This window comes from Janthinobacterium sp. LPB2021202312-11-4 (assembly GCF_037049705.1).
Taxonomy (GTDB): domain Bacteria; phylum Pseudomonadota; class Gammaproteobacteria; order Pseudomonadales; family Pseudomonadaceae; genus Aquipseudomonas.
The window spans coordinates 1-57,671 of the sequence record NZ_JBAGKV010000024.1 but is presented as its reverse complement, the minus strand read 5'-3'; the positions used below and the strand labels follow the sequence as shown (position 1 = coordinate 57,671).

The 57,671-nt window shown below is 61.3% G+C and carries 46 protein-coding genes (1 of these 46 running past the window's edge); 27 read left to right on the top strand and 19 right to left on the bottom strand.

The features are described 5' to 3' along the window. On the top strand, positions 1–1,477 hold the 3' portion of the coding sequence (locus V5E99_RS22930; protein ID WP_499804527.1) for a ShlB/FhaC/HecB family hemolysin secretion/activation protein. 191 nt of this gene lie to the left of the window's left edge; only the last 1,477 of its 1,668 coding nucleotides appear in the window; its start codon lies off the left edge, out of view; it ends in the stop codon at positions 1,475–1,477. A gap of 129 nt (positions 1,478–1,606) precedes the next feature. Here the strand turns inward: V5E99_RS22930 and V5E99_RS22925 are convergent, their stop codons facing one another. The 3 genes from V5E99_RS22925 to V5E99_RS22915 form a co-directional block, all read right to left on the bottom strand. After that, positions 1,607–2,014, bottom strand: coding sequence for a response regulator (locus tag V5E99_RS22925; RefSeq protein ID WP_499804526.1), 408 nt, complete (start codon positions 2,012–2,014; stop codon positions 1,607–1,609). 71 nt (positions 2,015–2,085) lie between these two features. After that, positions 2,086–2,298 carry a Flp family type IVb pilin gene (locus V5E99_RS22920; RefSeq protein ID WP_499804525.1) on the bottom strand — a complete coding sequence of 71 codons (213 nt, stop codon included), beginning with the start codon at positions 2,296–2,298 and terminating at the stop codon, positions 2,086–2,088. Between the two features lie 21 nt (positions 2,299–2,319). Continuing rightward, positions 2,320–2,526 carry a Flp family type IVb pilin gene (locus V5E99_RS22915; RefSeq protein ID WP_499804524.1) on the bottom strand — a complete coding sequence of 69 codons (207 nt, stop codon included), beginning with the start codon at positions 2,524–2,526 and terminating at the stop codon, positions 2,320–2,322. Positions 2,527–2,858: 332 nt separating this feature from the next. On the opposite strand from V5E99_RS22915, the gene cpaB reads away from it, so the two are divergent. The 8 genes from cpaB (at position 2,859) to V5E99_RS22875 (ending at position 10,310) form a co-directional block, all read left to right on the top strand. Next, positions 2,859–3,797 carry a Flp pilus assembly protein CpaB gene (gene cpaB, locus V5E99_RS22910; protein ID WP_499804523.1) on the top strand — a complete coding sequence of 313 codons (939 nt, stop codon included), beginning with the start codon at positions 2,859–2,861 and terminating at the stop codon, positions 3,795–3,797. 20 nt (positions 3,798–3,817) lie between these two features. Next, a complete protein-coding gene (locus V5E99_RS22905) occupies positions 3,818–5,041 on the top strand; it encodes a type II and III secretion system protein family protein (protein WP_499804522.1) in 1,224 nt (407 codons plus the stop codon). Continuing rightward, complete coding sequence (locus V5E99_RS22900; RefSeq protein WP_499804521.1) at positions 5,038–6,234, top strand: CpaE/TadZ family protein; 1,197 nt, start codon at positions 5,038–5,040, stop codon at positions 6,232–6,234. The genes V5E99_RS22905 and V5E99_RS22900 overlap by 4 nt, the downstream gene beginning before the upstream one ends. A 120-nt stretch (positions 6,235–6,354) precedes the next feature. Next, on the top strand, positions 6,355–7,500 hold the full coding sequence (locus V5E99_RS22895; RefSeq protein WP_499804520.1) for a TadA family conjugal transfer-associated ATPase: 1,146 nt from the start codon (positions 6,355–6,357) through the stop codon (positions 7,498–7,500). A gap of 18 nt (positions 7,501–7,518) precedes the next feature. Beyond that, positions 7,519–8,403 carry a type II secretion system F family protein gene (locus tag V5E99_RS22890; RefSeq protein ID WP_499804519.1) on the top strand — a complete coding sequence of 295 codons (885 nt, stop codon included), beginning with the start codon at positions 7,519–7,521 and terminating at the stop codon, positions 8,401–8,403. 22 nt (positions 8,404–8,425) lie between these two features. Beyond that, positions 8,426–9,289 carry a type II secretion system F family protein gene (locus V5E99_RS22885; protein ID WP_499804518.1) on the top strand — a complete coding sequence of 288 codons (864 nt, stop codon included), beginning with the start codon at positions 8,426–8,428 and terminating at the stop codon, positions 9,287–9,289. A 25-nt stretch (positions 9,290–9,314) separates the two neighbouring features. Beyond that, positions 9,315–10,037 (top strand): tetratricopeptide repeat protein, encoded by a 723-nt coding sequence (locus V5E99_RS22880; protein ID WP_499804517.1) that lies wholly within the window; start codon positions 9,315–9,317, stop codon positions 10,035–10,037. Between the two features lie 9 nt (positions 10,038–10,046). Then, a complete protein-coding gene (locus tag V5E99_RS22875; protein ID WP_499804516.1) occupies positions 10,047–10,310 on the top strand; it encodes a DUF3613 domain-containing protein in 264 nt (87 codons plus the stop codon). A 144-nt stretch (positions 10,311–10,454) separates the two neighbouring features. On the opposite strand, the gene V5E99_RS22870 is transcribed toward V5E99_RS22875, so the two are convergent. Continuing rightward, positions 10,455–11,246 (bottom strand): response regulator, encoded by a 792-nt coding sequence (locus V5E99_RS22870; RefSeq protein ID WP_499804515.1) that lies wholly within the window; start codon positions 11,244–11,246, stop codon positions 10,455–10,457. A gap of 124 nt (positions 11,247–11,370) precedes the next feature. Then, the gene (locus tag V5E99_RS22865) at positions 11,371–11,826 is read right to left on the bottom strand and encodes a prepilin peptidase (protein WP_499804514.1); all 456 of its coding nucleotides are present in this window, start codon (positions 11,824–11,826) and stop codon (positions 11,371–11,373) included. Between the two features lie 90 nt (positions 11,827–11,916). On the opposite strand from V5E99_RS22865, the gene V5E99_RS22860 reads away from it, so the two are divergent. Both V5E99_RS22860 and V5E99_RS22855 read left to right on the top strand, forming a co-directional pair. Continuing rightward, positions 11,917–12,363, top strand: coding sequence for a TadE/TadG family type IV pilus assembly protein (locus tag V5E99_RS22860; protein WP_499804513.1), 447 nt, complete (start codon positions 11,917–11,919; stop codon positions 12,361–12,363). Continuing rightward, positions 12,360–15,128 (top strand): PAS domain-containing sensor histidine kinase, encoded by a 2,769-nt coding sequence (locus tag V5E99_RS22855; protein ID WP_499804512.1) that lies wholly within the window; start codon positions 12,360–12,362, stop codon positions 15,126–15,128. Before V5E99_RS22860 ends, V5E99_RS22855 begins: the two co-directional genes overlap by 4 nt. Here V5E99_RS22855 and V5E99_RS22850 read toward each other — a convergent pair. From V5E99_RS22850 to V5E99_RS22830, 5 genes are all read right to left on the bottom strand, one after another. After that, entirely contained in the window at positions 15,113–16,945 is a 1,833-nt protein-coding gene (locus V5E99_RS22850) for a pilus assembly protein TadG-related protein (RefSeq protein WP_499804511.1), read from the bottom strand. The two genes, V5E99_RS22855 and V5E99_RS22850, sit on opposite strands and share 16 nt — an antisense overlap. Before the next feature lie 219 nt (positions 16,946–17,164). Next, positions 17,165–17,722 (bottom strand): DUF4136 domain-containing protein, encoded by a 558-nt coding sequence (locus V5E99_RS22845; RefSeq protein ID WP_499804510.1) that lies wholly within the window; start codon positions 17,720–17,722, stop codon positions 17,165–17,167. A 56-nt stretch (positions 17,723–17,778) separates the two neighbouring features. Further along, a complete protein-coding gene (locus V5E99_RS22840; RefSeq protein ID WP_499804509.1) occupies positions 17,779–18,393 on the bottom strand; it encodes a DUF4136 domain-containing protein in 615 nt (204 codons plus the stop codon). 12 nt (positions 18,394–18,405) lie between these two features. Continuing rightward, positions 18,406–19,155 (bottom strand): methyltransferase, encoded by a 750-nt coding sequence (locus V5E99_RS22835; protein WP_499804508.1) that lies wholly within the window; start codon positions 19,153–19,155, stop codon positions 18,406–18,408. Continuing rightward, positions 19,155–19,457: a MazG-like family protein gene (locus V5E99_RS22830; RefSeq protein ID WP_007951009.1), complete on the bottom strand. Its 303-nt coding sequence runs from the start codon at positions 19,455–19,457 to the stop codon at positions 19,155–19,157. The genes V5E99_RS22835 and V5E99_RS22830 overlap by 1 nt, the downstream gene beginning before the upstream one ends. 285 nt (positions 19,458–19,742) lie before the next feature. Between V5E99_RS22830 and V5E99_RS22825 the strand changes: the two genes are divergently transcribed. Continuing rightward, a complete protein-coding gene (locus tag V5E99_RS22825; protein ID WP_499804507.1) occupies positions 19,743–20,036 on the top strand; it encodes a hypothetical protein in 294 nt (97 codons plus the stop codon). Positions 20,037–20,197: 161 nt separating this feature from the next. Then, entirely contained in the window at positions 20,198–21,547 is a 1,350-nt protein-coding gene (locus tag V5E99_RS22820) for an MATE family efflux transporter (protein ID WP_499804506.1), read from the top strand. Here V5E99_RS22820 and V5E99_RS22815 read toward each other — a convergent pair. The 7 genes from V5E99_RS22815 to V5E99_RS22785 form a co-directional block, all read right to left on the bottom strand. Further along, positions 21,541–22,416, bottom strand: coding sequence for an alpha/beta hydrolase (locus V5E99_RS22815; RefSeq protein WP_499804505.1), 876 nt, complete (start codon positions 22,414–22,416; stop codon positions 21,541–21,543). The genes V5E99_RS22820 and V5E99_RS22815 overlap by 7 nt on opposite strands. 18 nt (positions 22,417–22,434) lie before the next feature. Next, complete coding sequence (locus V5E99_RS22810; RefSeq protein WP_499804504.1) at positions 22,435–23,232, bottom strand: DUF4123 domain-containing protein; 798 nt, start codon at positions 23,230–23,232, stop codon at positions 22,435–22,437. Continuing rightward, entirely contained in the window at positions 23,229–24,536 is a 1,308-nt protein-coding gene (locus V5E99_RS22805) for a contractile injection system protein, VgrG/Pvc8 family (protein WP_499804503.1), read from the bottom strand. The genes V5E99_RS22810 and V5E99_RS22805 overlap by 4 nt, the downstream gene beginning before the upstream one ends. A 233-nt stretch (positions 24,537–24,769) precedes the next feature. Continuing rightward, the gene (speA, locus tag V5E99_RS22800; RefSeq protein ID WP_499804502.1) at positions 24,770–26,683 is read right to left on the bottom strand and encodes an arginine decarboxylase; all 1,914 of its coding nucleotides are present in this window, start codon (positions 26,681–26,683) and stop codon (positions 24,770–24,772) included. 214 nt (positions 26,684–26,897) lie between these two features. Further along, positions 26,898–27,269: a translation initiation factor Sui1 gene (locus V5E99_RS22795; protein WP_008031278.1), complete on the bottom strand. Its 372-nt coding sequence runs from the start codon at positions 27,267–27,269 to the stop codon at positions 26,898–26,900. A gap of 282 nt (positions 27,270–27,551) precedes the next feature. Then, complete coding sequence (locus V5E99_RS22790; RefSeq protein ID WP_499804501.1) at positions 27,552–28,109, bottom strand: NUDIX hydrolase; 558 nt, start codon at positions 28,107–28,109, stop codon at positions 27,552–27,554. A 3-nt stretch (positions 28,110–28,112) separates the two neighbouring features. Then, a complete protein-coding gene (locus V5E99_RS22785; protein WP_499804500.1) occupies positions 28,113–29,180 on the bottom strand; it encodes a DUF2333 family protein in 1,068 nt (355 codons plus the stop codon). 289 nt (positions 29,181–29,469) lie between these two features. Between V5E99_RS22785 and gcbA the strand changes: the two genes are divergently transcribed. The 6 genes from gcbA to accC all read left to right on the top strand — a co-directional run bounded on the left by gcbA (position 29,470) and on the right by accC (position 37,553). Next, complete coding sequence (gcbA, locus tag V5E99_RS22780) at positions 29,470–31,140, top strand: diguanylate cyclase GcbA (RefSeq protein ID WP_499804499.1); 1,671 nt, start codon at positions 29,470–29,472, stop codon at positions 31,138–31,140. Positions 31,141–31,192: 52 nt separating this feature from the next. Beyond that, positions 31,193–33,139, top strand: a complete 1,947-nt coding sequence (locus tag V5E99_RS22775) for a methyl-accepting chemotaxis protein (RefSeq protein ID WP_499804498.1) — start codon at positions 31,193–31,195, stop codon at positions 33,137–33,139. Positions 33,140–33,325: 186 nt separating this feature from the next. Then, positions 33,326–35,089, top strand: coding sequence for a protein-disulfide reductase DsbD (locus V5E99_RS22770; RefSeq protein ID WP_499804497.1), 1,764 nt, complete (start codon positions 33,326–33,328; stop codon positions 35,087–35,089). 131 nt (positions 35,090–35,220) lie between these two features. Then, positions 35,221–35,673, top strand: coding sequence for a type II 3-dehydroquinate dehydratase (aroQ, locus tag V5E99_RS22765; RefSeq protein WP_499804496.1), 453 nt, complete (start codon positions 35,221–35,223; stop codon positions 35,671–35,673). Between the two features lie 48 nt (positions 35,674–35,721). Next, entirely contained in the window at positions 35,722–36,180 is a 459-nt protein-coding gene (gene accB / locus V5E99_RS22760) for an acetyl-CoA carboxylase biotin carboxyl carrier protein (RefSeq protein ID WP_499804495.1), read from the top strand. 17 nt (positions 36,181–36,197) lie between these two features. After that, positions 36,198–37,553: an acetyl-CoA carboxylase biotin carboxylase subunit gene (gene accC, locus V5E99_RS22755; protein WP_499804494.1), complete on the top strand. Its 1,356-nt coding sequence runs from the start codon at positions 36,198–36,200 to the stop codon at positions 37,551–37,553. A 75-nt stretch (positions 37,554–37,628) separates the two neighbouring features. Here the strand turns inward: accC and V5E99_RS22750 are convergent, their stop codons facing one another. Next, on the bottom strand, positions 37,629–41,255 hold the full coding sequence (locus V5E99_RS22750) for a hypothetical protein (RefSeq protein ID WP_499804493.1): 3,627 nt from the start codon (positions 41,253–41,255) through the stop codon (positions 37,629–37,631). 260 nt (positions 41,256–41,515) lie between these two features. Between V5E99_RS22750 and prmA the strand changes: the two genes are divergently transcribed. From prmA to V5E99_RS22710, 8 genes are all read left to right on the top strand, one after another. Continuing rightward, positions 41,516–42,394: a 50S ribosomal protein L11 methyltransferase gene (gene prmA, locus V5E99_RS22745; protein ID WP_499804492.1), complete on the top strand. Its 879-nt coding sequence runs from the start codon at positions 41,516–41,518 to the stop codon at positions 42,392–42,394. Between the two features lie 30 nt (positions 42,395–42,424). Then, positions 42,425–43,645 (top strand): DUF3426 domain-containing protein, encoded by a 1,221-nt coding sequence (locus V5E99_RS22740; RefSeq protein WP_499804491.1) that lies wholly within the window; start codon positions 42,425–42,427, stop codon positions 43,643–43,645. A 185-nt stretch (positions 43,646–43,830) separates the two neighbouring features. Next, positions 43,831–44,841 (top strand): tRNA dihydrouridine synthase DusB, encoded by a 1,011-nt coding sequence (gene dusB / locus V5E99_RS22735; RefSeq protein WP_149660668.1) that lies wholly within the window; start codon positions 43,831–43,833, stop codon positions 44,839–44,841. Then, positions 44,838–45,158, top strand: coding sequence for a DNA-binding transcriptional regulator Fis (gene fis, locus V5E99_RS22730; RefSeq protein ID WP_007907419.1), 321 nt, complete (start codon positions 44,838–44,840; stop codon positions 45,156–45,158). The genes dusB and fis overlap by 4 nt, the downstream gene beginning before the upstream one ends. Positions 45,159–45,239: 81 nt before the next feature. Continuing rightward, entirely contained in the window at positions 45,240–46,847 is a 1,608-nt protein-coding gene (gene purH / locus V5E99_RS22725) for a bifunctional phosphoribosylaminoimidazolecarboxamide formyltransferase/IMP cyclohydrolase (RefSeq protein ID WP_499804490.1), read from the top strand. A gap of 148 nt (positions 46,848–46,995) precedes the next feature. Beyond that, positions 46,996–48,291: a phosphoribosylamine--glycine ligase gene (gene purD / locus V5E99_RS22720; protein ID WP_499804489.1), complete on the top strand. Its 1,296-nt coding sequence runs from the start codon at positions 46,996–46,998 to the stop codon at positions 48,289–48,291. A 99-nt stretch (positions 48,292–48,390) separates the two neighbouring features. Then, positions 48,391–51,168 carry a hybrid sensor histidine kinase/response regulator gene (locus V5E99_RS22715; RefSeq protein ID WP_499804488.1) on the top strand — a complete coding sequence of 926 codons (2,778 nt, stop codon included), beginning with the start codon at positions 48,391–48,393 and terminating at the stop codon, positions 51,166–51,168. Between the two features lie 61 nt (positions 51,169–51,229). Next, on the top strand, positions 51,230–51,826 hold the full coding sequence (locus tag V5E99_RS22710; protein ID WP_054044032.1) for a MarC family protein: 597 nt from the start codon (positions 51,230–51,232) through the stop codon (positions 51,824–51,826). A gap of 158 nt (positions 51,827–51,984) precedes the next feature. Here V5E99_RS22710 and V5E99_RS22705 read toward each other — a convergent pair whose 3' ends face one another. Continuing rightward, on the bottom strand, positions 51,985–57,615 hold the full coding sequence (locus V5E99_RS22705) for a TcdA/TcdB pore-forming domain-containing protein (RefSeq protein WP_499804487.1): 5,631 nt from the start codon (positions 57,613–57,615) through the stop codon (positions 51,985–51,987). Positions 57,616–57,671: the final 56 nt, after the last annotated feature.

Below are 57,671 nucleotides of genomic sequence, written 5' to 3'. Positions count from 1 at the left end.
GACCATGGGCACCCAGGTGACCATCAAAACCGTGCAGATCCAGGGCGGGACGATCTATCCGCTCAACGAACTGGCCGCGCTCTATCAACCGCTGCTGGGCCATGAAACCAGCCTCGCCGATTTGATCGAAGCCACTCGCGGCATCACCCGCCGTTATCAACAGGACGGCTACTTGCTGTCCTACGCCTTCCTGCCGCAACAGGATTTCAGCCAGGGCGTGGCCCGGGTCGTTTTAGTGGAGGGCTACATCAAGGATTACCAGTTGCAGGGCGACCTCGGACGGGTCAAGGGTCTGCTGGATAAACTGGTGGCCAAACTCCAGGCCGAACGACCGCTGACCCGCAAGACGTTTGAGCGCTACACCACGCTGATGAGCCGCATTCCCGGCGTGACCTTGCAAGCGCAAGTGCCACCGCCGGGCACCACCGATGGCGCGGCGTACCTGGCGGTGCAGGCCAGCCGCAAACCGTTCACCAGCAGCCTCAGTACCACCGAGGACAATCGCAACGGCACCCAGGCGTTGCTCGGGGTCAGCAGCAATTCGCAAACGGCCATGGGCGAACAATTGAGCCTCAGCGGGTTGTTCCCGCCGGGGGACGACAAAGAACATTACTACCGTTTGGACTACAGCCAGTTCCTCAACGCCGAAGGCACACAACTGAGCCTGTCTGCCTCGCGCTACCGCGCCGATCCCGGCACTAATGTGCTGTTGGACAACGGTCTGCAACTCAAGCCACACAGGGAAAACGATCGCTACTCCATCGGCTTCAGCCACCCGCTGATTGCCTCGCCGAACGAACAACTGAGTGCCGGGGCGCGGCTGTATGCGGTCAACGACAAAACCCGCTACGACGTGATCGACGACCCGCGCAGCGTCGAGGTTCGCACCGACATCCGTGCCCTCGCCTTCGAGAGCGACTGGCGCAAGGCCGACGCCCGGCAACTGCGGATTATCAGCGGCGGGTTGTACCAGGGCATCGATGGCATGGGGGCAAAAACCAACGCCGACCTGGATCTGAATTTCCTGCGCTTGCGGCTATCGGGGGTGCAGAGCGACAAGTTCTTCGACAACTGGCAAGGCGTGCTCTCGGGCGCGTTGTACTGGAGCGACGACACCCTGCCCGACAGTGAGCGCGCTGTATTCGGCGGGCAAAATTTCGGCCGTGGCTACCCCGACGATCAGGCGTCCGGCGACAAGGGTTGGGGTGTGGCGTATGAGGTCAACTACAGCTTCAACCGCGACGGCAACTGGGTGCGAATCCTGCAACCGTATGCCGTGCTGGACCACTCGAAAACCTGGTTCAACCAATTGCCGGTGCAAGGCAGTAACTTATCCTCGGCAGCGCTGGGGTTGAGGTTTGGCGATGCGAAGTACTACAACGTCGCGCTGGAAGCGGCCAAACCGATGTCGGATGAAGCACTGGACACGTTCAACCGCCGGCCGCGATACAGCATCAGCTTCAGTTATCAGTTGTAGGTTCAGTACAGTCCTTGTGGGAGCGGGCTTGCTCGCGAAAGCGGTGGATCAATCAACAAAAATGTTGAGGGTGCCGACCTCTTCGCGAGCAAGCCCGCTCCAACAGGTTCAGTGGGGGCTTCGGGGAATTTACTCCCCAAGCACCGCCGGCTGCGGAAACAGATTGTTCAGCGTCTCCAGCAACCGCACGTGGTAGATGGGCTTGCGAAACAGGTCCAGCACCTGCAAGCGCAGCATGTCGCTGACGTCTTCCATGTCCGCGTGCCCGGACGTGACGATCACCGGCAAATGCTGACGCGAGGTGTGTTCGCGCAGGCGCTTTATCAGCGACATGCCGCTCTCCTCGGGCATGCGCAGGTCGGTGATCACCAGGGCGATATCGGGATGGCGCGTCAGATGATGCAGGGCAAGTTTGACCGACGTCGCGGTAAAGCAACTGAAGCCCTCACCCTCCAGCAATTCCGCGAGCTCCAGCAACGCGTCCTCTTCGTCGTCAACCAGAAGCAACTGTTGGCGTGGCGGCGAAGAGGCATTCATGGGCGGTACCTGAAGACGGGAAGTAGAACCGAGTGTAGCGGGTCATGGGCCGAGCGCGATGTTCGCGGGGCTTAAGGTGTTTGTGTCGGCAAGGTCTGTGAGCTCCCGCCCAAAGCCACGATCAAACTGTTGAAAATGGCGAAAACCTTGCCACCGATGGGCGTTATAAACACCACCACAACCACCGCCACCATGGCGACAACGATTGCGTATTCGATGGCCGAAGCCGCCTCGGTGTCATCCAGAAACAGACGCGCCCGCAACATCAGGTATTCAAAGAGCATCGAAGTTCTCCTTCACCTGAATCAAGGCGTTGGCTTGGTAGGGGCGGTGCCGCCGAGCGCTGTGATCACCGAGCTGAAAATGCTGTAGACCTTGGCGCTGATCGGCGTCACAAACACCACGACCACCACCGCCACCATCGCCACCACAATCGCGTACTCGATGGCCGAAGCGCCTTCGGTGCTTTTGAAGAACAACCGGGCTCTGAGTAACAGATATTCGAGAATCATACGTCTCTACTCCTTCGCGCCTCTGGCGCCGACGAAACGGTACTGCGACAGGCTTTCACTGTGCCATCAGAGCATTGTCAACAAACCCCCGGCCAACAACTGTAAGAACGGATTAATCACAAAGGACTAGTTGAATCCTGGCGTCAAAAAACAGCTGTCAATTGGCCAATTTCGCGGCTTAAACCAGTTATTTTCGGGCCCCTAATGGCGTTTTGATTTAGATCGACTAGCGTGGAAATAGCGAAATAGTTGAATGTTCATAGCTGCCTGATTGCGAAATTGTCTCGTTAGGAAATGCGGGCTGTGAGTGCAGCAGGAAAGGGAGAGCCGTCATGAACAGTCGCGTCACCATGGGCCTTGCCGGCTTGCTTTTACTCGGGGCGATTTTTGTCGGTTATTGGGGGTTGGTGCTCAGTCGCCAGCCTGCACCGGCCGCCGCCCCCGTCGCCCCGCCGACCGCCGTGGTAAGCGTGGAAAAAACCGTCGCCATCGCCGAAGACCAGACCCGCCAACCCGTGGTCGTACTGACCCACGACGTCCCACCGTTCACCCCGCTGACCGCCGCCGACCTGACCCTGGAAAAACTGCGCAGTGCCCCCGCCGGCAGCCTCGACCAGGCCATCGGCCGCACACCGTGGCGCCACTTGAGCGCCGGCACCTGGCTCAGCGATGAAAGCTTTGAAGCGGGCGGCACGCTGTCGCGGATGATTCGCAGCAACGAACGCGCACTCGCCGTGGCGGTGGACGAAGTGATCGGCGCCGCCGGCCAACTCACGCCAGGCGATTACGTGGACGTGCTGTTGTTTCTGCGTCAGGACGCCAGCAACTTGCAGCAATCGGCGCAGATCGTCGTCCCGGCCATGCGCGTACTCGGCGTGGGTGATCAGTACGGCCTGACCAACGACGGTCAACCGGCCACCCCGGCCCTGAGCGCCGACGACAAACTCAAACAGGACCAACGTCGCATCGCCGCGCGCACAGTGGTGCTGGCCGTGCCCGAACAACTGTTGAGTCGGCTGATGCTGGCGACCCAGGTCGGCACCTTGCGCCTGGCCGTGCGCAGCAGTGAAGAGCAGCGCCTGGCCAAATACTGGGCCGGTGAAAACGAGGCACCGGGCAAACTCGACAGCGCCAACAGCCAGCTCTTCCAGTTCACCCAACTGGCCCTCGGCGGCGCGCCCAAAGGGCCGGCCAGTGGCAGTCACGCAGGGGCCGCACGGCCCGCCATCGAAGTGATTCGCGGCAATCAGCTCACCCAACAAACCCCATGACTGATCAAGGATGCTGCTGCATGCAGAGTCGTACCATGCCGACGTTCAAACCCCTGGTCTGGGCTTTGATATTGGGGGCGCTCCCCATGGAATCCGCTTTCGCGGTGACCGGTAATTGCGCCGCGCTGGGGCGTTTGCCGCCGGTGATCGAGATCGGCGAAGGCTTGCAACAGGACTTGCAGTCGCCAGTGGCGATCACACGCCTGGCCATCGGCGATCCGAAAATTGCCGACGTGCATCCCAATGGCAGCAGCTCATTTCTGTTGACCGGCATGGCGCCCGGCGCCACCAGCCTGATGGTCTGGACCGCCTGCGCCAGCGAGCCACGGCAAAGCATGGTGTTCGTCCAGGGCCGCGCCACCGCCGCCCTGACCAGCGCCAGCGTGCTGCCGTCCGACGACGCGGCGCTGCCGTCACAGGTGCAGACCGATATCCGCTTCGTTGAAGTCAGCCGCACCAAACTCAAGGAAGCCACCGCCTCGTTGATCGGTACGCGCGGCAATTTCCTGTTCGGCGCCCCCGGCACCTTGCCGGCCATCGACGGCGTGGTGACACCGAAACTGCCGGTGGATAACAGCCTGTTCAACTTCTCCTGGATCGGCGGCAAAACCATGATGATCATCAACGCGCTGGAGGGCAGCGGTTTTGCCTACACCCTGGCACGACCAAGCCTGGTGGCGCTCAGCGGGCAAAGCGCAAGCTTCCTCGCCGGGGGTGAAATCCCGATCCCGGTGCCCAGCGCCGGCAGCGATAACGTGTCCATCGAATACAAGGAATTCGGCATTCGCCTGACCCTGACGCCGACCATCATCGGCCGCAACCGCATCGCCCTGAAAGTCGCGCCGGAAGTCAGCGAGCTGGATTTCAGCAACGCCGTGAACATTGCCGGCACCACCGTGCCGGCCCTGACCATCCGTCGCACCGACACCAGTATTTCCCTGGCCGACGGCGAAAGTTTTGTCATCAGCGGCTTGATCAGCACCACCAACAGCTCCCAGGTGAACAAGTTTCCGGGGCTGGGTGACATCCCGGTTTTAGGTGCCTTTTTCCGCAGCTCGCAGATCAATCGCGAAGAGCGCGAACTGCTGATGATCGTCACTCCGCACCTGGTTCAACCCTTGGCCGCCGACGCACAACTGCCGTCACTGCCGGGAGAAAAACTGCGCAACTACGACCCAAATTTCTATCGCATGTTCTTCCTCGAAAACGGCAACTTCGACAAACGCAGCGGACTGTCGCAATGAGCCAGAGCCAAAACCTGAGCCAGACCTTCCTCGCCATCACGCGCAACGGCACCGACCTTGAGTGGCTGCAAGGCGCGCTGGCGCCGCTGGGCCAAGTGGTCAGCGCTGGTGGCGGCAGCCTCGACGAATTGCTCGCGCTGGTGGACGTGACCTTTGCCAGCCTGGTGTTCGTCGGCCTCGACCGCGAACATGTGGTGGCCCAAAGCGCGCTGATCGAAGGCGCGCTGGAGGCCAAACCGATGCTGGCCATCGTTGCCCTCGGCGACGGCATGGACAACCAACTCGTCCTCAATGCCATGCGCGCCGGGGCGCGGGATTTCGTCGCCTACGGTTCGCGTTCCAGTGAAGTCGCCGGGCTGGTGCGGCGCCTGAGCAAACGCCTGCCGCCGGTGGCCACGAACACTCAATTGGGCGGCCTCACCGTGATGTACGGCACCCAGAGCCATGGCGACGGCGCATTGCTGGCCAATCACCTGGCGCTGGTGGTGCAAAAGAGCGGGCAACAAACCTTGCTGCTCGACCTCGGTCTGCCCCGTGGCGACAGCCTGGCGTTGCTGGGGCTGGAGAGTTCGTTTCACTTCGGCGATGCCTTGCGCCACTTGCGAAGGCTCGACGCCACGTTGATCGACAGCGCCTTCACCAGTGCCGAAGCCGGGCTGCGGATTCTCGCCTACGCCAGCAACGATGAGCCGCTGGAAAGCACCAGCGCCGCCGAGCTGTACATGCTGCTCAGCGCCTTGCGCCAACACTTCCAGCACATCGTGGTGAACCTCACCGGCCAGCCGGACAGCGAAGCGTTGCGCACCTTTGTCAGCCACTGCGACAAGCTGCTGTGGTACAGCGACCAGAACGTCCTCGACTGCCGGCGCAACCTGGCGGTACTCAATCAGTGGCGCGAAAAGGGCATGAAACTCGACCACGGGCGCCTGTTGATCGACCGCTATTTGAGCCACGTCGCACCGGACTCGGAAACCCTCGGCAAAACCTTCAACCTGGAAGTGATCGCTGTGTTGGCCTACAGCCCGGAAGTACGGCTGAACGCGAAGAACCAAGGCGTGACCCTGTTCGAATTGGCCCCTCGGGAAAAACTCACCCATAGCCTGCGCGTCCTCGGCGAACGACTGGCCAAGCGCTCCGAAAGCCTGGCCAAGCCCAAGTCCCATTGGTACGACCGCTTGAGGGGCACACCATGATCGGGGAGAAATTATTTGGTGCGCCCCAGCGCGGCCCGGTCGGCAACACCGACCATGAAGGCCTGAAACTGGTGCTGCATCGTTACATCATCGACGCCATCGAAGAGTCCGGAAAAAAACTTGCTGGAGGGTTCGCGGCCCCTGTTGTCGCAGTTCGTCATCGACAAAGTCGCCGAATACATCGCCCGCCTGCACCTGGCGATTTCCCGTTATGAAATGGAGCGGCTGGCCGAGGAAATCGTTGATGAGCTCACCGGTTTCGGGCCGCTGGAGGTGTTGCTGCGCGATCCGGCGGTCACCGAAATTCTGGTCAACGGCCCGCACCGGGTGTTCATCGAACGGGACGGTGTGCTGCACTTGAGCGACCTGCGGTTCATCGATGCCCACCATGTGGAGCGCGTCATGCAGCGGATTCTTGCGCCACTGGGCCGGCGGCTTGATGAGTCCTCGCCGATGGTCGATGCGCGCATGCCGGACGGCAGTCGGGTCAACGCGATCATCCCGCCGATTGCGCTGGATGGGCCGTGCCTGTCGATTCGAAAGTTTCGCAAGGACATGCTCAAAAGCAGCGATCTGGTGGCCATGCAAACCATCGACCAGGGGATTTTCGAGTTCTTTCAAAACGCCGTCGGCAAGCGCTGCAACATCCTCATCAGCGGCGGCACCGGCACCGGTAAAACCACATTGCTGAACATCCTCAGCCAACTGATCAACCCCCACGAACGGTTGGTGACCATCGAAGACGTGGCCGAATTGCAACTCGGCCATCCCCACGTGGTGCGCCTGGAAACCCGCCCGCCGAATGCCGAGGGCCATGGCGAAGTGAAGGCCAGCGACCTGATCCGCAACGCCCTGCGCATGCGTCCGGACCGGATCATCCTCGGCGAAATTCGCGGCGTCGAAGTGCTCGATGTGCTCACCGCCATGAACACCGGCCACGACGGTTCGATGAGCACCGTGCACGCCAACAACGCCCAGGATGCGCTGCTGCGCCTGGAAACGTTAGTCGGACTCACCGGGCGCACGGTGGCCGAACGCACTCTGCGGCAGATGATCTGCGCCGCGCTGGACGTGATCATTCAACTGACGCGCATGCCCGATGGCCGCCGCTGTGTCAGCGAAGTGGTGGAAGTGGTCGGCGTGCGCGAAGACGTCTACGTCACCAACACCCTGTTCCGGCTCGACCGGCGCAGCGGTTTCGGCTTCCTGCGCGAGGCGATCAACCCGGCGGGTGACAAGCTGCGGCACGAGTCGAGCCTGGGCTGACGGCATGGAGCATTGGGCATGATCGTACCGATGATTCTCAGCCTGATTTGCGTGGTGCTGCTCGGGCTCTCGGTGTGGCTGTTCTTGCACGGCATTCGCAAGACCGGCAACGAACGGGTGCTCAGCCGATTGGCCCAGGGGCAGCCGCAGCGAATCGCGGAAAACACCCGGTGGGTCGGTCTGGAACGGATGTTTTTACGCGCAGGTCTGGGCCGCCCCACAGAACGTCTCGGGCTGTGGCTGACGCTTTGGGGCACGGCGTTACTGCTCGGTTATCTGGTCGCCGACTGGGTCGGTTTGCTGACGCTGTTGCTCGCGCCGCCATTGGTTTTGAGGCTGTACATCTCGTGGCTGTACCACCGCCGCCTCAAACGCATGATCGAACAATTGCCGCAGTTGCTGGACCACACCGTGCGCAGCCTCAAATCCGGACGCACCTTGAGCGACGCGGTGATGGGCGGGATCGAGGCCAGTGACGATCCACTGAAAAAAGCCATGGGCCGGGTGCAGCGCAACGTGCAGCTTGGGGTCAATTTGCCGGATGCCGTCAGCGATTTCGCCGAGCTGTATGAACAGGATGAATTACGCATGTTTGCCTTGGGCCTGAAGGTCAATCATCGCTACGGCGGCAACGCCAGCGAGCTGCTGGAGAACCTGATCAAACTGATTCGCGAACGCGACCAGGGCGCACGCCAACTGCGGGCGATGACCGGTGAAACCCGCATGACCGCGTGGGTGCTGGGCTCGCTGCCGATGATTCTGGTGAGTTACTTCATGCTGACCAACCCCGGTTACATGCTCGGCATGTGGCATGACTCGGGCGGCCAGGTGATGTTGATTGTCGCGGTGGTCCTGCAAGTGCTGGGTTGCCTGGCGCTGTGGCGCATGTTGCGGAGTGTTTAAAATGGTCCTGCTGGCCAGTCTCATGTTGTTTCTCGGAGCCTTGCTGCTGGTGGCCAACCACTTGCTGCAAGAGCGACGTCGCGTGCGCCAGGTGAACCAGCGCCTGCAGGGACAACTGGTGCGCGAAAGCCGTTTCGGCAGTTGGCTGCGGGTGCTCGGCAACAGTAAATTCGGCCAGCGTTCGGTCAGCATCGACAGCGAAACCCAGACCCTGCTCAGCCGCTTGGGCTGGCGCCGCGCCAATGAGCGCGCGGTGTATGCGGCCAGCCAGATCGGCACGCCGTTGTTGGCCCTGGGCCTGGGGCTGTTTCTGCAAGAGGTGTTTTTCCCCCACGCCGCCAACGGCTGGCTGCTGCCACTGTTCGGCACCGGCCTCGGCTATTTGCTGCCCAAACGCCTGCTGGCCTACGCCGCCGCACGCCGGCAGAAAACCATCGCCGTGGAAATATCGACCTTCATTCCGCTGCTGCGCATCCTCTTCGAATCGGGCATGGCGGTCGAACAAGCGTTGCGGGTCCTCAGCACCGAAGGGCAAAAATTGTTGCCCGAGTTAACCAGCGAGTTGCGCCTGATCCTGACCCGCGTCGACTCCGGTCTGGAGCTCGGCCAGGAACTGCAAAAAGCCGCGTTGATATTGGCGGTGGACGAGTTCAGCGACACCTGCGTGATCTTGCAGCAGTTGATTCATCAGGGCGGCGGCGCGATGAAGTCGCTGCTGGCGCTCAAGCAATTGCTCGACGACCGGCGCCTGACGCGGCAGCAAGAATACATTTCGAAAATGTCGGCCAAGATGTCCGTGGTGATGATGCTGTTCCTGTTTCCGGCGCTGTTGATCGTCCTCGCCGGCCCCGGGTTTACCGCCATCACCCGGGCGTTTGCCAATTGAGTGGCACACCTTTTGAGGGATCGTGATGAAAGCATTGATTGCTGCAATAAGCCTGCTGATGCTCGCCGGCTGCGCCACCGACGGCCAGGCGCCCTGGTCGGCGATGATGTCGCCGGCCAGTTGCAGCAAGCTCAGCTCCGACCAGGAACTGGCCTTGAACCTGGCCGATGACTTGGTCAGTGACGGCAAACTCCACGCCAGCCTGGCCAACTTGCAGAGCCTGCCCGATAACCTCAGCGAAGTGCGGCTGCGCAAGGCCAAGGTCTATCGCCTGTTGGGCCGCAGCGAAGCCGAACCGCTGTACCGCAGCCTGCTCGGCACGTGCCTGTCGGCCGACGCCGAACAAGGCCTGGGCCAGTTGTTCGCCGCCCGTGGCGACTACGGCCAGGCCCAGGCGCACCTGCAACGCGCCGCGCGTCTGGCGCCGACCGACGAAAAAATCCGCAACGATTTGGGCGTCGTCTACCTCAATCAGTTGCGCCTCGAAGACGCGCGTTTTGAATTCCTCACGGCCATCGAACTCAAGCAACACGACAACCTCGCGGCGGCGAATCTGGTGACGCTGTTGCTGTATCAGGACAACTGGCAGCAAGCCGCCGAAGTGGTCAGCCGCTCGCACCTGACGCCGGAACAATTCACCGACGCCCAGGGCCGCGCGGAAAAACTCAAGCATCCGGTCAAGGGTAAAACGGCGGCTGGCGATCAAGTGGCCACGGTGACGGACGCGCAACCAACCGCGCTCAAATAGGAGTTGGCCATGAAGAAGTTTTGCTGCCTGAGCCTGTTGATCGTTCCGCTGAGCGCGATGGCCCTCGACGCCGGGCCGTCATCGCCGCAACAACAGGAAACCGAAAACTGGCTGGTGCTGCAAAGCCGCAACAAAGTCGCGTCCAGAACACCGCAAACCGCCAGCGCGGCGGAGCGGGAAGAGGCGATGCAGCGTTGGCTGAAGAAGTACCGGTATGAGATTCCGGATTTGTACGATCCGGATGCGGGCGGGAAGATTGAGGTGAACAAGTGAACAGCGATTGCAAGCAAACCTCGCCCCTCTAGGAGCAAGGCTTGCCCACGAAGAACGATAACGCGGTTCGGTGGTAATGACGCCGGCCGCCAGGATCAAAAGATCGCAGCCTTCGGCAGCTCCTACGGTGGGCCTGGGTGCCAATCAGTGAGCGGTGACTCTCTGGCGCATCCCCGAATTGCTCGGCGACAACGCCAACGCCAATTGCGTGCGGTTATGCATGTGGGTCAAGCGCAACACCTGCGACACGTCCAGCTTCACCGTGTTCTCGGTGATCCCCAATTCACAGGCAATCTGGTAATTGGTCTGGCCCTTGCCGACCAACCGCGCCACGTCCAGTTGCCGGGGTGACAGCTGATTGAAAATCGCCGGGATCTCTTCCTGATCCGCCTCACTGACCGCGCCATCCACGGTGCCCAGCAACGCAGACGAACGCGGGGAGCGCCGAACCTTGTCCAGGTCCTGATAAAGGTCATCGATCGACTCGGACAGGTATTGCAGCTTCTGATTCAAATGCCCCAGTTGCACATCCTTCTGCCGCTCTTGCAACGCCGCTTCCTGACGCTGCAAACCCTCCAGCAGTTCATCCAGATCGATCGGCTTTTGGTAGTAATCGGCGATCCCGGCGCGCAGGGCCTTGATCACGTCCTGCTTGTCGGCGCGACCGGTGAGCATGATCGCCTCGAACGCCCGCTGCTTGCCGGACAGTCGCTGCAACTCTTGTACAAGCTGGATGCCATCCATGTCCGGCATGTGCAGGTCACAGAGCACCAGACCGATTTCGATGTCCTCGATGAAACGCACGACCGCTTGGGTGCCCGAGTCGCAAGGCACACAGCGATAACCGTTGCTTTCAAGGAATTCACACAGTTCTTCGACAATCAGCGGCTGATCGTCGACCACCAGGACTTTTACCGCAGACGTTCGCTTGTTCACATGCCACTCCATGCCCAGGTCAAAAGCTGACCGTTCCTGTACTTGCAGCCGCGGCTGTACAACTACTGTTTTGAAAGTAGACGCACTTTCCGACTATGTACATAGGACTAGTGGCGCTTGGCGACTAATGGGTCCAAAGGAGCGTGCACACCAAGCCGATCAACACGAACGGCGCATATGGCTGCTTTTTTGACACTTGAGGGCCTAAAAATCGCAGACGATCCCTAAGCCCTTGACTCATATGGAGCCAGACTCTTGGCGCTAGCAATAACCAGAACACACTCGCCAGACCGGCGCCAATAAACGCACCGAGCAGGTGGATACCGTCCGTCGCAAGCCCCAAAGCTGTCATTAATTTCACATCGCCGGCGCCCATGCGCTTCATCGCGTAGCCCGGCAAGGTGAAGGCCAGCGCCAGCAAAAACGCCCAACCGCCCTGCACCGCGTCGGCGCCCAGCCAGGTGTTGCCGGTCCACAGCAAATAGGCCAGTGCCGCAACGGCTGCGCCAAGGGTCAGCCCGTTGGCGATGTGCCGGTGGCGCGCATCCTGGGCCGCGCACAGCGTCAGCCAGATAATCAAGACAAGGCTCTGCATCCGGTAAAAATCGTCCGTTTTGGCTGAATGATTCTATGCTGACATTACGCAGTGACTGTCAGGGTAGACGCACTCATGAAAGCAGGCCTCCCCAGCAAGCAAAAAGGTGCCGTGGCGATTGAATTCGCCTTGGTGTTCGTGATCTTTTTCGCGGTGTTTTACGGGTTGGTCAGTTACAGCCTGCCGTTTGTGTTGATGCAATCGTTCAACCAGGCCACCGCCGAAGCGGTGCGCCGCAGCGTGGCGGTGGACCCCAATACGCCCGGCTATCAAACGGTGGTCCAAAACACCGCGACCGCCACCCTGCAGCAACAATTGTCCTGGGTGCCCCCCGCCCTGAACCTGGTGATCGGCGTGGACACCAGTGCCGTGTACGACACCAGCAAAGGCATCCTCACGGTCACCGTGACTTACCCGGTGAGCAAACTGAATCAGGTCATGCCGTTTCTGGTGCTGCCGGGCGTGGGCACAGTGCCCAGCCTGCCGACCAACCTGAGTGCCACGTCGAGCCTGCAATTTTGACGTCCGGTGAGAAACTCTTCGCCCGCTTGCTCAAGCGCCCGACCCTCCCCGCCGGTGAGTCGCCCGAGCCTTTGGCCGCACAAACACCGGGCCTGCATCTGTACCTGGATCGCCACGGCCACGTGCTGCAAATGGCTGGCCCGCTGCGCCACGTACTGGCCCCACAACCGCCCCACGACCAGCCTTTGCCGCTGCACCGCTACGTGCTGACCCATAGCAGCCTGGTGATCGAAGGTCAGCCCGGCGACTGGCAGGGGCAAAGCCTGGATCTGGACTTCTTCGGTGTGGCCGAGCAGACCCTGCACCTGCGTGGCTGGGCGCAACCCTGGGCCGGCGGCTGGTTATTGCAGTTGATGGACATCGGCGACCTGTTGCTCGAGCGCCACCAGGCCCACAGCCGGGAAGAATGCCAAGCCGTGGCCGGACAGATCAGCGAACACCTGCGCGCGTGCAGCCTGGCGCGGTTGCCGGTGATCGTCAGCGAACAGCTGCAAACCATCGCCCAGCGCTGGCACGTGCCGTGTGTGGCGCTGGCGTTGCTCGATGAACAGGAAGAAGGCTGGCAGATTCATCGCCACTACCGCGCCCATGACGCGCCGGATCTGTGGCAAAACGATCAGCGCCTGGGCACCGTACTCGACAGCTTGAACGGCTCGGCGCCCCAGCGCTTGGGCCTCAGCCACGGGATCAGTGAACACCCGCGCTTGCAGGCGCTGTTCGGCAATGCCGAGGGCTTCGCCGTGCCGTACAGCGATGACCGGGGAGTTGCCGCGTGGTTGCTGTGCGGCTTTTACCCGGCGCACGAGCGCGCGCCAGACCTGGGTGATCGCGACTGGCTGCTCTTGCTCAGCGCACTGGCCGGCCCCTTGCTCAGCCGCTTGCGCGAGCAGCAGCACCACTTGCAACTGGAGCGACTGGAGTCGTTGCAAGCCTTGCTCGGCACCGGTTGGTGGGAAGCCTTGGGCGTCAACAATGACATCCTGCTGGCGCCGACCCTGGCCGACACCCTGCACCTGGATAACGCCCGGCTGACGCTTGAAGACTGGCTGTTGCAAATCCATCCAGCCGATCGCGAGGAACTGCGCAGTCGGCTAAACGCCTTGCAGCAACACGACGAGCCGCTGACCCTGTGCGTGCGCCTGCATCGCGGCGACGCGGAGCATCATCCGCTGTGGTACCGGCTCCAGGGCCAAGCCATCGGCACTGGCGAGGGGCGTCGGCTGGTGGGCTTCATGCTCGACATCAGCGACATCAAGAACCAGCAACAACACACCGCCGCCGCCCATGCGCGGCTGGACAACCTGATCGCCAGTTCGCCGGCGGTGATCTACGTGCAGCGCTATGTCGAAGGCGCGCTGCACCCGACGTTTTTCAGCGCCAGCCTTCAGCCGCTGCTGGGCTGGAGCCTTGAAGACTGCGACGCTGCCGCGCTGATCGAACGGGTTCACCCCGACGACCGCGACCGCTATTTCGAACGCACCCGACACCTGTTGCGTGAAGGTTCGGTGCGTGCCCGTTATCGACTGCGCGACAGTCGCGGCGATTACCACTGGTTGCTCGACGAAGCCAAACTGCTGCGTGACGACCTCGGGTTACCGGTGGAAGCCGTGGGCCTGTGGCTGGACGTCACCGAAGCGACTTTGGCCGCCGAGCAGGTGAAACAGAGCGAAGAGCGTTATCGGATGCTGGTGGAGGATTCCCCGGCGATGATCTGCCGTTATCGCCCGGACCTGAGCCTCAGTTTCGGCAATCGTCCGTTGGCGAACTACCTGGAATGTGAGCCCGAGCAATTGCCGGGGGTGAACCTGGGCAGTTGGATGTCGGACGAACAGCGCGAAGCCTTTGTGCTGCGGCTCAGCTTGCTCACCCCGGAAAACCCGGTCAGCAGCGCCGAAATCAGCCTGCAATTGCCCGGGCGAGAACATGCCTGGTGGGTCTGGTCGGATCGCGGCGTGTTCGACGATCAGGGCCGGTTGCTGGAAGTCCAGGCCGTGGGCCGCGACAACACCGAAGTGCGACGCTCCCAACAGCAACTGACCCAGAGCGCGAAAATGGCCACCCTCGGCGAAATGGCCACCGGGCTGGCCCATGAAATCAATCAGCCGCTGAACGTGATGCGCATGGCCATCGTCAACGTGCTCAAGCGCCTGGGCAACGGCGATGTGCAAATCGACTACCTCACCGACAAACTCAACCGCATCGACGCACAGGTCCAGCGGGCCGCACGGGTGGTCGACCACATGCGGGTATTTGGCCGTCGCTCAGAGATCGAGCAGCACCCGTTCAATCCCGCCGACGCCATCGAAGGCACACTGTCGCTGCTGGCCGAAGGCATGCGCGGAAAAGGCGTGGAGCTGCGCATCAGCGAGACCGGTTTTGTCGTGCAAGTGCGCGGCTATGTCGATCAACTGGAACAAGTGCTGATCAACCTGATCGTCAACGCCAGGGACGCGCTGTTGAGCAAGCGCGAGGCCGACCGTGAGTTCAAACCATGGATCTCGGTCTATGCCGAACGCGATGCACAGTCGGTGCGGCTGTGGGTCGAGGACAACGGCGGCGGTATCGACCCACGGTTGCTGGAACGGATTTTCGAGCCCTTCTTCACCACCAAACCGGTGGGCGTCGGCACTGGGCTCGGATTGTCGGTGAGTTATGGGATTGTCGAGAACATGGGCGGACGGTTGAGTGTGAGCAACTCGGTTGAGGGGGCCCGGTTTTGTATTGAGCTCCCGATTTATACGGATGACGGTCAGATCACCAGGTAGGCCTTGCCGGGTTGGCCGCAGGTGAGGTTGGCGCCGACCTGGATTTTCCCGACTTCGATCCCCAGGGTTTTCAGGACATTGTTGAGCAAGTTGTCCAGCAGCGGACTGAGGATCGAATTGAGGGTCGTCGTTAACAGCGACAGCACGCCCGTCAGCAATGTATTCAACGTACCGAAAGCGATCGCCAACAAGGGATTGGGCGTGAACGCGGGTGTGTGGACGATCAATTGCACGCCGCTGACGGCTTGCGACATACCCGCGATCGCGTTGGAAGCGGTCAGTGTATAAGGCGGGTTGGAGGGATCTAATCCGACTTTTGGCGGGTTGATAAACGTTGAAGTGGCACTGGTTTGCAACGCGGGGCTGTCGATCTTGATTTCTGCGCCGCCACCCGAAAACGGAACGTTTGCGTTCCTGATGTCGAGCAACGTCACGGGGGTGACCGTCATCGGCGAAAGGGATGAAGCCCAGTCCGAATTGATCCGCCCAACTCGCAATTCGGCCACCGTGGTGGTCGTGTTCGCGGTCAGGCTTTTATTGGTATCGCTGACACAGGTGTAATCGGTGACGTAACTGTTGCCGCCACCCGCTTCAAGGCTGATGTCCAGATTGGGGTTGGGCAATACGTAGAGATTGAGCCCCAACAGCCCCGTGACAACCGACAAGGTGTTGGTGACGACACCGATCAGGTTGGTGACCAACGACAAGTCCAGGGTGACCAGTACCCGGACTTGGGCAGTGCGCACATAAATTTGATTGGCCCCCAATGGCGCTACTTTTGCCAGTGCCGGGTTGCCCACCACCGAAAACTGCGCGGGTTCGATAACTTTGATCTTCGCGGTAGCGCCGAGACCCAGCCCCAGCAAATTCACAGGAATGGTGCCCGCTACCGCACTTTTGCTGTTGCCCAGTTCAAGAAAGGCCTGGACGAGCTGAAGCGCATTCACGCTGGCGTTCAGAGCGGAAGACGTGGTGCCGCTCTGCAGGTTCAAGATATCGCCCAAGTGCACTTTGGTCGGGCTGACCACGGCGCTGATCAACCCATTGAAACCCGCTTGTACATCCGCCGTAGCGCCATTGAGTTGCGCCACGGTGGCGGCCGCCTGAAGCAATTGACCGACCGTCGCATCGGTAGTCAGCAGTTGGGTGTAATTGCCCGCCGTGACATGCAGATCAACGGCCAACTGATCCATGAAGTTGAGCAGGTTGATATTGGCACCGAGTAAACCGTTCCAACTGGCGACGGTTAAGTTGACTGGAACGCCCCCTATCGAGGAACTGATCCCGTTCAATAAATTGACGTCGAGTAGCGTACTGCGAATGGTCAATTGGGCCAGCGGCGGCAACGGGGCCGCCGCCACCGCCGACGCATTGAGCTGGGTATTCAGACTGACCGCCCCGCCGCTGACCAACGCCTGCAAGCCACCGGCAAAACTGGTGGTGACGGTGCGGCTGGCCACGACTTTGACCGCCGCTGCCTGGGTCGCATCCACCGTGAAGGTGCGCAACCCGTTGGCCCCGGTCAGTAATGAGCCGCAGGTGGTGGCGAGTGTGTTGTTAACGTCAACGGTGAAGCCGTTGCGCGTGGCGCTTTGGCCGGCGTAACTGGCGGCGGTGAGCCCGGGCAGGCAGGTCCCGCCGCGACTGACGGCTTCCAGCGCGGCGGTATCGACCACGCGCTGCAACTTGCGCTGCTCCATGTAGAGCCGGCCGGTGTCGACCACCAGCAGCATCAATATCAGCGCGAGGGCCAGGGTCGCCGCCGCCATCAGACCGATTGCCCCCCGTTGCCGGGTGGGGCCGCGAAACTGCGACATCGCGCACTCCTTCGCCGGCGCACTACCGAGTGCTGCCTCCTTTGGTGAAATGCAGTGTAGACAAGGGTTTGCCAGGCTGCTGGCACCACGCCAGCGCAGCCAGCAAAAAAACCTGTAAGAGCGAAGCTTGCTCGCGATGGCGGCTTAACAGTCGACATGGATATCGACTGACACGCCGCCATCGCGAGCAAGCTTCGCTCCTACAGGGGATTGTGGGATTTATCTGGGTGGGTAGTTGGCCAGGATTCGGCTCACGGTTTCACGCACCGCATTGCTGCGATCCGCCGGGTTCGGGGTGCTGCTGAGCATTTGCTCGTCACTGCCGCGCCACACCAGTTTGCCGTCCTTGCCATCGAGCAGGTCGATCTGGATGGTCGCCACTTTGTAGCTGACGTTGCGGGTTTCGTTGTACATCGGCGCGCCCCAGTAACCGTTCCACGGGCCACCCCAGCCGCCGCCGTAATTGGTGGTCACTTGTTGCTGACGGTCCTCGACGATCAGGTAGGCCTGCACATTCAAGTCACCTTTCTGGCCCCCGGCGGCAGGCCGCAAGCCCCGTTGATCAAGCTGATCGGCCACGGCCTGGCGAATGCGCTGTTCGGTCAGGTCGCTCTTGATGCGCGGGTCATCGGGACGGTATTGCAGGGCGGGTTCTTTCCAGCTCCAGTTGCGATACGCAGCAAAATCGCGGCTGGCGTCAAAGTCATGATTGACCTGGTGGGCCGCGCAGGCACTGAGCAGCACGGCCACGGCCAGTAAAGCGAGAGGGCGGAACATGATGGTTCTCCGGTTGAAGACATGAACCTGCGTAATGCTTCTTATCTACAAAGAAGCTAACTGGGAGGATACGCCGACATGGCCTTTTCCACAGCCTCCCGTATCGCATCCGCGCGCTGGCTCTGATTGCCTTGATTGCCGGTTTCAGCGCTGGCGCTCCACACCGGCTGACCGGTCACGGCGTCGAACAGATCGACGCGCACCACCACAACCTGTTCCTGATAGGTGCGAACCACCGGCACGGTCTCGTACATGCCGTAGCCACCGCCATAACGGTGGTAGCCGCCATAACCGCCGCCGTAATAACCGGCGTCGTCCTGAACCTGGCGCAGGCGGGTTTCCAGGTGCAGGTCCGCACTGACAAACAGGTCCGCCGGGCGATTGTCATGCAGTGGACGCAAGCCCCGTTGATCGAGGGCGTTGCTCACCGCCTCGGCCACTTGCGCCGAATCCGCCCAGGCCGAGCCCGGTGGCAGGCGCCCGTTAAGCCACGCCCAACTGCGATAACGCCCGTAATCCCGAGGCGGCGCCGGGTAGGCGCTGCGGTCGAAGGTGTTTGCCGCTTGCGGCGGCGCCGGCGGCAAGGGGTTGGACGTCGCCACATAAGGGTTGCTGCCCTGGCAGGCTGCCAACCCCAGACACATCAGCAATAACCCTGAACGCGCTTTCATTTCACTCTCCGCTCAGATCGGCCGGCAGATCCAGTGCAAGTAACGCCCAAGCCCGGCAAAGCTTGGGTGACGACGGTGGGCCAATTCCATTTCGAGCAAATCCACCAGTTCGGCGCGGGCCTGGAATTCCACCGGCATGTAATCGTGAAAAACCCGGACCCCACTCTGGGTTTCGACCTGCCACATCCCTTCAAGTTGCGCCGCCAGTTCTCTCGGATCAAGGGGCTGCTGCGGGGTCAGGCTCTGCTTCTCGCCGGCCATGTCGTTCTTGCGCATCTTGCGGAAGTGGCCCTTGAGCAGGTTGCGGTAGATCAAGGCGTCGCGGTTATAAAAGGCCAGGGACAACCAACCGTCCTTGGTGGTGAGTTGATGCAGCACCGGCAGGATGGCGTGGGGTTCGGCCAGCCATTCCAGCACGGCGTGGCACAGCACCAGGTCGTAGGGTTCGGTGAGCTGGCCGAGCAAGTCCTGCCACGGCGCTTGAATGAACGTCGCGCTCTGCCCGGCGTCGGCGAAGCGCTGCCGGGCGCCGTCGAGCATCGGCGCGGCCGGTTCGGCGAGGGTCACGTCATGCCCGCGCTGAGCGAGCCACAACGACATATGACCAAGACCGGCGCCGATATCGAGGACTCGCAGCGGTCGGTCCGGCAGGGTTTCAGCCAGGTCGGCTTGCAGTACCGCCAGACGGATCGCGCCTTTGGCCCCACCGTAGATTTTTTCGGCGAAACGGGTCGCCAACTGATCGAAATGACGGTCGCTCATCAGCTGAACCGCCGTTCGCTGTCCGCGAGTTTGCTGCGCACCACTTCGTTCATGTCCAACCCCAACTCGCTGCACAGCAGTAATAGATAGAGCACGATGTCACCGACTTCCTGCCCGGCGTGGGCCAGTTTGTCTGCGGGCAGTTGCCGCGACTGGTCTTCGGTCAGCCACTGGAAAATCTCCACCAGCTCGGACATTTCCACGCTCGCGGCCATGGCCAGGTTCTTCGGGCTGTGGAATTGCCGCCAGTCATTGCGGTCACGGATGGCGTGCAGGCGTTCGGTCAGTTCAACAAGGTTCATCGGGCTCTCCTGAAGGCGTATAGCTTCGGGGGGATGGGCAATGAAGGCAAGCGTCAGCGCTTTTCTGTAGGAGCGAAGCTTGCTCGCGATGGCGGCGATACATTCAATATTGATGTCGACTGACACGCCGTCTTCGCGAGCAAGCTTCGCTCCTACAGGGTTCATCAACAGACCGGATACTTTGCGCCATACTCACCCGATCCCGGCATCAGGGAACTCGGCACCGCGATCCATGGCCCAAGTCAGGCGCGGCAACCTTGCCACCACTTTCATCAGGACGCCCACATGCAGGTAGAAAGTTTTTTCGAATGGCTCGGCCAGGCACTCGGCTCGGTCATCCGCTTTATCGTTGATGGCCTCAGCGGCCTGTTTAATATCCTCAGCCACGCCGGCGGCAACTTTGTCGAAGGGCTGTCCCGGGCGTTGGGCATGGACACCTCGATCATCAGCATCGTCGCGTTGATTCTCGGGCTGATGCTGTTGTGGTCGGCGATCCGGGCGTTCATGAATGCGTCAATCATCATGGGGATCATCTGGTTGTTGCTGGGGCTATGGCTGCTGAGCTGGATCATCCACTGACACCAGCAATCATCCTGTGGAGCGGGCTTGCTCGCGAAAACGGTGTGTCAGGCGACATCAATGTTGAATGACACACCGCCTTCGCAAGCAAGCCCCCTCCCACATTGGATCGCTGCACATTCAGATGTATCGCTACAATGCCCGCTCCCCAAGGAGCCCGCATGTCCAACCTGATTGCCGACTGGCGCGACCGCCCGACCCACCGCAAGGTCTGGGCCCTCGCTGCGCCCATGATCCTCTCGAATATTTCCGTACCACTGGTGGCGCTGGTCGACAGCACCGTCATCGGTCACTTGCCCCACGCCCATCAGTTGGGCGCCGTCGCGGTCGGCGCCAGCCTGTACACCTTTCTGGCCTGGGGCATGGGTTTTCTGCGCATGGGCACCACCGGGTTCGCCGCCCAGGCCGCCGGGCGCGGGGATGGTGCGGCGTTGCGGCAGATTCTGTTGCAAGGGCTGTTGCTGGCGCTGGGGCTGGCCATTGTGTTGGGGGCGGCGGGGATTCCGTTGAGCGGCGTGGCGCTGCACTTCATGCAACCGTCGGCGGAACTGGACCAACTGACCCGGGAGTTTTTCCACACCCGATTGTTTGGCCTCCCCGCAGCGCTGGCCAGTTATGCGCTGGTGGGCTGGTTCCTCGGCACCCAGAACGCCCGGGCGCCGCTGGCGATTTTGCTGGGCACCAATCTGGTCAACATCGCGCTGAACCTGTGGTTCGTCCTCGGTCTGGACTGGGGCGTGGTCGGCGCGGCGCGGGCATCGGTGATCGCCGAGTGGACCGGTGCCCTGATCGGCCTGCTCATGACCCGCAAAGCCCTGCGCGCCTACCCCGGTCATATCGCCTGGGCGGCGTTGGCGTTGTGGCAGAGCTGGCGCCCGTTGCTGGCGGTCAACCGCGATATCTTCATTCGCAGCCTGGCGCTGCAATCGGTGTTTTTCCTAATCACCGTGCAAGGCGCGCGGCTGGGCGATGCCACGGTCGCGGCCAATGCGCTGCTGCTCAACGGCTTGCTGCTGACCGCCCACGCCCTCGATGGCCTGGCCCACGCCGTGGAAGCTTTGTGCGGCCATGCCATCGGCGCGCGGGATCGTGATGCGCTGCGCCGTTCATTGGTGGTGGCCGCCGGTTGGTCGTTGATGGCGAGCCTGGGCTTTGCCGCGCTGTTTCTGTTTGCCGGGCACTTGTTCATCGAGATGCAAACCAACATCCAGAGCGTACGCGACACTGCGTTCATCTACCTGCCCTACCTCGCCGCCCTACCGTTGATTGCGGTCGGCAGCTACTTGCTCGACGGTCTGTTCATCGGCGCCACCCGCGCCCGGGAAATGCGCAACGGCATGCTGCTGACGGTCGTGTTGTTACTGCCCCTGGCCTGGGCACTGCAAGGGCTGGGCAACCATGGGTTGTGGATAACGTTCCTGCTGTTCATGGCGCTGCGCAGCCTGACCCTCGGTGCGATTGCCTGGCACTTGCGCCAGAACGACGGCTGGTTTGCCGGCCGCGCTCACTGAGTCGGCGTGGCGTTGACGAACGACGTCACCTCATCCAGCACCGGCGCCAAACCACGCATCGGGCGGGACAACGTCGCCACCAGCGTGGCGTGACTGGTGCGCGCGTAATACAGATCCTGAACCGGCACCCCGGCGGCCCGCAGTTTGCTCGCCAGGCCGCCGGTGTTACGGGTCGGGTTGACCAGGTCATCGTCTTTTGAAGCCATCAACAACGCCGGGGGCGCGCCGCGACTGACGTGATTGATCGGCTGGGATTGCGGCGGCGAGTCCGGCCAGAAAAACACCGGGCGCACCTCGGGATTCTTGATCGGCAGGAAATCGTACGGCCCGGCGAGGCCGATCCAGCCGCTCAGGTCACTTGGCGACATCCCCACCGCCCCCAGCAACTGCGGCTCCAGCGCCAGCATCGCGACGTTGTAGGCACCGGAACTGTGGCCCATCAGGTACAGGCGTTTGGGGTCACCGGAAAACTGGCGAATGTGTTCATGGGTCCAGGCCACCGCTTTCGCCCCATCTTCCAGAAACAGCGGATAACGCACCTGCGGATACAGCCGATAGTCCGCCAGCACTGCGACAATCCCCCGCGACGCCAGCGCCTCGCCGACAAAGCTGTAATCGCTGCGTGAGCCACTGTTCCAACTACCGCCATAAAAAAACACCACCACCGGGGCGTTTTCCACCGCGTGCCGGGGCACGTACACATCGAGTTTTTGCCGAGGATCGTCGCCATAGGCAATGCCTTCGGTTTTGTCGAAAGTGCCGTCAGGGGTCAGGGCGTTGAGCATCTTCAGTGGTGAGCACGCGCTCATTGCGGCGAGTAAAAAACCGCCGATCAACACACTGAACAACCTGCGAATTGCGCTCGCCATCTCGGTGAAACCTCGTGTTCAGGGTGGGTCGCTCTGCCACAGGTTGCGCAGTCTATCGAGCCGTTCTTGTTGGGTCCGCCCGGCCAAAGGCTGGACAGGCAACGCGCCGGGGTATTGCAAGCGTAGCCACAACCAGCCATCCAGCACCGGGCGCTCGCTGAAGCCCAATGCCAGGCCTTCCTGCACATGGGACCACAGCCGGTTGTAATCAGTGCCAGTGGATCGGCTCCAATGCCAGATGTGTTGTTCCAGCAGGCAGGTTTGCAGTTTTTCCCGCTGCCTGGGGCTGAGGCTTTCTTCGAACGCCAACGGGGTGACCGCCAGTCCCGGGTTGAGCAGTTGCTGCCAGCCCTGACAGCCAATCGCCCGGTCGGCCCACGTCCCACCGAACCAGCGCAACTGGCTGATCGGTCCGAGCCAGCGGCTGAGTGCTTCGGCATCGCAGGCGTCGAAAAAATAGCTGGCGCAGTGCGGGTTGTAATAACTCAGCAGCGCCCGATGGTGCAGGCCGAGCGTGACCGTGAGCATGCGCCGCAAATGCGCCAGCAACCGATCCGGCGCGGCCTCGCTGAACAGCAGCAAACCTTGCCAGGCGTGCGGTTCGGCGTAGCAAAACTCGACCAGCGCCGGACTGTCGCTGAGTTCGACCAACGCCGGTCCCTGTTCGCGTAACCCGTGCCACTCGGTCCCTTCGAACAACCACCACCATCGAGCGTCGCTGAATCGCTGCTGCAACAAGGTCGCCGCCCGAGGCGCGCCGGGCACGTCCAGCAACAGCCATTGCGGGATCGGCTCAGGCGTCTGACCGGCAATCATGCCGCACCGCTCTGGCCAAACAGCGTCGCCGCCCGACAGGTGCAGACCGCTTGCCGGCAATGACTGAAACTCCCGCCCCCCGGCAGCAGGCACAACAACACCAACGGCTCGCTGGATTGCAGCAAGGCCAGCAAGCCGTCCGGCGCCGGGGTCGTGCTGGCGGGCTGCGCCTCACTGACGGACAACGGGGTCTGAAGCAGCCCGGTGATCAGCGGTTGATCCGGATCGCCCTCGATAAAGCTGACCACCACCTCGGTGCCCTCCCTCAGTTGCGCAACGGCGCTGTCCCTCAGCTCCGGCGCCCAAGGCAGCCAACAGTGGCCGGGCGTCGCGCCTTCGCCCTGATACAGCCAGTCGAACTGCACGGCAACCGGTCGGGAGGGATCGGGGTGAGCCGCCTCGACATCCACCACCCAGGCCCGTTGCAGGCTGGACATTCTCGGTTTCGCTACCTTTTGGCTGGCCATAAAGGGCACCTCCCATGGAATGGCGCGGATCGTGTTGGAGTAGGGGAAAACCGGGTGCTGGCCACCCTGGTGCTCGATATGAGTCAAGCGCCACAGTTGATTCCAGTCACTGATCGGGTGACCGGCCAGCGGCATCAATTGACCACTGCGCAAGGTCGTCAGGTCGGTGCGACCCTCGGCGACCGGCGTCGCCTGCGCCCGGCCCTGCACCTCAAACCGGCACACGGTCGCGGGCGGGTTGTCGCGCCGGAAAACCAGTGTCTCGGCACGGTCCGAGGGCCCCGGGCCGTCGCTGATGACCAGGCAATGCCCACGACTCTGGTGTTCGAAATGGTAGTGAAGACCCGCTTCGGCACACAGGCGCTGGAAAAACTGCAGGTCCGATTCACGGTACTGCGTACAGAATTCCCGGGGCGGGTAGTCGCCACCGAATTCGAAACGCCGGGCCTTGCCGGTAATGCCATGTTCCTTGAGCACCTGATCAAGGATCTGCGGCACCGAGCGCGCGCAGAACATACGCTGGCTGAAGCGTTGGGCCAGGCACGCCAGTTTCGGCCCCATGCGCACACGGCACAGCCTGGACAGGGCGCCATGCTCACGCTGGACCAATTCAAGCAGTTGCCCGTGGACACCGTTTCCCTCGGTTTCGAACTGCAAGAACGCCCCGCGATAGAGCAGGCTTGCAAGGTCCAGGGTGGGGTCATCGATCAACAAATCCACCTCGAACACAAACGGCTCGCTGATGGCTTCACGACCGGTAAAGGCCAGGACATCAAAGGCGTCGGGCAGGCCCGCTACATCCAGCCGAAAGGACGGCTCGTTGACTGGATCGAACATCGGCGATTCTCTACAGGAGGGGCGGCCGAGGATTCTCGCTGAGAGACATGGCCGAGTAGAGTGCCGAAGTACAACTTAGGAAATGACCTACGCGAAAAGAAGACCGGATCGCTTTAAAAGCGCTGGTTGTCAGTTTTTTCGCTGGAAAAAAGAGAAATTCCGCACCGGGTCATCTGAAATTTCCGCAGCGTGCGGAACATTTTCAGACAACCCGATGGGAACAGTGCCTTACCTCAAGAAGACAGGTAAGACGAACGGGTCAGGCCCAGGCGCAAAGCGTCGAGGAACTGGGTGCGCTCGGCGGCGGTGATGCGCGCACTGGCGCATTTGTCGCGGTAGTGAGTCATCAACTCCTCCGGCGACAAGTGCACGTAACGCAGCATGTCTTCGATGGTGTCGTGGGTTTCGATACCGGCGTGGTACACGCTGCCATCGGCGTTCTGGTAGATGTTCACCGAATCGGTGTCACCGAACAGGTTGTGCATGTCGCCGAGGATTTCCTGGTAGGCGCCCACCAGGAAGATGCCCAGCAGGTAGTCTTCGCCTTCGTTCAAACCATGGACCGGCAGGCTGGTCTCGATGCTCTGCTCGTCGACGTATTGCTTGATCTTGCCGTCGGAGTCGCAGGTCAGGTCTTGCAGTACCGCGCGGCGCATCGGCTCTTCGTCGAGACGGTGCAGCGGCAGGATCGGCAGGACCTGGCCGATGGCCCAGGTATCCGGCAGGCTCTGGAACACCGAGAAGTTGCAGATGTACTTGTCGGCGAGCTTGTCGTTGAGTTCGTCGAGCACCTGGCGGTGGGAACGCTGACGCGCCTTCAACGAGTTGTGCAGGCGACGGCAGACCGCGAAGTAGCATTGCTCGGCCAGGGCTTTCTCCGCCAGGGTCAGCTTGCCATCGGCGTACTGGGTGGCGATGTCGCTCATGTAGTGCGTGGCGCGCCAGTAGGTCTCGGTGACCATCTCGATGTCGGTCGGGCCCAGCAGGTCAACCAGCCATTGCACGGTTTCCGGCAGTTCTTCCTTGTTGTCGATCTTCGGCACGTCGTCGTTGTGTTTCTCGACGTCGGTCACCTGCACCACGAGCATGGCGTGGTGGGCGGTCAGGGAACGACCGCTCTCGGAGAAGATGTTCGGGTGCGGCAGGTTCTGCGCATCGCAGAATTCCTTGAGCATCCCGACCACGACACCGGCGTAATCGTCCATGTCGTAGTTGATCGAACTGGCGTTACGCGAGTGCGTACCGTCGTAGTCCACGCCCAAGCCGCCGCCGACGTCGATGTGGTCCACCGGCAGGCCGAGGTTACGCAGTTCGCCGTAGTAACGAATCGCTTCCTTGAAGCCGTGCTGGTAGTCCGCCAGGTTGGCGATCTGCGAGCCCATGTGGAAGTGCAGCAGGCGAATGCCTTGATCCAGGCCTGCCGCGCGGAAACGCTCGACCACCGACAGCAGTTGCGCCGCCGACAGACCGAACTTGGATTTCTCGCCACCGGTATCCGCCCACTTGGAGGAGGCCAGGGACGACAGACGCACACGCAAACCGACCTGAGGCTTGACCTTCAGCGCCGCCGCTTCTTCGATCACCAGGCCGACTTCGGATTCTTTCTCGATCACGATGAACACGTTGTGGCCGAGTTTTTGGCCCATCAGCGCCAGACGGATGAACTCGCGGTCCTTGTAGCCGTTGCAAACGATGGTGCCGCCCTTCGGCGCCAGGGCCAGCACGGCCAGCAGCTCAGGCTTGGAACCGGCTTCCAGGCCGATGGAGACGTCCTGGGTGGCGATGATGTTCTCGATCACCGCTTCTTGCTGGTTCACCTTGATCGGGTACAGCGCGGTGTACTTGCTCTGGTATTCCAGGCGTTCGATGTTGGCATCGAAAGCGCCCGTCAACTGACGCACGCGGTCTTGCAGGATATCGGGGAACCGCACCAGCAATGGCAAGGACAAACCGCTTTTGCGCAGTTGGTCGACTTGCTCGAACAGGTCGATAGGCGAACTGGTCGGACCGTTCGGACGAACTTCGACGCGACCGGCGTCATTGATCGCGAAATATCCGGCCCCCCAATGGCGAATCCCGTAAACACTGCGGCTGTCCGCAACTGTCCATTGGCTGCCATCGTCTTTGCGTGTGCGTCTTACGGACATTGAAGTCCCCTATAAAGAAGTCATAGAGCGTCGCCTGGGTTCAGGCCGGCGCAGTCTAAAGAATGAAAATGACGGTTCGTCAACGAGGGGATAAACCTCGCTGACCGCAGTGAGTTTAGAAACCAGTCAGAACAGGCTCTGTGAAAACCATGTAGGCGACGCCAGGCCTGTTGTCAGGACCGGGTCAAGCCGAGGGTGGTTTTCACAGAAGCTGCTAGCCGCCGGACTTCTTCGCCTTGAAACCCAGCTTGATCAGTTCGCCCAAGAGTAGCTCGACATGATCGCCCTGGATTTCGATGATGCCGTCTTTCAACGCCCCGCCGGTGCCGCAACGTTTCTTCAACGTGGTGGCCAGGTCCTTGAGCGCGTCTTCAGCCAGCGGCACGCCGGTGATGGTGGTCACCGTCTTGCCGCCACGGCCCTTGCTTTCGCGACGCACGCGAGCAATGCCGTCGCCGGCCGGGATCACGGTTTGTTTGCAGATACAGGCGTCCACCGGTTTGCTGCAATCCGGGCAATGACGACCTGCGTCGGTGGAAAATACCAGGCCACCAAGGGCGGCGAAGGATGCGGCTTTTTTGGCCACCGGCAATCCTCTTGGGAGGACAAAGACTGGTCGCGGCAACCTGGGGGGAAGCCATCGACCGCGAAGCCCCACTCAGGCAGGGGCAGCGCTACTGAACCGAAAAACAGCCTGTAGGAGCTGTCGAGAGCAACGAGGCTGCGATCTTTTGATTTCGACGCAAAAGCAAAGTCAAAAGATCGCAGCCTGCGGCAGCTCCTACAAAAAGCATTGCCGGTTCAGTTTGAAAAGGTCGCGCAGTGTAACGGCAAAAAGCCGACTTGCTAAGAGCCAATCGGCGCCAATTTATGCCTTCTTTGCGACGTTGCTTTGCTGAGCCTTCAGATAACGCTTCAACGCGGCCAAAGAGTCCGGGCAGTAAGGCTTTTGCTCGATTTCCAGCATCACCTGATCGATCGGAATAAAGCGCGCTTCCAGCACTTCTTCCGGCTGCAGGATCAACGGGCCGTCCCACACCGCCGAAAACGCCGAACACCACAGTCGATTGCCGGTGTCCTCGAAGAAAAAATGATCATGGGCGGTCAGTTCGACGCCGCTGACTCCCAGCTCTTCTTCCAGCTCCCGGGCGGCCGACTCGGCGTAGCTCTCGCTGGCCTGCACCATGCCCCCCGCCGCCACGTCCCAGTAACCGGGATAAATGGCCTTGCTCAGGGTACGGCGATGCACGCAGAGTTCGCCGGCGGAGTTGAACAACATAATGTAGGTGCCGCGCCCGATCAGCCCGCGCTCGCGAAGATCGCTGCGCACCAAGGCGCCGAGCAGGTTGTCCTGCTCGTCGACCCAGGCGATTTGCTCGGCATCCGAAGCCGCGCGGTGGGCGGCTTCTTTCGCGCTATCGACCATGACTCAGCCCTGATTGAGCAATTGACGCAAATCGATCACGGCCGCGTTGGCCCGGGAAATGTAGTTGGCCATGACCAGCGAATGGTTGGCCAAAACCCCGAAGCCGCTGCCGTTGAGGATCATCGGGCTCCAGACCGGCTCTTGCGAAGCCTCCAGCTCACGAATGATCTGACGCACGCTGACCGTGGCGTTTTTCTTCGCCAGTACGTCGGCAAAGTCGACTTCGATGGCGCGCAGCAGGTGGGACAAGGCCCAGGCCTGCCCGCGTGCCTCGTAGAACACGTTGTCGATCTGCATCCACGGGGTCTCGACGATTTCTTCGTCAACCTGCGGCACCTGGCCCGGCACCACGACTTCGGTTTTCAGCGAGGTGTTGAGCTTGACCCGGCCAACGCTGGCCGACAGCCGTTGCGACAACGAGCCCAGACGGGTCCCGACATCGCCGAGCCAGTTGTTCAGGTTGTCGGCGCGGGCATAGAACAGTGCGTTTTTCTGCGAAGGATCGGACAGGCGTGCTTGGTAGCGGCTCAGGGAATTGATGCCTTCCTGATATTCCGACTCACTGGACGGCAAGATCCAGCTCTTGTTGTCGAAGTTGAAACGCGGCTCGGCCTTGGCCAGGTCCGAGTCTTCGGCCGATTGCGACTGCGAGCGGGCAAAGTCTTTACGCAGGGCGCGGGTCAGGTCGCGGACCTGGACCAGCACGCCATATTCCCAGCTCGGCATGTTGTCCATCCACAGGCCAGGCGGGAAACGGTCGTTGGAAATGTAGCCGCCCGGTTTGGTCAGCAGGGTACCGGCGACGGTCTTGAGGGTTTCCACCGTGGTGTAGCCGACGACCATTTGCTTGCCTTGTTGCTCAGCAGCCACCTGGGCATTTTGCTGAACCGGAAACAGCGCGGGTTCTTCACTCCAGTACCAGCCCAGGCCGATGGTCACCAGCAGGTAAATGGCAACCAGAGTGGCCAGCGCCCGGCTGAACAACAGGCCGCTGATATAGCTGCGGGTGGCCGATTTCGGTTCAGCGGCACGTTCAGGTGCGCTGCCCGCGCGGTTCTTCCAGTCCAGCATGGCGATATCCTTTCAATCACTTGAGTTCATCGGTTCGACCACAACCCTACGCCATCGTGCCTCATTTGCCGCGCATTAAATCCTGCGGGAAACAACGAGCCATACAATTGCATCCGTCGAGGCGCCACTATAAATGAAGCACAGTCTTGAGCCTATGCGACCAGTCGGTCAGAAACTGAATGAGGTCGCTTTGCAGATTATTGACGTACGACACTCATGTGACGGAAAAGAGGTGCTAGCATAGAGCCACCAGTCGATCTCAGCATGCACCCTAACTAGTAGTCAGGATATGACCGAGCCAGAAGACCCCAGCCGTGAGCGCCTCAAGCACCACTTTGCCCAGCGGGTAATTCATCAGGCACGTCAGATTCTTGAGATATGGCAGCGCCTGCAACGCAGCGAGTGGTCTACCACCGATTTGTCCGAACTCAGCGAGGCCAACCTGCGCCTGCTGCGCTTTGCCGAGCGTTTCGAACAACCGGAGCACTCGCAACTGGCGCGCCACATCGGTCAATCGCTGGAAGCCGTGGACGCCAATCGCGGACGCCTGAGCAGCGGCCTGATCACTGACCTCAACCGTTTGATGCAGCGTCTGTCCCGCACCGGCCTGCGTCACGGCGATCAACTGGACCAAACGTTCCTGCCGCCACTGCGCAAGCCGATCTACGTGATGTTGCAAGATCACGATCGCGCCGAGCGGCTGGCCAAACAACTGGAATTCTTCGGGCTCAGCGCCCAGTCCCTGGACAGCGTGTCGGCGTTCCGTTCCTCGATGGTCGAGCGCCTGCCGGCGGCGATTGTCATGGACGTGGATTTCAGCGGTCCCGGCATCGGCCTGAAACTGGCCGCCGAAGCCCAGGTCGGCCTCGATGAACCGCTGCCGCTGCTGTTTTTCAGCCTGCACGAAACCGACACCCCGACCCGCCTCGCCGCTGTGCGCGCCGGCGGCCAGGAATTTCTCACCGGCACCCTCGAAGCGTCGAGCCTGCTGGAGAAGATTGAAGTCCTGACCTGCGTCGCCCAGTACGAACCGTACAAAGTGCTGATCATCGACGACTCCCGCGCCCAGGCCTTGCACACCGAACGCCTGCTCAACAGCGCCGGGATTGTCACGCGCACACTGATCGAGCCGATCCAGGCCATGGCCGAACTCGCCGACTTCCAGCCCGACCTGATCATCCTCGACATGTACATGCCAGCCTGCACCGGCACGGAACTGGCCAAAGTGATCCGCCACAACGACCGTTATGTCAGCGTGCCGATCATTTACCTGTCCGCCGAAGACGATCTGGACAAGCAGCTCGACGCCATGAGCGAGGGCGGCGATGACTTCCTGACCAAACCGATCAAGCCTCGGCACCTGATCACCACCGTGCGCAACCGCGCGGCCCGGGCGCGCAATCTGAAAGCGCGGATGGTGCGCGACAGCCTCACCGGTTTGTACAACCACACCCACATTCTGCAATTGCTCGAAGACTGCTCGTTCCGCGCCCGCCGCGAGAACAAGCCGCTGAGTTTTGCCATGCTCGACATCGACCACTTCAAACGGGTCAACGACAGCCACGGCCACCCGATGGGCGACCGCGTGATCAAGAGCCTGGCGCTGCTCCTCAAGCAACGCCTGCGCAAGACCGACTTCATTGGCCGTTACGGCGGCGAAGAATTTGCGATCGTCATGCCCGACACCGATGTCGAATCGGCCCACAAAGTGCTCGACGGAATCCGCCAGCGCTTTGCTGAAATCCACTACCCGGCCCAGCCTCAAGATCTCTGGTGCACGTTCAGCGCTGGCGTGGTTGAACTGAGCGAGGACTCGGACAGCTTGATGATGGCCAGCCAGGCGGACGAGGCGCTGTACCGCGCCAAGGATGCCGGACGCAATCGCGTGCAGTCCGCGCGGGCATCAAAGCAAAGTGCCACTTTTTCATCGGAAAGCACTGACTCGGTCATAACGCTGTAACACAAACGCAATAAATTCAGGCGCTTACCATTCTGCCGTTGGTAGACCCGTTATGCGCCTGAAGCTGCTGACCAACCTCAACACCCTCCTGCTGGTCGCCGTGTGCGTCGCCCTCGGCGCCACGTTGTGGTGGTCGCAAAAAGCCCTGGAGCGGCCCTATCTGTTGATGGAGCGCTACCTCGGCTTATCCCAGCAATTTCAAAATGAAGTGGCGCGTAACGTTGAAGACTATCTGTCCAGCGGCGATGCCCTGCGCCTGAGCAGTGCCAGCCAGGCCATCGACGGCCTGCAAAAAGAACTCGGCGAACTGCCGCCGGCACTGGCCGAGACCTTGCGCCCGAGCCTGTCGAGCCTGGAAGAGTTCAGCAAGACCGACCTGCTGGCCGCCGGCAAACTTGCGGGTGATCCACAAGCGCTGTTGCTGCAGGCCGAACGGGAGTTGGGCGCCAGCCTCGAACAGCTCAGCCAGTACGCCAGCACCAACACGACCTATCTGACGCCGCTGCTCGCCGCCTCCCAGCACTTGGGCAAACTGTCCCTGGCCCGGGACAAACTGGTCAGCAGCGGTCGCAGCGAATTGGCCGCCGATGTTGAGCGTGAAGTCACCAGCATTCGCGCCCAGGCCGCGCAACTGGATGCCTTGCCGCTACTCGGCGTGACGACCAGCGCCGAGTCGAGCACCGACGACTTCAACGCGATGATGGGCCTGGAGAACACCGAGAAAGCCGTGGCCGAAGATGCCGGGGTCGGCCTCAAGCGCGAACTCAACAGCCTGCTCACCCGCTATCCGGCCGAACTGGCACGCACCCGCGAGCAAATTCAAAAGCGTGCCGACCTGAGTGCCGCCACCCACCTGAAAATCACCGCCGTGCAACAGGCCATCGCCGGGCTGGAACCGGTGGTGCGCGCCCAGCACGGGCAGATCCAGGGCGAAGTGCGGTTGATGCAAGGGCTGATGATCGGCCTGATTCTGCTGATCGCGCTGCTGATCGATACCCTTCAGCGACGCCTGGCCCGAACCCTGACCAATCTGGCCCCGGCCCTTTCAACCTGGGCCGAAGGCGACTTCAGCCAGGACATTCAACTGGGCAAGACCAATCGCGAATTGCATGACATTCAAGCGTCGCTCAACCGCTTGCGTGCCTATCTCGTGGATTTGGTCGGGACCATTCGCCTCAACGCCGAGCAGGTCGCCGGCAGCAGCCGAACCCTGGCCGAGCTGAGTAACGACCTGCACAGCGGCGCCGAACATCAGGCCGGCGACACGGCGCTGATCCGCGATTCCCTGGGCGAACTGGAAGCCACCATTCAACAAGTGGCCGGTGACGCGAGTCAGGCCGCCGATGCCAGTCGCAACGCCGGGCTGGCGGTGGAGCATGGGCAGAAAGTCATCGGCCTGAGCCTTACCGGGCTGCATGCGTTGGTGGGCGAAGTGCAAGGTAACGCGCAGATGATCGAACACCTGGCCGAGGAGTCCGCGACCATCGGCGGTGTGCTCACCGTGATTCGCTCGATTGCCGACCAGACCAATCTGCTGGCGCTGAACGCGGCGATTGAAGCCGCCCGGGCCGGGGAGATGGGACGCGGGTTTGCGGTGGTCGCCGAAGAGGTTCGCTCGCTGGCACAACGCACCGCCGGGGCCACGGCCGAGATTCAGACCTTGATCGCCGGCCTGCAAACCGCCGCGCGGCAATCGGTGGAAGGCATGCGCGCCCAGGTCGAACACGCCGAAGCCACGGCCAATCAGGCACAAGACGCTGATGGGGCGCTGGATAAAATCGTCGGGGCGATCCAGACCATTGCCGACACGGCGGTGCGCATTGCCGATGTCACGGCGCAACAGAGCGGCGCGGTCAGTGAGATCCGCGATCACAGCGAGCGGATTCACCAGTTGGGTGGGGATAACTTGCTGAGGATTGGTCAAGGGCGCGAGCAAGGGGAGAATTTGTTGGTACTGGGCGGGCGATTGCACACAGCCGTCCAGGCCTTCCGCGTCTGACACCCCCATCACAATCCCCCGTAGGAGCTGCCGAAGGCTGCGATCTTTTGATCTTGTTTTTGGGCAGCGACTACATTGCCAAAGATCAAAAGATCGCAGCCTTCGGCAGCTCCTACGGGGGTCGGTGTAGACGCATACCTTGCGCACTCAGCTATCATGCCCCCACCTCCGATACGCGAGATCGTCATGCGCCGTTTGCTCTGCCTGTTGCTTTTAGTGCTCGCCCTGCCGGCCTCGGCCACCGGGTTGCTGGACAGTCGGCCCAGTTCGACATTGGGCTCGATCAACAACAGCGCCGACTTCCTGCCGGTGCGCGAAGCCTTTCAACTGAGCCTGGTAGACAGCACGCCGCAATCGATCAAGCTGCGCTTTGTCGCCACCGAGGGCTACTACCTCTACCGTCACCGCTTCCAGTTTCGCGCCGATCCGGCCGATGTCGCACTGGGCCCGGCGCAACTGCCCGACGGTGAAAAGAAGCACGATGAGTACTTCGGCGATGTCGAGGTGTACCACGGGATTCTCGACGTGGAATTGCCGCGCACCGATCAACGTGCGTTCACCCTCGCGGTCACGTATCAAGGCTGCGCCGACAAAGGCCTGTGCTATCCCCCCGAAACCGAACGGTTGAGCATTGACGGCAATGGCGCCGTTGTCGCCGACAAGGTCGCCGCCACTACGGCGAACTGGAGTTGGCGCGAACTGGCGCTGTTCTTCCTCGCCGGGATCGGCCTGACATTTACCCCGTGCGTGCTGCCGATGTTGCCGATTCTCTCCGGCGTCGTGTTACGCGGCCAGGTCGGCGGCTTGCGTGGCTTGAACCTGTCCCTGGCTTACGTGCTGTCGATGGCGGCGTGCTTCGCCCTGCTCGGCGCGTTGATGGGGATGTTCGGCGCACAGCTCAATCTTCAGGCACGTCTGCAATCGGCTTGGGTATTGGTCCCGTTCGCAACGTTTTTTGCGGTGTTTGCATTGGCGATGTTTGGCGTGTTCGAACTCAAGCTGCCCAACGCCATCAGCCATCGACTGCATCACATCGCCGGGCGTACCGAAGGTGGTTCGCTGTGGGGCGCAGCGGTGCTTGGCGTGGTTTCCAGCCTGTTGGTTTCACCTTGCGTTTCGGCACCGCTGGCCGGGGCATTGCTGTACATCAGCGCCAGTGGCGATGCCGTGGGCGGCGGGTTGAAACTGTTCTTGCTCGGCCTGGGCATGGGCACGCCACTGTTGCTGGTGGCCACCGGCGGCGCAGCCTGGCTGCCGAAAAGCGGCCCTTGGCTGGTCTATGTCAAAAACGCCATTGGTGTGCTGCTGCTCGGGCTGGCGATCGGGCTGCTGAGCCGCGTGCTGCCAGGCCAGGTGACGTTGTTGCTGGTCGGTCTGCTGTGGGGGGGCGTCGGCCTGTTTCTCGGCGCGCTGGAGTTTGTTTACAAACCGCCGAGAAAACGTCTGGGCCAATTGCTCGGCCTGTTCCTGCTGTTTTATGCGATGGCCTGCTGGTACGGCGCTTTCAGCGGTCAGAGCGACCTGCTGAACCCGCTTGGCAGAACCGCCGTCGTCGCCACCGACCATCCGCCGCAAAACACCGCTGCCTGGCAAACCGTCAGCACCCCGGCCGACCTGGACCGCGTACTCGCCGACGCCAAATCATCCAACACCCCGCTGCTGCTGGACTGGTACGCCGACTGGTGCATCAGCTGCAAAGTGATAGAACACGAAGTGCTCAACGACGCGAAAGTCGTCGAACAGCTCAAGGGTTATCGGCTGATCCGCTTCGACATCACCGCCAGCAACGCCGAACAACGCACCCTGCTGGACCGCTACAAACTGTTCGGCCCACCGGCGCTGATGTTTTTCGGCAAGGACGGCGTCGAACGTGCTGATGTGCGGGTGATTGGCGAGATCAATGCAGCAGACTTCGCCGAACGTGTTGCGAAAGCAAATGACCGGATTTAATCACCCGGTCACATATTTCGCGCAAACATCGGCCATCGTGCTGGCTATTGCATAGAACTGGACAGTCACAAAGGCTTTGCGGCATAGTCGCCGGGTTCTGACAATTGCACACAGATAACAAGGAACAGCCGATGGCGACGCTACTGGTTCTGCACGGACCCAACCTGAACTTGCTCGGCACCCGCGAACCGGGCACCTATGGCGCTACGACACTGGCGCAGATCAACCAGGACCTGGAACGCCGTGCCCGTGAAGCCGGCCATCATTTGCTGCACCTGCAAAGCAACGCCGAGTACGAATTGATCGACCGCATCCACGCCGCACGCGGCGAAGGTGTGGACTTCATTCTGATTAATCCAGCAGCTTTTACACATACAAGTGTCGCATTACGTGACGCGCTGCTGGCGGTGAGCATCCCATTCATCGAAGTGCATTTGTCTAACGTGCACAAACGCGAACCTTTCCGCCATCACTCTTACTTCTCCGACGTAGCGGTGGGAGTGATCTGCGGCCTTGGCGCCAGCGGTTATCGACTGGCCCTGGAGGCCGCACTAGAGCAGCTTGAAAAACAGGCAACAGCTTGAACAACAAGCGTTGAACGCCCCTGACCGACCCTTGGGAGTTGATGATTCATGGATATCCGTAAAGTTAAGAAACTGATCGAATTGCTGGAAGAGTCCGGCATCGACGAGCTCGAGATCAAGGAAGGCGAAGAGTCTGTACGCATCAGCCGTCACAGCAAGACCCCGGCTCAGCAGTACTACGCTCCGGCTCCGATGCACGCTCCGGCGCCTGCGCCTGTTGCTGCTCCAGTTGCTGCCGCGGCCCCTGCTGCTCCGGCCGCCCCCGTGCTGAACGGCACCGTTGCCCGTTCGCCGATGGTCGGCACGTTCTATCGCAAATCTTCCCCGTCCTCGCCATCCTTCGTTGAAGTCGGCCAGACCGTGAAGAAAGGCGACACCCTGTGCATCGTTGAAGCCATGAAGATGATGAACCACATCGAAGCTGAAACCAGCGGTGTGATCGAATCCATCCTCGTCGAAGACGGCCAGCCGGTTGAGTACGACCAACCGCTGTTCACCATCGTTTGAACCGCGGAGAGACTTTGATGACTGCGAAGTTGGAAAAAGTTCTGATCGCCAACCGCGGTGAGATCGCCCTGCGGATCCTGCGTGCCTGCAAAGAGATGGGCATCAAGACCGTCGCCGTTTATTCCACGGCTGACAAAGAGCTGATGCACCTGGGTCTGGCGGACGAATCCGTCTGCATCGGTCCGGCATCGGCTGCAAAGTCTTACCTGCACATCCCTGCGATCATCGCCGCCGCTGAAGTGACCGGCGCTACCGCCATTCACCCAGGCTACGGTTTCCTCGCGGAAAACGCCGATTTCGCCGAACAGGTCGAGAACTCCGGTTTCGCCTTCATCGGCCCGAAAGCCGACACCATTCGCCTGATGGGCGACAAGGTTTCGGCCAAGCACGCCATGATCGCGGCCGGTGTTCCAACCGTTCCGGGTTCTGACGGCCCGCTGCCGGAAGACGAAGAAACCGCCCTGCGCATCGGTCGCGAAGTCGGTTACCCGGTGATCATCAAAGCCGCTGGCGGCGGTGGTGGTCGCGGCATGCGCGTTGTGCATAAAGAAGAAGACCTGATCTCCTCGGCCAAACTGACCCGCTCCGAAGCTGGCGCGGCGTTCGGCAACCCGATGGTCTATCTGGAAAAATTCCTGACCAACCCACGTCACGTGGAAGTTCAGGTGCTTTCCGATGGCCAGGGTCATGCGATCCATCTGGGCGACCGCGATTGCTCGCTGCAACGTCGTCACCAGAAAGTTCTCGAAGAAGCGCCGGCACCGGGCATCGACGAGAAGGCACGGGCTGAAGTCCTCGCACGCTGCGTCAAGGCCTGCATCGACATCAACTACCGTGGCGCGGGTACTTTCGAGTTCCTGTACGAGAACGGCGCGTTCTATTTCATCGAAATGAACACCCGCGTTCAGGTTGAGCACCCGGTTTCGGAAATGGTCACCGGCATCGACATCGTCAAGGAGATGCTCAGCATCGCCGCTGGCAACAAGCTGTCGTACACCCAGGAAGACGTTGTCATCCGCGGTCACGCACTTGAATGCCGGATCAACGCCGAAGACCCGAAAACCTTCATGCCAAGCCCAGGCACGGTCAAGCATTTCCACGCTCCGGGCGGCAACGGCGTTCGCGTCGATTCGCACCTGTACAGTGGCTATGCCGTTCCGCCGAACTACGATTCGTTGATCGGCAAGCTGATCACCTACGGCGCAACCCGTGACGAAGCCATGGCGCGCATGCGCAATGCGCTGGACGAAATCGTTGTCGACGGGATCAAGACCAACATCCCGCTGCACCGCGACCTGGTCCGTGATGAAGGCTTCTGCAAAGGTGGAGTCAACATCCACTACCTGGAACACAAGCTGGCTAACCAGCATTAATATGTGATCCAGACCAACAAAGCCGCTTTCGAGCGGCTTTGTTGTTTCTACCGTGCACGCTTTCCCGTCAGTGCGTCACACCTGAAGGGCCTCATGTCCGGCCATGTGCTTGAGGTAGTCAAACCAGGGATCGCGCCCACTGAGGGCGTCGTCCAGGCTGATGGCACTGCTTGCCGAGACACGCAGCTCAAAACTCGCCGCAAACAGGCTGTTGCTCAGAACATCTGAGGTCAGGCTGCGGATTCTGAATGACGTCATGGTTTGCGGCACCGGCAACAGGCTGGCATCCACGAATGCCTGACCGGGCGCCGGGGCAACGCTGCCAAACTCTTCCAGAATGACCGTGGACGTCGCTCCTGGGGTGGGTATTACCCCTTTGTCATACGCCGCCCAGTCGAGCGGCAATAACTGCGGATGCCGCGCCGTGGCGGGTGAGCCTGGCGTCGCCGGGGCCTTGGTGGCCATGTCGATCTCCTCAAGCAGCCGCCGGGCATCCGCGCCAACCCGCTCGACGACACTCAGTTGCCGAGGGAAAAATTCGTAGAGGCCATCGGAAAACGCCGGATGCCGGCAACGCACAAGAATGCCGAAACGCCCCTTGGTGACGGTTCCAGCCCCCGACTGGCCGACGCGGAACAACGTCAGCGCTCCATATTCCAGACGCTGGCGATGACTCAGCATCATTAACGACATGCTGTACTGAAGCGCCTGCACGTACGCCGACCAAAGCTCGCTGTCCCGGGCGATGAAGCCCTCGCCATACACACGGTTAACGTCGCTCAGCAAAGGGAAACGTTCAGCCAGGAGCGGAAAGTCGAGGGTGTTGAGCGTGGAGTGCCAGCGGTTCGAACCCGGAACCAATTGCCCGGCCAGGTGCAAATCGACCATCGAAACCTTTTGCTCCGAGCCCGTTTCGCTCTCGTCCTTCGAGCCATCCGGCAATCGCGCCAGGACCTGCATTTCCAGCGTGTCATGACCCGGGTAAACCCGGCGCAGATCTGCCAACGCCAATGCCCGGCGAGGGGTCGCTGGACGATGAAATGCAGCAATAGCCTTTTGAAGCCCATCAAACTGGGTCAGCAGGGCGGCTTTGCTCCTGGCCAGTTCCGCCGGTGTAGACAGCTCGGCGTTATGGGGCAACAGAGCATTGGCTGTTGCCCAGTCAATCACCGGGCCATAGAACTCTTTCAAGTTCCAGTACTGCGGTTTTATCGACTTCAGCCGCTCCCCGCTCATGATGCTGTCGAAGGTCAAACGACGGGAGGAACCGGGGTATTTCCCCTCCAGATACGCGACACAGTGCTTGAAGTGCACCCAGGCCTGGCCCGACATGTAAGCCATTTCTTCAGAAATACCCCGCACCAGAAACTCAGGCGCGACGCCGCTGAGCAACAGGTGAGCGGCCAACGAGGCAGCGTTGGCGTCCAACCGGTGGTCAGACACCAGCCGCCTCTCGATGCTGAGCAAGAGGTTGCCATAGCTCTCGCCCCAGAATCGCGGGTCGGCCAGATCGATCCCGGCCATCCGGTTTCTGCCCTGCCCCGCCTGCGGATCAAGACTGAGGATCGCGGCTGCCAGCACCAGTGAGTGACGACCGGCACGGGTCGTGGCCTGCCGGGCCTGTTCCCCTTGCCAGGTCACGGCAAGGGCGAGTCGGTCAGCGAGTTTTTGCGCCTGCGGGCAAGCGAGCATTTGCGCGATCAGAAGATCCGCCTCGGCCCGGACACGCTCCCTGGATCGGCCCCGGACGAGTGCCCGCACAAGGTGCCCCAACAGCGGGCCATCGATCCCGGCCATAAACAGCACGGCCGCTTCGCGCACCTGCTGGCGCTGAGCGGGTGATAGCACGAGCGTGACTTCCACCCGCTTCAGCGCTGACCAGTAATACAGCGAAGTGCCGATCCTGGGCATGAAATGCTCGGGCTCTTCAATGATCTGCAAGCGACGAGACAACAACGGCGACGACACGGATGCGAAATTGCCACCCAGCGCATTCCAAAACTCCACCGACGGGCGGGGCCGCAAAGGCACCGCGCGCAATCGCTGCGCCAGATGCCGGGCCTCTGCCGCCGTGACGGGTGGCGCGAAGCCGTAGAACGTCAGCATCTGCTCCAGCGTCACCTCGCCGCTGGATCGAAGGGCGCCGCCTAATCGACCGGCAATCAAGGCGAGCGAGTCGAATTGGCCGGCGAGTACAGGGACTGCACTTACAGCACTGTTGAGGTCTATCCAGCTGCCGTCCAACTTACGGGCACCAACGTAGCCCGAGCCAGACACCAGCAGATGGCCGGTGGGGTCAAGCTGCTTCGCCGTGCTGATCGCCTTGAACTCATCGAGCGCCATGACCGCCAGCAGTTCTTTCCTGCCCGCGTCGGTCAGTTCCGCCAAGGGTGAATCAGGGTCGAGGGAAACACTCAGCCCGGCCGTGGAGATCGCGGTGCTATCGCGCAGGGTGCCGCTCAAGGCCTGGAGTTCGAAGCCCATCCAGAAACGGTTATTGACCAGGCCAAGGTAACGCCGATGCCTGAGCAATGCCGCTGCGGAATGGGCCGAGGCATGCACATAGGGGGTCTGCGACTCCGGCGATTGCCCCAGGGAAACCACCAGTGCGCGAACCTCGTCCGCATCGGTCGGGGTTTCTCGCTCATACGCCGCCAGTACAGCCGCCAGGCTGAAACAGCCGTCGGAATGAACGTCCGAACCGAGTTTCTCGGCCTGCGCTGCCAGTTCGCGCAGATCGATGGCCACCTCTGGCACCGAAAGCCTGTCGGCCGCGACGGCTTGCGGGACTGAAAAACGGCCGACCTCCATGAGGGTCCGCTCGACTCTGGAAAAGTAGTACCCGGTCGGCGCGGACAAGCGCCCCACATTCAATTTGATGCTCAAGCCTTGCAGTAAACGCAGGGCCGAATTCATGGTTTGAGCGAGCATCGAACCGGAATCCAGCTTGATGCGCCGTCGATAGGTTTCCAGAAAATCATAATCTCCCGTGCTTGCGAGCTCATCCTGCAAGGCTCGTTGCAACTCGCTGGCCACCTTCGCGCAGTCTTTGGCTTGCTCAGCCTGCTCCACCGACACGGAGGTGGAAATATGGCCGCTGCTGTCAATGACCGGGAACCCGGACAGCCGCCGTAACTCGTCAACCATCACGTGGGCCTGAGGGCGGTTGGCCGGCAGTGGATAGCCGTAGAAAGCCAGGGCGGCCCCCAGGGAAAACGCCTGGCTGGAGGCCGTCGATGGGTCCCTCAGACCCAGGTCATCGATCCCGGCGGGGTCGATGATCTGCACCACGGCATTGATAGGGTCCGCCACCCGCCACCACCCCGAGTCATCGTGCAAAGTCATGACCCGTGGGGTGCTGACACCATTTTTAACAACATTGACGTACAAGGTCCCGCCCTGCACCCGCAGGCTCTTGAGGTCCAGGTGCCGCCGGGCCGCCCACGCCACAAATTCCGCGTGCTGAATGGCTTTGAGGTAAACATCCAGCCATTGCCACAGCATGCAGTGTTCGGGCAGCGCAAAGGTGTCGGGCATTTCATACCGGAGGGTCTTGCGGCGAATGGCGGCCGACAGACTGTCGATCAGCGCCTCGATGAGCGCCCGGCCCCCCTCATCCCCTTTGACTTGAATGTCCGCCCGCCGCATCGCGTCAAGGTCCTTGCCGGCCACCGGCCCTTTGATAAAAAGATGTTCTTCCATGACATAACGCACCGCTGCTCGGCCCCAGGTATTGGGGCGCCTGAATGCCCCATAGTCATAAAGTGCAAAACGGGACGACAGAGGGCGATTCGGGACGAACGGCGAGATGAATCGGCAAAGTCGGTAGGGAACTGTCCCGCGATGTGTCAGAACCGTCCCGCGTCAAAGCATCCGGTCGTCTTCTGCCGCGCGCTCGCGTAAACTTGCGCGCTTCTCGCAGCCCGCTAGGCTGCAATCAATATTTTTCAAAGGTGCCCGCCATGCCTTGGCTGCAAGTCCGTCTCGCCATCAGCCCAGAACAAGCCGAAACCTACGAAGACGCTTTCCTTGAAGTGGGCGCCGTGTCGGTGACCTTCATGGACGCCGAAGACCAGCCGATCTTCGAACCGGAACTCAACACCACACCGCTGTGGTCCCACACCCATCTGCTGGCCCTGTTCGAGGACGGCACCGAAGCCGCCAGCGTATTGGCCCACATGGAGTTGCTGACCGGCGGCCCGCTGCCCGAGCATCACAGCGAAATCATCGAAGACCAGGACTGGGAACGCAGCTGGATGGATGGCTTCCAGCCGATGCGTTTCGGTGAGCGCCTGTGGATCGTGCCGAGCTGGCACGCCGCGCCGGAACCGGATGCGGTGAACCTGCTGCTCGATCCGGGCCTGGCATTCGGCACCGGTACCCACCCGACCACCGCGCTGTGCCTGGAATGGCTCGACGGTCAGGACCTGAAAGACTGCAACGTGCTGGACTTCGGCTGCGGCTCGGGGATTCTGGCGATTGCCGCCCTGCTGCTGGGCGCCAAGGAAGCCGTCGGCACCGACATCGACGTGCAAGCCCTGGAAGCCTCCCGCGACAACGCCGGGCGCAACAACATTGCCGAAGCGCTGTTCCCGCTGTACCTGCCGCCAGATCTGCCGCAGGTTCAGGCTGACGTGCTGGTGGCCAATATTCTGGCCGGCCCGCTGGTGTCTCTGGCGCCGCAATTGTCGAGCCTGGTCAAGCCGGGCGGCCGCCTGGCACTGTCGGGCATCCTCGCCGAGCAAGGTGAAGAAGTCGCCAAGGCCTACGCTCAGGACTTCGATCTGGACCCGATTGCCAATCGCGATGGCTGGGTGCGCATCACTGGCCGTCGGCGCTAGAATGAGCGCCTGCATAATCCGGATCGCCGCATGACCGACAGCTTCGTCACCCAGTGCCCGCATTGCCAAACCAGCTTCCGCGTCAGCCATGCCCAATTGAGCGTGGCCCGTGGGGTGGTTCGCTGCGGCTCATGCCTGCAAGTGTTCAACGCCGCCAAGCAACTGCTTGAGCAGCGCGCCGGCAAGGACGCGGTCAAACCGGTCGCCCCGGCTATCGTCGAGCCACCCGCGCAACGGGCCATCAGCCAAAAGCAGTGGTCCGCCGCCGAAATGGATCTGGACAGCCTTGACCTGGACCAGGAACTCGCCCGGCTCGAACAGCGGGAAATCCAGCCCACCAAGGAATTCGGCCAACACCGCGAAGACTCGTTGAGCGCTCGCCGCGACAACATCGAAACGGACGAAGAGCCGTGGTCCGACAGCCTGTTCAGCGAATCGGCCGCTGATCGCGCCCACGCCTCCGAGTCTGCTGCCGCCCCGGAATCGACCGACGAACCGGGCAAACACTCGCGCACAGAACCGTCGCTGTCCCTGGCGCTGGAGGATCTGGACGACGAGCCGCCCGTGCCCAAGCTGCAATTGCACGACCCTATCGACACTTCCGCGCGCCATGAACGCCTGTCAGCCGCTGACGATATCGACGACGATTTACCGTCCATCGAGCCGCTGCGCCAAAAACGCGAACGCAACGAACCCGGTGTGCGCGCCGAGGTCCTGCAAGACCTGACCGACGACCCGCTGCAACTGGACTGGCAGAAACGCCGCTCGCCCTGGGGCCGACGGTTTTTCTGGCTGCTGCTGATCCTGCTCGGCGCTGGTGCTCTCGTCGGGCAATACGTCGCTTACCACTTCGACGAACTGGCCCGCCAGGACCAATACCGTCCGTGGTTCCAGCAACTGTGCCCGCAACTCGGCTGCACGGTGCCGTCCAAGGTCGACATCGCCAAAATCAAAAGCAGCAACCTGGTGGTGCGCAGCCACCCGGACTTCAGCGGCGCCCTGGTGGTGGATGCCATCATCTATAACCGCGCGCCGTTTTCGCAGCCCTTTCCATTACTGGAACTGCGTTTTGCCGACCTCAACGGCCATCTGATCGCCAGCCGTCGCTTCAAGCCCGGCGAGTACCTCAACGGCGACCTCGAAGGCATGGCCGAAATGCCACCGCAAACGCCAATCCACATCGCGCTGGACATCCTCGATCCAGGTCCCAAAGCGGTGAACTACAGCCTGAGCTTCCATTCGCCCGAGTGAAACGGTTCAGTGCTCAGGGTTTGACGGCGGTTTTCTGACTTCGCCCGCCTCAACCAAACTGCTGGCGATAACAGAATAACTGTTCAGATTTTGTTCAATTCAGCCTTTAACCAGTCATCGAGAGCGGGTATCATGCCAACCCTTTTTCGAACTCTCATGATCCGGCCCCACAACAGGGAAGTCCTATGTCGGCGGTACGCATCGGTCCATATACATTGCACAACGGCTTGATCCTCGCCCCCATGGCGGGTGTCACCGACCAGCCCTTTCGTCAGCTGTGCAAGCGACTGGGCGCAGGGCTTGTAGTCTCGGAAATGGTCACCAGCGACATGAGCTTGTGGAACACCCGCAAATCGCGGATGCGCATGATCCACGAAGGTGATCCCGAGCCCCGCTCGGTACAGATCGCCGGCGGTGATGCGCAGATGCTGGCGGACGCGGCCCGGGCCAACGTGGAACTGGGCGCACAGATTATTGATATCAACATGGGCTGTCCGGCCAAGAAGGTCTGCAACAAGGCCGCCGGTTCCGCATTGTTGAAAGATGAAGCATTGGTGACCGAGATCCTGCAGGCCGTGGTGGCTGCGGTTGATGTGCCGGTCACGCTGAAGATCCGCACAGGCTGGGACCGGGACAACAAGAACGGCCTGACCGTGGCGAAGATTGCCGAACAGGCAGGCATCACGGCGTTGGCGGTCCATGGCCGCACCCGTGCCGACCTGTACACCGGTGAAGCCGAGTACGACACCATCGCCGCGATCAAGCAGGCAGTGTCGATCCCGGTCTTCGCCAACGGCGACATCGATTCACCCGAGAAGGCCCGGTACGTGCTCGACGCGACCGGTGCCGATGGCCTGTTGATAGGCCGGGCTGCCCAGGGGCGGCCATGGATTTTTCGTGAGATCGACCATTTCCTGCGTACCGGCGAAAAACTGCCGGCGCCGGAACTGATCGAGGTGGAACGTATTCTGCTTGAGCATCTGGCCGCGCTGCATGCCTTCTATGGAGACGTGATGGGCGTACGCATTGCTCGCAAGCATGTGGGCTGGTACCTCGCAACCCTGCCGGGCGCCAGGGAGTTCCGCGCCCACTTCAATCGTTTGGATGGTACGGAAACACAATGCGCCAACGTTCGGGAGTTCTTCGCCGAGCGTTACAAGAGCCTGACAGGGGACGGAGAAGGGGTGGCCGCATGACGATGATGACCGAGACTTTAGTGAGTGGAACAACACCCGTGAGCGACAACGTGAATTTGAAACAGCACCTCAATACGCCGAGCGAAGAAGGTCAGACCCTTCGCGGGAGTGTCGAGAAGGCGCTGCACAATTATTTCGCCCACCTTGAGGGCGCTGCCGTCACGGATGTGTACAACCTCGTGCTCTCCGAAGTCGAGGCTCCCCTGCTCGAGTGCGTGATGAACTACGTCAAGGGCAACCAGACCAAGGCCAGCGAGCTGCTCGGGCTGAACCGGGGCACGCTGCGCAAGAAACTCAAGCAGTACGATTTGCTGTAAGCATTCAATCAAACCAGAAAGGCGCCCGCGTAAAACCGGTCGCCTTTTTTGCTGACTCCTTTGCTTTTGATGGAAATTGAAATGACCGACCAGACTACCCGCCTGCCGATCCGCCGCGCCTTGATCAGCGTCTCCGACAAGACCGGCATCCTCGAATTCGCCAAGGAGCTTGAAGCCCTGGGCGTCGAGATCCTCTCCACCGGCGGGACGTTCAAGCTGCTGCGCGACAACGGTGTTGCCGCAGTGGAAGTCGCGGATTACACCGGTTTCGCAGAAATGATGGACGGTCGGGTCAAGACCCTGCACCCGAAAATCCACGGTGGGATTCTGGGTCGTCGCGGTATCGATGACGCAATCATGAACGAGCACGGCATCAAGCCGATCGACCTGGTTGCGGTCAACCTGTACCCGTTCGAAGCCACCATCAACAAGCCAGGTTGCGACCTGCCGACCGCTATCGAGAACATCGACATCGGCGGCCCGACCATGGTCCGCTCGGCAGCCAAAAACCACAAAGACGTGGCCATCGTGGTGAATGCCGGCGACTACGCCAGTGTCCTGGAAAGCCTCAAGGCCGGCGGCCTGACCTACGCTCAGCGTTTCGACCTGATGCTCAAGGCCTTCGAACACACCGCCGCCTACGACGGCATGATCGCCAACTACATGGGCACCGTGAACCAGGCTGCTGACACCCTCAGCACTGAAGGTCGCAGCGAGTTCCCGCGCACCTTCAACAGCCAGTTCGTCAAGGCTCAGGAAATGCGCTACGGCGAGAACCCGCACCAGAGCGCGGCGTTCTACGTGGAAGCCAAGCCTGCCGAAGTCGGCATCGCCACCGCGACCCAACTGCAAGGTAAAGAGCTGTCGTACAACAACGTGGCCGACACCGATGCCGCGCTGGAATGCGTGAAGAGCTTCGTCAAGCCAGCCTGCGTGATCGTCAAGCACGCCAACCCATGCGGCGTCGCCGTCAGTCCGGACGCCGAGGGCGGCATCCGCCAGGCCTACGAACTGGCTTACGCCACTGACACCGAATCGGCGTTCGGCGGCATCATCGCCTTCAACCGCGAACTGGATGCCGAGACCGCCAAAGCCATCGTCGAGCGTCAGTTCGTCGAAGTGATCATCGCCCCTTCGGTGAGCGAAGAAGCCCGCGCCATTGTCGCCGCCAAAGCCAACGTACGCCTGCTGACCTGCGGCGAGTGGTCGACTGACCGTGCCGCTGCCTGGGACTACAAACGCGTCAACGGCGGTTTGCTGGTCCAGAGCCGCGACATCGGCATGATCAGCGCCGATGACCTGAAAGTCGTGACCAAACGCGCCCCGACCGAGCAAGAGATCAACGACCTGATCTTCGCCTGGAAAGTGGCCAAGTACGTTAAATCCAACGCCATCGTCTACGCCAAGAACCGTCAGACCATCGGTGTCGGCGCCGGCCAGATGAGCCGCGTGAACTCTGCCCGTATTGCTGCGATCAAGGCTGAACACGCCGGGTTGCAAGTGGCAGGCTCGGTGATGGCCTCCGATGCGTTCTTCCCGTTCCGCGACGGCCTGGACAACGCGGCCAAGGTCGGTATCACGGCGGTGATCCAGCCAGGCGGCTCGATGCGTGATGCCGAAGTGATTGCTGCGGCTGACGAGGCTGGCATCGCCATGGTCTTCACCGGCATGCGCCACTTCCGTCACTGATACACCGCTCGCCCTGTAGGAGCTGCCGAAGGCTGCGATCTTTTGGTCTTGATTGTAAAAAACAAAGTCAAAAGATCGCAGCCTCGTTGTACTCGACAGCTCCTACGAGGGTTGGTAGCGCACCCCATAGAATTCTGAGGTTTTTGAAATGAATGTTTTGATCATTGGCAGCGGTGGCCGTGAACACGCCCTGGCCTGGAAAGTGGCTCAGGACCCTCGTGTCCAGAAGGTTTACGTCGCTCCGGGCAACGCCGGCACCGCCATCGAAGCCAAGTGCGAGAACGTCGCCATCGACGTGCTGGCCCTTGAGCAACTGGCCGATTTTGCCGAGAAGAACGTTTCCCTGACCATCGTTGGCCCGGAAGTGCCGCTGGTGGCCGGTGTAGTCGATCTGTTCCGCCAGCGTGGCCTGGACTGCTTCGGTCCAACCGCAGGCGCTGCGCAGCTGGAAGGTTCGAAAGCCTTCACCAAGGATTTCCTGGCACGCCACAAGATCCCGACCGCCGACTACCAGAACTTCACCGAGATCGAGCCGGCCCTGGCTTATCTGCGTGAAAAAGGCGCACCGATCGTGATCAAGGCCGATGGCCTGGCCGCCGGTAAAGGCGTGATCGTCGCCATGACCCTGACTGAAGCCGAAGATGCCGTGCGCGACATGCTGGCCGGCAACGCTTTCGGCGAAGCCGGTTCCCGCGTGGTGATCGAAGAGTTCCTGGACGGCGAAGAAGCGAGCTTCATCGTCATGGTCGACGGCAAGAACGTATTGCCGATGGCCACCAGCCAGGATCACAAACGCGTTGGCGACGGCGATACCGGCCCGAACACGGGCGGCATGGGTGCCTACTCCCCTGCCCCGGTCGTGACCGCCGAAGTACACAAGCGCGTCATGGACCTGGTGATCTGGCCAACCGTGCGCGGCATGGCCGATGAAGGCAACGTCTACACCGGTTTCCTTTACGCTGGCCTGATGATCGACAAAGCCGGTAACCCAAAAGTTATCGAGTTCAACTGCCGTTTCGGTGACCCTGAGACCCAACCGGTGATGCTGCGTTTGCAGTCGAGCCTGGTATTGCTGGTCGAAGCAGCCCTGGCGCAAGCCCTGGACAAGGTCGAAGCGCAATGGGACCCACGTCCAAGCGTCGGCATCGTACTGGCCGCTGGCGGCTATCCTGGTGACTACGCCAAAGGCGTGGCGATCAACGGTCTGGACGCAGCGGCGGCACTGGAAGGCAAAGTCTTCCACGCCGGTACTGCGCTCAAGGACGGCCAGGTGGTGACGGCCGGTGGTCGGGTACTTTGCGCGACCGCCATGGGCGCAAGCGTGGATGCGGCCCAGCAGCAGGCTTACAAGCTGGCGGCCAAGATCGACTGGGAAGGCTGCTTCTATCGCAAGGACATTGGCTACCGCGCCATTGCCCGCGAGCGTGGCGAAAATCAGGAGTAAGTCCTCCTGTCGGTCAGGCAAGGGCGCGATGCCCTTGCCGGACTGTTCCGGCGCCGCGCATAGTTATATTCTGGCATCAACCTACGAAGGGATTTCGCCGTGCGCTGGCTCAGGATTGCCATAGGTCTTACCGTCACTCTGTTGACCTTGCTCTGCATGCTCCCGGCCCAGGCCGCGCAAGGCAGTGGCTGGTCGGTATTGCTCGACGAACAGGGCGACCTGCAGTTGAGCGACATCCGCTCCGCACGCTTCACCAACCAATTCAGCCCCATCGAACTCGATCGCCTCACGGCCGCCGAACCCGACGGCGCGCTATGGCTGCGCTTCCGGCTCACCCCCGGCAAGCACGAACAAGTGCTGCGGGTGTTCGCCCCCGACCTGTCGCACCTCAATCTGTACGTGCTGGACGGCGACAAGCTGGTCGAGCAACTGAACACCGGCACCCAACAGCCCCAGGCTGAGCGGCCATTGCCCAGCAGCGACTTCATGCTGCCCCTGCCGCAAAGCGACAAAACCCTCGACGTCTACCTGCGACTGGTGTCCGAACATCAGCTGCGGCCTTACATCACCCTGCAATCGGCGGTACTGACGGCGGCCAATCAAAACCTCACGCTGATCTACGGCCTGCTGTTCGGCTGCATCGGCATGCTGATCCTGCACAACATCGTGCGTTACGCCTACACCCGCTCACGCAGCAGCCTCTGGCTGGCCGCGTGCGAATTTCTATTGATGCTCAGCCTCGTGCTGCTGCTGAACCTGGCCGGGCCATGGCTGCCGAACTGGCACGCCATCCAGACCCCCGGCGCCTACCTCGCCTTGCTGCTGACGGCACCATGCGGCTTGATGTTCGCCTACCGTTTCTTTGCACCGCTGGGCCCGCATCCGCTGAACAAGCTGTTGCTCGGGGACATTCTGTTCACGGTCGTCAGCGGCCTGCTGCTGTTGTTCGTCAACACCCTGCCGCTGAACATCATCACCTACGCCCTGGTCGCACTCGCGGGCCTGAGCATGTTGTTCGTCAGCGCCTTTCACTGGCAAAAAGGCTATCGCCCGGCCCGGCTGTTCGTGGCGGCGATGGTGGTGTTCAACATCGGCGCGCTGATCATCCTGCCAGCACTGTTGGGGCTGACCCTGGTGGCGCCGCAAGGGCTGATCATCACGCTGTTGGCTTTCATCTGCATCAGCGGCCTGTTGATGAGCATTGCCCTGGGCGAACGCCAGCGCAGCATCACCGAAGACCGTTTCAGCGTCAGCCGCGACCTGGCCGCCAGCAACGCCGAGATCAACGCCAAGGCCGAATTCCTGGCGAAGATCAGCCACGAAATCCGCACCCCGATGAATGGCGTGCTGGGCATGACCGAACTGCTGCTGGGCACGCCGTTGTCGGTCAAGCAGCGCGATTACGTGCAGACCATCCACAGCGCCGGCAACGAATTGCTGACCCTGATCAACGAGATTCTCGACATCTCCAAGCTTGAGTCCGGGCAGATCGAACTGGACGACGTGCAATTCGACCTCAATGCCCTGATCGAAGATTGCCTGAGTATTTTCCGCGCCAAGGCCGAACAACAGAACGTCGAACTGATCAGCTTCATCCAGCCGCAAGTGCCGCGCGTGATCAGCGGCGACCCGACCCGACTGCGCCAGACCTTGCTGAGCCTGCTGGAAAACGCGCTGAAAAAGACTGACGAGGGCGAGATCCTGATCGTCGTCGCCCTCGACGAACGCAGCGCCAAGCCACGCCTGCGCATCGCCGTGCAGGACAGCGGCGTGCCGATGGAAGCCGAAGAGCGCGATGCGCTGATGCACGCCGAATTGCACAGCAAGCACTTCCTCTCGGCCACTCGCCTGGGCGGCAATCTGGGGCTGGTGATCGCCCGCCAACTGATCCGCTTGATGCAAGGGGAGTTCGGGATCAAGAGTGGCGCCAATCAGGGCAGCACATTGTGGCTGACCTTGCCGCTGGACCCGGATCGCCTCGAACACCCGACCTCCGACCTCGACAGTCCGCTGCAAGGCGCGCGGGTACTGGTGGTGGACGACAACGACACCTGCCGCAAAGTCCTGGTGCAGCAATGCAGCGCCTGGGGCCTGAATGTCAGTGCCGTGCCGTCCGGCAAAGAGGCGCTGGCGTTGCTGCGCACCAAAGCGCATCTGCGCGATTACTTTGACGTGGTCCTGCTGGATCAGAACATGCCCGGCATGACCGGCATGCAACTGGCGGCCAAGATCAAGGAAGACCCGAGCCTGAACCACGACATCTTGCTGATCATGCTCACCGGCATCAGCAATGCGCCGAGCAAGATCATTGCGCGCAACTCGGGGATCAAACGCATCCTCGCCAAACCGGTGGCCGGTTACACCCTCAAGACCACCCTGGCGGACGAGCTGAATCAGCGCAACAAAGGCCTCGCCGTATCGCACCATTTGCCCTCCGGCCCGCCGCTGCCCGTCAAGGTGCCCAGCGATTTCCGCATTCTGGTGGCCGAAGACAACAGCATCTCGACCAAGGTTATTCGCGGCATGCTCGGCAAGCTCAACCTGCAACCGGACACCGCCAGCAACGGCGAGGAAGCCTTGCAGGCGATGAAGGCGCAACGTTACGACCTGGTGTTGATGGACTGCGAAATGCCGATCCTCGACGGTTTCTCCGCCACTCAGCAATTGCGCGCGTGGGAGGTCGGCAACCAGCGAACTCGCACGCCAGTGGTGGCGCTGACCGCACACATTCTCGCCGAGCATAAAGAGCGCGCACGCCAGGCCGGCATGGACGGGCACATGGCCAAACCGGTGGAATTGTCGCAACTGCGCGAACTGATCGAGCACTGGGTCGCCCAGCGCGACCAGCAGAACCGGGTCACCACACAAACGTCCTGAGCCGAGCGACGCCGTGCCTGATAGACTCCGCCTCGACTTCCCTCGCCAGTGAGCTAGCACCATGCTCCATGTGTTGTTCAGCGTTTACCTGAAGATGCTGGTGCTCTACAGCCCGTTCTTCGTATTGTCCTGTTTCATCAGCTTGACCCGCGGCTATTCGCGCAAGGAACAACGTCGCCTGGCCTGGAAAGTCGCGGTCGCGACGCTGGTGTCCAGCGTCTTGCTGTACCTGTTCGGGCGTGTGATTTTCAGTGTGTTCGGCATCACCGTGGATGCGTTTCGGATCGGTGCCGGCAGCGTGCTGTTCATCTCGGCACTGGGCATGGCCCAAGGCAAATCCGCAGTACAAACCGACAACGTGCAGCAAGACGTGACCATCGTGCCGCTGACCATCCCCCTGACGGTCGGCCCGGGCACCATCGGTGCGCTGCTGGTGATGGGCGTGAGCCAGCCCCATTGGGACGACAAGCTCACGGCGATTCTGAGCATTGCCCTGGCCAGTTTCACGGTCGGCGTGGTGCTTTATCTGTCCAACCGCATCGAACGCATTCTCGGCGATCAGGGCTTGCAGATTGTCAGCCGGTTGATGGGGCTATTCGTGTGTGCCCTGGCGGCGCAGATTATTTTCACCGGGGTTAAGGGTTATCTGGTCCCGTGAAAGTGGCTATCGATCGAAACCGGCCTTGACGATATCAACCACGATGTTGTCCATGGTCGATTCGCCCTGAGAAAGCGCAAAGCCTGAACGAACCACACCCCTTCACCGCTTGAAACGGCGGTGAAGGGGTGTGGGTTTACAGGCGTGATGTTGCAGGATCAGGCGGGGTCCGTGTGAACGACAGGCTGAAGCAGAGTGAGTAGCGCCACGCCAGTCGACGGCGGCATTGCCCGCAGGGTTGTCACGAAGGTCGAGACCGCCACCGGCCCGTGCTTGCCGACCGCGAGCATCAGTTCGCCACGCAAGGTGACATCCGCGGCGTTCACTTCACGCAGGACCAGACTGTGGAACGTGTCGCGATCCAGAATGACCACGTGCTCACCCTCCAGGCTCACGATCAACGAATCGACGGTGTCCATTGCCCAGACCAGCGTACCCGGCACAACCGCTGAAGCGTTCAGGGGCGGTCGGCAATCGACAATGATCGACTCCAGCCGACGCCACGCGGCATTCGACAACCGGTACGTCGCGCCTGCTTCGCCGAAACGCAGCACCAGCGTCCGGACATCGTCCGGGATCAGCGGCACGAGATCGTCGAGGGTTGTCCGGCCTTCGATCACCATCACTTCGCCTTCGCGTTGCACATAATTCACCGCTCCGGTCATGCCGGTATTCGGATAGGTGTGCAGCCGTGCATCCGCTTTTTGATACAGCAGGACATTAGTTTGCCGTTGTGTGCCCACAACGCTGAACGGCTCGGGAATCCGCACGTTCGCGGCGTCAATCAATCGCCCGGTTTCGCTCACATACCATTGCTGCCCGTCGGGCTGTGCCACGCTCAACAACGGTGCGCAGCGAAAGTAGCTGTCCACCAGCGCCTTGAGGTTTTCACTCAGCGTATCGGCCCGTGCCCGCACCCAGCGGCGATCAACGCCGATGATCAACGCCGCCTCCTGATGATTGAGCAACATCTCGATGCCGTCGTCGGTGGTGGCGCGCAGGCCGGCACCTTCGGGACTCACATCAACGAAGGTCCACGGGCTCCAGGGTTGTTGCGGTTCAGGCAACGCGTCCGCGAGCAACACCTTGGTGCCAGTGCCGAACGCCGTCGGCAATCGCAGGGGTTCGATAAACGCCTGGCGATAAATCTCGCCACTGGCCACGTCGAATAACCAGGCCGCCGCGTTATCCGGGGTAATCCCCAGCACCCGCACTTCCTTGCCGTGGCCCAGGTCCGCCAGCAGCAGGTGACCGTCAAGGCACCAGGCACATAAACGGGCATCGCCACTGAAATTACTTAGCCCCACCAGGGCCAGACTGGCACCCGGCTCCTCGGCGAGCAGCGCGGGCAACTGTGCCCACCATTGCGGCCGATCCTTGAACCAGACCTCGGTCACCCCGCTCAATTGCAGCCGCCCCTGTGGCGTGAAGGTGTAGAACACACCGTCCTGGGTGATTGCCACACTACCTTCCTGGGTAGCGACGACATTGCTCAGCCCTTCCAGGGTTTGCCACTGCACCGACAGTTGCAACTGCCCGTTCACCACGCTGCGCCGTTGCACGCACAGACGCGGGCTCTGGCGCTGGTAGATGACAAATACATCGCCCTCATTGCCGTCAGGCGCTAGCAGGCCCAGTTCGTTCTGTGCCTTTTGCGAATCCGGCCATCCCCGCCCGTGGTGGCGCTTCGGTACCGGCCGGATGATCAGGCGATCACTGCGGCGTACCCACGCCATGTCGTTCAGTTGGGCGCCGGGTTTCCAATGGATGGAAACGAACGACGCCAATTGCCAGACCGAGGTTTCGAAACGCTCTTGCGAGGCCACGTTTGGCCAGTCGATGTACGCGCCAAACACCTGGCCCCAATTGGCCAGCGTCGGCGTTTGCCCCAGAACCTGTTCAAGGGCGACGTCCAGTTCACGGGTCAGCGACGTGAGAAACAGCCCTTCATCAGTGATCAGGTATTCCAGGATGTAGACCTGGTTTTCATGCGCACCCTGCTGGACCACCCTGACCCCGACGCCGGGCACCGGCTCACAATGGGTGACAATAGAGCCGCCAACCTTGAGCATCAGGCGATAGCGGTGGTTGATCAGCCCGGTCACTGCGTCGACCCTCCACACTTCGGGACTTTGCGGATGATAGAAATACGCCGAGCCCTCAACCACCGCCCCCAGAAGCGGATCGTCGGGCACGATCACATCGTCATCGCGGATGAAGAGGAACCGTTCCTGCGCCGAATCGTAGTACGCGGTGCAGTGACGGGGGTCTGCCGGGTCTTCGAACGGGATCGGAAATTGATGCACCGGTGTGTAAGGCAGTTCCAGACGGTGCTCACGGGCCAGCGCCATAAAATGCCCGCGCAACGCCTCAGCCTCCATGCCCGGCGTTGCCTCTTGCTCAAGGTCGATCAGCTGTTGATGAAGAAAGTCGACCCGGTAACGGTTGTTGTCCCCAAGCTGCAACGTCAAGTCCAGTCGCGCCTTGCCGCCGAAGGTGAGGCTGACCGCGCCGATTTTCAGGCCTTCGCCGCGAACGAACTGCACGTCGCTTTCCTTGGCCCAGCTCGCCAGCAGCACCCACTGCATGGTCCGGGTGCCGGCCGCCTTAAGCTCCAGGCTCACCCCCGGGTTAAGCAACAACGTACAAGGGGCTTCGCCGCCTTCGATTTCATAGGCAATCCTGCCGTGCCAGCTTGCGGGCAACTCTTGCACCACCAGCACTCGCGGGGTGTTATCCAGCCGCACCTGAATCACCGACGGCGTGCCTGGCCGGTAAGCAGGATTGATCGCCTTGAGGATGTACTCGCCTGGAAACGAGTAAAACGTGAACAGAAACTGCCATTCGCCTTTGGCGTTCTTTCTCTCCAGGCGACGAGCGATATCGAACCCCGGGTCATGGCGCCAGGTGGAAAATGGCAGCAACTGATACTCGTAGCCGTAAAACGTCTGAGGCGTGCACGGCAGCATCACGACCTGAGCATTCGCCGGGTTGAACAGGGAGGTGCCGGGTAATCCCAGTTGCTGGCGCAGATTGATCGCCCGCTCGAAATCCACGTCGTAATCCGGCACGCCGAAGTGATTGCGCAACGGGAACAGGCGCTGGCTGTCATACGTCACCCGGCCGTCCTGAAAGTCCAGACGCTGGATCACCAGTTTCGGGTGAGGCAGCCATGCCTGGTGTTGCTCATTCCAACTGAAGGCATCCCCTCGGTAAGCGGCGTCCAGTTCGGCAAAGAACTGCCCGACCTCCTTGGCCTTCTCGGCAATCGAAGCAAACCCTTCGGCCAGCGCCGCCACCCCCACGGCCAATCCGCCGACGATCACCGAGAGGCCGCCCAGCACCGCCGCGGCCGTGGCCGCCGACGCCAGGCCCGCGCCCAGCGCGGCGATGCCCAGTACGCTGCTGGCCGAGTCGAAGGCCAATTGCGTACCGAACCGGGCCACCTGCATATCGTTTTCGGCCTCACTCAACTGGTAAATGTCGAACCCGACGTTCGCCATCCCCAGCACCGTCCCCACCCCTTCACCGCCGATATGCCCCAGTGCTTCGCCCACCACCGTGGAACTGGTCTGGGCCATCAGGCGCTCCTGCGCCAGGCCCTGGCGCACCAACTGCACCACGCCCGCCACATCCATCACCAGCCCGTGGACCAACTGCGCGTAATTCACATAGGCGTGCAGGCGCACCGCCAGCGACAGGTTTTTTCCGTCGCCTTCCTGGGCGCGCAAGGCATTCATCAGGGCCTGAATGGCGAAACCGGCATTGAGGGTGTGAACGCTGCCGGCGCTCAACGGCTCGAGTTCGCTGACCCGTGGGCTCGTCAGTTTGCCGAAGAGTTCGGTCAGGTGATTTTTGATCCGTAAAAAACGCGAATCCCGGGTGTTCAATCGCACCCACTGTTCGGCGTCGGTGCCGCTCGCGGGTTTGACCACACTGATCTGATAGTCCCCGGCAGGGGTGATCTCCAGCGTTTCAAACACCGGAGAAAACTCGCCGGACAGTTGATTGCCGGCCAGCAAATCCCCGGTGGCCTGCTGGATTTGCCCGGCCCACCAATGGCTATCGAGTTCCATCAACGAGCGGCCCAAACGGGCATTGTTCACCAGGGACTGACCTCGCGCGCTGGGCGTGCGATGGCGCCCGACCGCGTGGGGGTTTTGCCCGCGCAATTCGCCGGGCAGCAACAGGTCCGAGACACGAACACCCGTGGATGTGGTCAACGAAGACACTTTGTCGGCGTGCAGTTCGATCAGATCAAACGTCGGCTGCTTGGCGCTCCCGTAAGCGGCGTAATACTTGACGATTTCCCGCTGCTGGAAAAACCGTTCCATGGCCTGCAAGAACGATTGCGGCTGGGCAAACACGAACACACCCAGGTTCGGGTCATAAAAATGATATTGGCTGTGCGACCCTCGCAGCGTTTTGGCCACCAGCATCGCGTGGTTGTCCGTGGTGAGCATTAACGTGCAGGTCGTCTTGCTGGCTATCAGTCGCGCGACGACTTGCGCAAGGCTAGAGCGCTGCAGCGCGATACCGATCTCGTTGACCTGCGCGCCGCGCAGTTCCTCGATGGTCTGGATAAAGGTTGCAGAGTCGTGCGTCTCGGGACTCGCGACACTCGTGAAGAACCGGTCACGCAGGTTATAACTCGCCGCAGGCCCCTCGACGAGCGCAGCAGCCATGACGATCGAGAGCGGGTAACAGCGCTGGCCGACCACGTCCCCGTCTCCGCCGGCTAACAAGTCCTGGGGCAGGTATTGGCTCGAGCTGTCCTTCTCGAAGGCTTCGCGTAACGGCACGACGCGCTCGCCGATCTGGAGGCGATGCTCCGTCGTCGCGACCTGCTTGATCCTGGCGACCTGCTGCCCCCACTGACGCAGGGTCAGCGGCGCCTCAAGGGCGGTTTTCTTCAGGGCCAGGGCAGTCTCGAAATGGCCCGGGGTCTCCTCGGCCGGGGCCTTTAATCCGGCACTAAACGCCGGAGCATTGTGCTTGTACAACAGACGTTCGAGGGTCCCGTAACGGCCCGAGGTGCCCTGCTCGCTCACGGTTTTTGCCAGGCTTTCGATTTCACCACGAACCGCTTCGAAGCCGGGATTGTCCAGCGCATCGAGCCCCAGCAAGCCCCCCAGTGACAAGCGCTGCGCCGGGCTCAACTGTTCAATGCGTAAAGTGCCTTTGGCGATTCGTTCAAGGCTTTCAACGATGGGTAATTGCGCGGTGGCCGCGTCGCTGACGTAGCCGGGAACCGTCACACCGGCCGGTTGAGCGAGGATGGCTTGCCGGTCGTTGAAACTCAGCGGCAGGGATTTATTGAACGTAACAGCCCCATTAGCGCCATTGCTCATCGCCAGCCGGAACGGTTCACCGAGCCCTTCAACCAGTTGCTCCAGAATCGAAACCCGCAATACATGACGGCCTTCGATCAGGGGCCAACCGGCATCGAACTCGATGGTTTGTCGTTGCAGCAACTGCGTGACATCCCCCTTGTAACGCACCTCATAGCGCCCGGTTTGCCAGCGTTCTTTTTCATCAATAAACCATTGTGCTGCGTCGGCCTGTTCTTTCCAGGAATGGTCCATTTCCTCTTCGGTTTGCCGATTCACCGTGCGTGCGCCTTTGATCGCGATAAATTTGCCAAGCGCTTCGGCCGATCTGGGTGTCAGGCTGCTTTTTTCATAGTCCCTCACCCCGCCCAGCAGCGCCTGAGGCCCGGTGATGTATATGGTGACTTCGCTGTCGGGAAAAATGCCATCCATGTAGTACCCGGCAACTGCTTCAGTCACCAGCCCGACAGCAGTCTCTTCGACCGTTATATCTTCAAAATGCGGTTGATTCTTTA

Coding starts and splice junctions, on each gene's coding strand:
- purD (WP_499804489.1), top strand. CDS start 46,996: ATGAATGTTTTGATCATTGGCAGCGGTGGCCGTGAACACGCCCTGGCC.
- V5E99_RS22875 (WP_499804516.1), top strand. CDS start 10,047: ATGAAGAAGTTTTGCTGCCTGAGCCTGTTGATCGTTCCGCTGAGCGCG.
- cpaB (WP_499804523.1), top strand. CDS start 2,859: ATGAACAGTCGCGTCACCATGGGCCTTGCCGGCTTGCTTTTACTCGGG.
- V5E99_RS22770 (WP_499804497.1), top strand. CDS start 33,326: ATGCGCCGTTTGCTCTGCCTGTTGCTTTTAGTGCTCGCCCTGCCGGCC.
- fis (WP_007907419.1), top strand. CDS start 44,838: ATGACGATGATGACCGAGACTTTAGTGAGTGGAACAACACCCGTGAGC.
- V5E99_RS22775 (WP_499804498.1), top strand. CDS start 31,193: ATGCGCCTGAAGCTGCTGACCAACCTCAACACCCTCCTGCTGGTCGCC.
- V5E99_RS22900 (WP_499804521.1), top strand. CDS start 5,038: ATGAGCCAGAGCCAAAACCTGAGCCAGACCTTCCTCGCCATCACGCGC.
- V5E99_RS22825 (WP_499804507.1), top strand. CDS start 19,743: ATGCAGGTAGAAAGTTTTTTCGAATGGCTCGGCCAGGCACTCGGCTCG.
- prmA (WP_499804492.1), top strand. CDS start 41,516: ATGCCTTGGCTGCAAGTCCGTCTCGCCATCAGCCCAGAACAAGCCGAA.
- V5E99_RS22925 (WP_499804526.1), bottom strand. CDS start 2,014: ATGAATGCCTCTTCGCCGCCACGCCAACAGTTGCTTCTGGTTGACGAC.
- aroQ (WP_499804496.1), top strand. CDS start 35,221: ATGGCGACGCTACTGGTTCTGCACGGACCCAACCTGAACTTGCTCGGC.
- V5E99_RS22880 (WP_499804517.1), top strand. CDS start 9,315: ATGAAAGCATTGATTGCTGCAATAAGCCTGCTGATGCTCGCCGGCTGC.
- V5E99_RS22830 (WP_007951009.1), bottom strand. CDS start 19,457: ATGAACCTTGTTGAACTGACCGAACGCCTGCACGCCATCCGTGACCGC.
- speA (WP_499804502.1), bottom strand. CDS start 26,683: ATGTCCGTAAGACGCACACGCAAAGACGATGGCAGCCAATGGACAGTT.
- V5E99_RS22885 (WP_499804518.1), top strand. CDS start 8,426: ATGTTGTTTCTCGGAGCCTTGCTGCTGGTGGCCAACCACTTGCTGCAA.
- V5E99_RS22850 (WP_499804511.1), bottom strand. CDS start 16,945: ATGTCGCAGTTTCGCGGCCCCACCCGGCAACGGGGGGCAATCGGTCTG.
- V5E99_RS22750 (WP_499804493.1), bottom strand. CDS start 41,255: ATGGAAGAACATCTTTTTATCAAAGGGCCGGTGGCCGGCAAGGACCTT.
- V5E99_RS22815 (WP_499804505.1), bottom strand. CDS start 22,416: ATGGCGAGCGCAATTCGCAGGTTGTTCAGTGTGTTGATCGGCGGTTTT.
- gcbA (WP_499804499.1), top strand. CDS start 29,470: ATGACCGAGCCAGAAGACCCCAGCCGTGAGCGCCTCAAGCACCACTTT.
- V5E99_RS22785 (WP_499804500.1), bottom strand. CDS start 29,180: ATGCTGGACTGGAAGAACCGCGCGGGCAGCGCACCTGAACGTGCCGCT.
- V5E99_RS22860 (WP_499804513.1), top strand. CDS start 11,917: ATGAAAGCAGGCCTCCCCAGCAAGCAAAAAGGTGCCGTGGCGATTGAA.
- V5E99_RS22740 (WP_499804491.1), top strand. CDS start 42,425: ATGACCGACAGCTTCGTCACCCAGTGCCCGCATTGCCAAACCAGCTTC.
- dusB (WP_149660668.1), top strand. CDS start 43,831: ATGTCGGCGGTACGCATCGGTCCATATACATTGCACAACGGCTTGATC.
- accB (WP_499804495.1), top strand. CDS start 35,722: ATGGATATCCGTAAAGTTAAGAAACTGATCGAATTGCTGGAAGAGTCC.
- V5E99_RS22835 (WP_499804508.1), bottom strand. CDS start 19,155: ATGAGCGACCGTCATTTCGATCAGTTGGCGACCCGTTTCGCCGAAAAA.
- V5E99_RS22840 (WP_499804509.1), bottom strand. CDS start 18,393: ATGAAAGCGCGTTCAGGGTTATTGCTGATGTGTCTGGGGTTGGCAGCC.
- purH (WP_499804490.1), top strand. CDS start 45,240: ATGACCGACCAGACTACCCGCCTGCCGATCCGCCGCGCCTTGATCAGC.
- V5E99_RS22820 (WP_499804506.1), top strand. CDS start 20,198: ATGTCCAACCTGATTGCCGACTGGCGCGACCGCCCGACCCACCGCAAG.
- V5E99_RS22915 (WP_499804524.1), bottom strand. CDS start 2,526: ATGATTCTCGAATATCTGTTACTCAGAGCCCGGTTGTTCTTCAAAAGC.
- V5E99_RS22845 (WP_499804510.1), bottom strand. CDS start 17,722: ATGTTCCGCCCTCTCGCTTTACTGGCCGTGGCCGTGCTGCTCAGTGCC.
- V5E99_RS22905 (WP_499804522.1), top strand. CDS start 3,818: ATGCAGAGTCGTACCATGCCGACGTTCAAACCCCTGGTCTGGGCTTTG.
- V5E99_RS22790 (WP_499804501.1), bottom strand. CDS start 28,109: ATGGTCGATAGCGCGAAAGAAGCCGCCCACCGCGCGGCTTCGGATGCC.
- V5E99_RS22920 (WP_499804525.1), bottom strand. CDS start 2,298: ATGCTCTTTGAATACCTGATGTTGCGGGCGCGTCTGTTTCTGGATGAC.
- V5E99_RS22890 (WP_499804519.1), top strand. CDS start 7,519: ATGATCGTACCGATGATTCTCAGCCTGATTTGCGTGGTGCTGCTCGGG.
- V5E99_RS22805 (WP_499804503.1), bottom strand. CDS start 24,536: ATGTTCGATCCAGTCAACGAGCCGTCCTTTCGGCTGGATGTAGCGGGC.
- accC (WP_499804494.1), top strand. CDS start 36,198: ATGACTGCGAAGTTGGAAAAAGTTCTGATCGCCAACCGCGGTGAGATC.
- V5E99_RS22710 (WP_054044032.1), top strand. CDS start 51,230: ATGCTCCATGTGTTGTTCAGCGTTTACCTGAAGATGCTGGTGCTCTAC.
- V5E99_RS22810 (WP_499804504.1), bottom strand. CDS start 23,232: ATGATTGCCGGTCAGACGCCTGAGCCGATCCCGCAATGGCTGTTGCTG.